53 protein-coding genes, 1 tRNA gene and 1 rRNA gene (1 of these 55 running past the window's edge) are annotated in these 57671 nt (G+C 48.0%); 31 read left to right on the top strand and 24 right to left on the bottom strand.

Annotation, left to right across the window (positions count from 1 at the left end):
* The 9 genes from atpA to ACI351_RS06535 form a co-directional block, all read left to right on the top strand.
* A protein-coding gene (gene atpA, locus ACI351_RS06575; RefSeq protein ID WP_439734454.1) for a F0F1 ATP synthase subunit alpha crosses the window boundary here: on the top strand, positions 1-1315 show its 3' portion. The gene continues 212 nt to the left of window position 1, outside the view; the window shows 1315 of its 1527 coding nt (coding positions 213-1527); its start codon lies off the left edge, out of view; the stop codon is at positions 1313-1315.
* Between the two features lie 10 nt (positions 1316-1325).
* Positions 1326-2282, top strand: a complete 957-nt coding sequence (gene rfaD / locus ACI351_RS06570; protein ID WP_439734453.1) for an ADP-glyceromanno-heptose 6-epimerase — start codon at positions 1326-1328, stop codon at positions 2280-2282.
* On the top strand, positions 2269-3174 hold the full coding sequence (gene atpG / locus ACI351_RS06565) for an ATP synthase F1 subunit gamma (protein WP_439734452.1): 906 nt from the start codon (positions 2269-2271) through the stop codon (positions 3172-3174). Before rfaD ends, atpG begins: the two co-directional genes overlap by 14 nt.
* Positions 3175-3189: 15 nt before the next feature.
* Positions 3190-4608, top strand: coding sequence for a F0F1 ATP synthase subunit beta (gene atpD / locus ACI351_RS06560; RefSeq protein ID WP_439734451.1), 1419 nt, complete (start codon positions 3190-3192; stop codon positions 4606-4608).
* Between the two features lie 3 nt (positions 4609-4611).
* Positions 4612-5022, top strand: coding sequence for an ATP synthase F1 subunit epsilon (atpC, locus tag ACI351_RS06555; protein ID WP_439734450.1), 411 nt, complete (start codon positions 4612-4614; stop codon positions 5020-5022).
* 257 nt (positions 5023-5279) lie between these two features.
* Positions 5280-6140, top strand: coding sequence for a carbohydrate kinase family protein (locus ACI351_RS06550; RefSeq protein WP_439734449.1), 861 nt, complete (start codon positions 5280-5282; stop codon positions 6138-6140).
* A 25-nt stretch (positions 6141-6165) separates the two neighbouring features.
* Positions 6166-7305, top strand: a complete 1140-nt coding sequence (locus tag ACI351_RS06545) for an MFS transporter (RefSeq protein WP_439734448.1) — start codon at positions 6166-6168, stop codon at positions 7303-7305.
* 63 nt (positions 7306-7368) lie between these two features.
* Positions 7369-8178 carry a prohibitin family protein gene (locus tag ACI351_RS06540; protein WP_439734447.1) on the top strand — a complete coding sequence of 270 codons (810 nt, stop codon included), beginning with the start codon at positions 7369-7371 and terminating at the stop codon, positions 8176-8178.
* Between the two features lie 71 nt (positions 8179-8249).
* On the top strand, positions 8250-9380 hold the full coding sequence (locus ACI351_RS06535) for a tetratricopeptide repeat protein (protein ID WP_439734446.1): 1131 nt from the start codon (positions 8250-8252) through the stop codon (positions 9378-9380).
* A gap of 105 nt (positions 9381-9485) precedes the next feature.
* On the opposite strand, the gene ACI351_RS06530 is transcribed toward ACI351_RS06535, so the two are convergent.
* The 3 genes from ACI351_RS06530 to sppA all read right to left on the bottom strand — a co-directional run bounded on the left by ACI351_RS06530 (position 9486) and on the right by sppA (position 12518).
* Positions 9486-10625 carry a hypothetical protein gene (locus tag ACI351_RS06530; protein WP_439734445.1) on the bottom strand — a complete coding sequence of 380 codons (1140 nt, stop codon included), beginning with the start codon at positions 10623-10625 and terminating at the stop codon, positions 9486-9488.
* Between the two features lie 126 nt (positions 10626-10751).
* The gene (locus tag ACI351_RS06525) at positions 10752-11315 is read right to left on the bottom strand and encodes a hypothetical protein (protein ID WP_439734444.1); all 564 of its coding nucleotides are present in this window, start codon (positions 11313-11315) and stop codon (positions 10752-10754) included.
* Positions 11316-11324: 9 nt separating this feature from the next.
* Positions 11325-12518 carry a signal peptide peptidase SppA gene (sppA, locus tag ACI351_RS06520; RefSeq protein WP_439734443.1) on the bottom strand — a complete coding sequence of 398 codons (1194 nt, stop codon included), beginning with the start codon at positions 12516-12518 and terminating at the stop codon, positions 11325-11327.
* 87 nt (positions 12519-12605) lie between these two features.
* Here sppA and dapA point away from each other — a divergent pair, with 87 nt between their 5' ends.
* From dapA to ACI351_RS06475, 9 genes are all read left to right on the top strand, one after another.
* Entirely contained in the window at positions 12606-13499 is an 894-nt protein-coding gene (gene dapA, locus ACI351_RS06515; protein WP_439734442.1) for a 4-hydroxy-tetrahydrodipicolinate synthase, read from the top strand.
* Positions 13499-14380: an aspartate-semialdehyde dehydrogenase gene (locus ACI351_RS06510; protein ID WP_439734441.1), complete on the top strand. Its 882-nt coding sequence runs from the start codon at positions 13499-13501 to the stop codon at positions 14378-14380. Before dapA ends, ACI351_RS06510 begins: the two co-directional genes overlap by 1 nt.
* Positions 14377-15048 carry a 4-hydroxy-tetrahydrodipicolinate reductase gene (locus ACI351_RS06505; protein ID WP_439734440.1) on the top strand — a complete coding sequence of 224 codons (672 nt, stop codon included), beginning with the start codon at positions 14377-14379 and terminating at the stop codon, positions 15046-15048. The genes ACI351_RS06510 and ACI351_RS06505 overlap by 4 nt, the downstream gene beginning before the upstream one ends.
* The gene (locus ACI351_RS06500; protein WP_439734439.1) at positions 15045-16460 is read left to right on the top strand and encodes a UDP-N-acetylmuramate--L-alanine ligase; all 1416 of its coding nucleotides are present in this window, start codon (positions 15045-15047) and stop codon (positions 16458-16460) included. Before ACI351_RS06505 ends, ACI351_RS06500 begins: the two co-directional genes overlap by 4 nt.
* Positions 16461-16747: 287 nt before the next feature.
* Positions 16748-17422, top strand: coding sequence for a TetR/AcrR family transcriptional regulator (locus ACI351_RS06495; RefSeq protein WP_439734438.1), 675 nt, complete (start codon positions 16748-16750; stop codon positions 17420-17422).
* A gap of 110 nt (positions 17423-17532) precedes the next feature.
* Positions 17533-18573: a phenylalanine--tRNA ligase subunit alpha gene (gene pheS, locus ACI351_RS06490; RefSeq protein WP_439734437.1), complete on the top strand. Its 1041-nt coding sequence runs from the start codon at positions 17533-17535 to the stop codon at positions 18571-18573.
* Positions 18574-18584: 11 nt separating this feature from the next.
* Positions 18585-20969 carry a phenylalanine--tRNA ligase subunit beta gene (gene pheT, locus ACI351_RS06485; protein ID WP_439734436.1) on the top strand — a complete coding sequence of 795 codons (2385 nt, stop codon included), beginning with the start codon at positions 18585-18587 and terminating at the stop codon, positions 20967-20969.
* 1 nt (position 20970) lies between these two features.
* Positions 20971-21231 carry a hypothetical protein gene (locus tag ACI351_RS06480; RefSeq protein ID WP_439734435.1) on the top strand — a complete coding sequence of 87 codons (261 nt, stop codon included), beginning with the start codon at positions 20971-20973 and terminating at the stop codon, positions 21229-21231.
* A gap of 288 nt (positions 21232-21519) precedes the next feature.
* Positions 21520-22071 carry a type IV pilin protein gene (locus tag ACI351_RS06475; protein WP_439734434.1) on the top strand — a complete coding sequence of 184 codons (552 nt, stop codon included), beginning with the start codon at positions 21520-21522 and terminating at the stop codon, positions 22069-22071.
* 35 nt (positions 22072-22106) lie between these two features.
* Here the strand turns inward: ACI351_RS06475 and ACI351_RS06470 are convergent, their stop codons facing one another.
* On the bottom strand, positions 22107-22493 hold the full coding sequence (locus ACI351_RS06470) for an acyl-CoA thioesterase (RefSeq protein WP_439734433.1): 387 nt from the start codon (positions 22491-22493) through the stop codon (positions 22107-22109).
* A gap of 1 nt (position 22494) precedes the next feature.
* A complete protein-coding gene (locus ACI351_RS06465) occupies positions 22495-22911 on the bottom strand; it encodes a secondary thiamine-phosphate synthase enzyme YjbQ (RefSeq protein WP_439734432.1) in 417 nt (138 codons plus the stop codon).
* 56 nt (positions 22912-22967) lie between these two features.
* Between ACI351_RS06465 and ACI351_RS06460 the strand changes: the two genes are divergently transcribed.
* Positions 22968-23915, top strand: a complete 948-nt coding sequence (locus ACI351_RS06460; RefSeq protein ID WP_439734431.1) for a hypothetical protein — start codon at positions 22968-22970, stop codon at positions 23913-23915.
* 59 nt (positions 23916-23974) lie between these two features.
* Positions 23975-24048 (top strand) — tRNA-Gly (locus ACI351_RS06455).
* Positions 24049-24164: 116 nt separating this feature from the next.
* On the opposite strand, the gene ACI351_RS06450 is transcribed toward ACI351_RS06455, so the two are convergent.
* From ACI351_RS06450 to ACI351_RS06440, 3 genes are all read right to left on the bottom strand, one after another.
* The gene (locus ACI351_RS06450; RefSeq protein ID WP_439734430.1) at positions 24165-25130 is read right to left on the bottom strand and encodes a trypsin-like serine protease; all 966 of its coding nucleotides are present in this window, start codon (positions 25128-25130) and stop codon (positions 24165-24167) included.
* Positions 25131-25359: 229 nt separating this feature from the next.
* Entirely contained in the window at positions 25360-25830 is a 471-nt protein-coding gene (locus tag ACI351_RS06445) for a hypothetical protein (RefSeq protein WP_439734429.1), read from the bottom strand.
* A 140-nt stretch (positions 25831-25970) separates the two neighbouring features.
* Complete coding sequence (locus ACI351_RS06440) at positions 25971-26468, bottom strand: SH3 domain-containing protein (RefSeq protein ID WP_439734428.1); 498 nt, start codon at positions 26466-26468, stop codon at positions 25971-25973.
* Positions 26469-26619: 151 nt separating this feature from the next.
* Here ACI351_RS06440 and ACI351_RS06435 point away from each other — a divergent pair, with 151 nt between their 5' ends.
* From ACI351_RS06435 to ACI351_RS06420, 4 genes are all read left to right on the top strand, one after another.
* On the top strand, positions 26620-26844 hold the full coding sequence (locus ACI351_RS06435) for a NifU family protein (protein ID WP_439734427.1): 225 nt from the start codon (positions 26620-26622) through the stop codon (positions 26842-26844).
* On the top strand, positions 26845-27660 hold the full coding sequence (locus ACI351_RS06430; protein ID WP_439734426.1) for a PHP domain-containing protein: 816 nt from the start codon (positions 26845-26847) through the stop codon (positions 27658-27660). It abuts the gene before it with no gap.
* 8 nt (positions 27661-27668) lie between these two features.
* Positions 27669-29345, top strand: a complete 1677-nt coding sequence (locus tag ACI351_RS06425) for a SulP family inorganic anion transporter (RefSeq protein WP_439734504.1) — start codon at positions 27669-27671, stop codon at positions 29343-29345.
* Between the two features lie 241 nt (positions 29346-29586).
* Positions 29587-30237, top strand: coding sequence for a hypothetical protein (locus ACI351_RS06420; RefSeq protein ID WP_439734425.1), 651 nt, complete (start codon positions 29587-29589; stop codon positions 30235-30237).
* A gap of 166 nt (positions 30238-30403) precedes the next feature.
* Here the strand turns inward: ACI351_RS06420 and ACI351_RS06415 are convergent, their stop codons facing one another.
* Complete coding sequence (locus tag ACI351_RS06415) at positions 30404-31528, bottom strand: HD domain-containing protein (RefSeq protein ID WP_439734424.1); 1125 nt, start codon at positions 31526-31528, stop codon at positions 30404-30406.
* A 51-nt stretch (positions 31529-31579) separates the two neighbouring features.
* Between ACI351_RS06415 and coaD the strand changes: the two genes are divergently transcribed.
* Together coaD and ACI351_RS06405 are read left to right on the top strand one after the other, a co-directional pair.
* Positions 31580-32068, top strand: a complete 489-nt coding sequence (coaD, locus tag ACI351_RS06410) for a pantetheine-phosphate adenylyltransferase (RefSeq protein ID WP_439734423.1) — start codon at positions 31580-31582, stop codon at positions 32066-32068.
* A 372-nt stretch (positions 32069-32440) separates the two neighbouring features.
* On the top strand, positions 32441-36124 hold the full coding sequence (locus ACI351_RS06405; protein WP_439734422.1) for a hypothetical protein: 3684 nt from the start codon (positions 32441-32443) through the stop codon (positions 36122-36124).
* Positions 36125-36206: 82 nt separating this feature from the next.
* Here ACI351_RS06405 and obgE read toward each other — a convergent pair whose 3' ends face one another.
* The 4 genes from obgE to rplU form a co-directional block, all read right to left on the bottom strand.
* Positions 36207-37583 carry a GTPase ObgE gene (gene obgE / locus ACI351_RS06400; RefSeq protein WP_439734421.1) on the bottom strand — a complete coding sequence of 459 codons (1377 nt, stop codon included), beginning with the start codon at positions 37581-37583 and terminating at the stop codon, positions 36207-36209.
* A 36-nt stretch (positions 37584-37619) separates the two neighbouring features.
* The gene (locus ACI351_RS06395) at positions 37620-37775 is read right to left on the bottom strand and encodes a hypothetical protein (RefSeq protein WP_439734420.1); all 156 of its coding nucleotides are present in this window, start codon (positions 37773-37775) and stop codon (positions 37620-37622) included.
* A 105-nt stretch (positions 37776-37880) separates the two neighbouring features.
* Positions 37881-38267 (bottom strand): 50S ribosomal protein L27, encoded by a 387-nt coding sequence (gene rpmA / locus ACI351_RS06390; protein WP_439734419.1) that lies wholly within the window; start codon positions 38265-38267, stop codon positions 37881-37883.
* Between the two features lie 15 nt (positions 38268-38282).
* Positions 38283-38591: a 50S ribosomal protein L21 gene (gene rplU / locus ACI351_RS06385; protein ID WP_439734418.1), complete on the bottom strand. Its 309-nt coding sequence runs from the start codon at positions 38589-38591 to the stop codon at positions 38283-38285.
* 182 nt (positions 38592-38773) lie between these two features.
* On the opposite strand from rplU, the gene dnaJ reads away from it, so the two are divergent.
* The gene (gene dnaJ, locus ACI351_RS06380; RefSeq protein WP_439734417.1) at positions 38774-39889 is read left to right on the top strand and encodes a molecular chaperone DnaJ; all 1116 of its coding nucleotides are present in this window, start codon (positions 38774-38776) and stop codon (positions 39887-39889) included.
* Between the two features lie 60 nt (positions 39890-39949).
* On the opposite strand, the gene mnmA is transcribed toward dnaJ, so the two are convergent.
* From mnmA to ACI351_RS06360, 4 genes are all read right to left on the bottom strand, one after another.
* Entirely contained in the window at positions 39950-41032 is a 1083-nt protein-coding gene (gene mnmA / locus ACI351_RS06375; RefSeq protein ID WP_439734416.1) for a tRNA 2-thiouridine(34) synthase MnmA, read from the bottom strand.
* A gap of 116 nt (positions 41033-41148) precedes the next feature.
* Positions 41149-42336 (bottom strand): HD domain-containing phosphohydrolase, encoded by a 1188-nt coding sequence (locus ACI351_RS06370; protein ID WP_439734415.1) that lies wholly within the window; start codon positions 42334-42336, stop codon positions 41149-41151.
* A 5-nt stretch (positions 42337-42341) separates the two neighbouring features.
* The gene (locus tag ACI351_RS06365) at positions 42342-43631 is read right to left on the bottom strand and encodes a 4Fe-4S dicluster domain-containing protein (RefSeq protein ID WP_439734414.1); all 1290 of its coding nucleotides are present in this window, start codon (positions 43629-43631) and stop codon (positions 42342-42344) included.
* A complete protein-coding gene (locus ACI351_RS06360) occupies positions 43624-45615 on the bottom strand; it encodes an FAD-binding oxidoreductase (RefSeq protein ID WP_439734413.1) in 1992 nt (663 codons plus the stop codon). The genes ACI351_RS06365 and ACI351_RS06360 overlap by 8 nt, the downstream gene beginning before the upstream one ends.
* Positions 45616-45680: 65 nt before the next feature.
* Here ACI351_RS06360 and ACI351_RS06355 point away from each other — a divergent pair, with 65 nt between their 5' ends.
* Positions 45681-46478 (top strand): metallophosphoesterase, encoded by a 798-nt coding sequence (locus ACI351_RS06355; protein WP_439734412.1) that lies wholly within the window; start codon positions 45681-45683, stop codon positions 46476-46478.
* A gap of 82 nt (positions 46479-46560) precedes the next feature.
* Here the strand turns inward: ACI351_RS06355 and ybeY are convergent, their stop codons facing one another.
* The 5 genes from ybeY to ACI351_RS06330 form a co-directional block, all read right to left on the bottom strand.
* Positions 46561-47004: an rRNA maturation RNase YbeY gene (ybeY, locus tag ACI351_RS06350; RefSeq protein ID WP_439734411.1), complete on the bottom strand. Its 444-nt coding sequence runs from the start codon at positions 47002-47004 to the stop codon at positions 46561-46563.
* On the bottom strand, positions 47001-47945 hold the full coding sequence (locus ACI351_RS06345; protein ID WP_439734410.1) for a PhoH family protein: 945 nt from the start codon (positions 47943-47945) through the stop codon (positions 47001-47003). Before ACI351_RS06345 ends, ybeY begins: the two co-directional genes overlap by 4 nt.
* 105 nt (positions 47946-48050) lie before the next feature.
* Entirely contained in the window at positions 48051-49259 is a 1209-nt protein-coding gene (locus ACI351_RS06340) for a glucose-1-phosphate adenylyltransferase (RefSeq protein ID WP_439734409.1), read from the bottom strand.
* A gap of 18 nt (positions 49260-49277) precedes the next feature.
* On the bottom strand, positions 49278-49907 hold the full coding sequence (gene thyX / locus ACI351_RS06335) for an FAD-dependent thymidylate synthase (RefSeq protein WP_439734503.1): 630 nt from the start codon (positions 49905-49907) through the stop codon (positions 49278-49280).
* Between the two features lie 73 nt (positions 49908-49980).
* Positions 49981-51297 (bottom strand): hypothetical protein, encoded by a 1317-nt coding sequence (locus ACI351_RS06330; RefSeq protein ID WP_439734408.1) that lies wholly within the window; start codon positions 51295-51297, stop codon positions 49981-49983.
* Between the two features lie 36 nt (positions 51298-51333).
* Between ACI351_RS06330 and ACI351_RS06325 the strand changes: the two genes are divergently transcribed.
* Positions 51334-51717: a MazG family protein gene (locus ACI351_RS06325; RefSeq protein WP_439734407.1), complete on the top strand. Its 384-nt coding sequence runs from the start codon at positions 51334-51336 to the stop codon at positions 51715-51717.
* A 349-nt stretch (positions 51718-52066) separates the two neighbouring features.
* Here ACI351_RS06325 and ACI351_RS06320 read toward each other — a convergent pair whose 3' ends face one another.
* A complete protein-coding gene (locus ACI351_RS06320; RefSeq protein WP_439734406.1) occupies positions 52067-53461 on the bottom strand; it encodes an alanine/glycine:cation symporter family protein in 1395 nt (464 codons plus the stop codon).
* A gap of 250 nt (positions 53462-53711) precedes the next feature.
* Between ACI351_RS06320 and ACI351_RS06315 the strand changes: the two genes are divergently transcribed.
* On the top strand, positions 53712-54236 hold the full coding sequence (locus ACI351_RS06315) for a pilin (RefSeq protein ID WP_439734405.1): 525 nt from the start codon (positions 53712-53714) through the stop codon (positions 54234-54236).
* On the opposite strand, the gene ACI351_RS06310 is transcribed toward ACI351_RS06315, so the two are convergent.
* The gene (locus tag ACI351_RS06310) at positions 54233-55240 is read right to left on the bottom strand and encodes a phytoene/squalene synthase family protein (protein WP_439734404.1); all 1008 of its coding nucleotides are present in this window, start codon (positions 55238-55240) and stop codon (positions 54233-54235) included. The genes ACI351_RS06315 and ACI351_RS06310 overlap by 4 nt on opposite strands.
* Positions 55241-56605: 1365 nt before the next feature.
* Here ACI351_RS06310 and ACI351_RS06305 point away from each other — a divergent pair.
* Positions 56606-57671, top strand: a 16S ribosomal RNA gene (locus tag ACI351_RS06305); the annotation flags it as partial.

Here is a 57671-nt window from a genome sequence, read left to right as displayed (position 1 = left end):
CGGCTGCGTACTGATGGGCGCGGATCATTTGGTGCACGAAGGCGGCACCGTAAAACGCACCGGAGAAGTAATCAGTATTCCCGTCGGGGCGGGGATGATCGGCCGCGTAGTGGATCCGCTCGGTAACGCGCTTGACGGCAAGGGGGAAATTAAGACCGACAAAAATATGCCTTTGGACATCGTTGCCCCCGGGATTATCGACCGTCAGCCCGTTAAACAGCCGCTTCAGACCGGTATCAAAGCCATTGACGCGATGGTGCCAATTGGCAAAGGACAGCGCGAATTGATCATCGGCGACCGCCAAACGGGTAAAACTGCCATTGCGGTAGACGCCATTATCAACCAAAAGAACATTCCCGAATCGGAACGCTGTATCTGCATTTACGTGGCTGTGGGCCAGAAACAGAGCACGGTGGCGCAAGTCGTTAAAACGCTGACGGATTTCGGCGCAATGGATTATACCGTAGTAGTATCAGCTACTGCGTCCGATCCGGCCTCTTTGTTATATATTGCTCCTTATGCGGGCTGCGCTATCGGCGAATACTTTATGTGGCAGGGCAAAGACGTGCTGATTGTATATGACGATTTATCCAAGCACGCGCAGGCGTACCGCCAGATGTCTTTGCTTTTGCGCCGCCCGCCGGGCCGTGAAGCTTACCCGGGGGACGTATTTTACTTGCATTCCAGACTCTTGGAACGCGCGTGCAAGCTTTCCAAAGAAAACGGCGGAGGATCGCTGACCGCGCTTCCGATCATTGAGACGCAGGCGAACGACGTATCCGCGTATATTCCTACGAATGTCATTTCCATTACGGACGGCCAAATTTATTTGGAAAGCAGTTTGTTTTTAAGCGGTATCAAACCGGCCATTAACGTTGGTTTATCCGTATCCCGCGTAGGCGGTTCGGCCCAACGCAAAGCAATGCGTGCGGTGGCTGGTACGCTTCGTATTGATTTGTCCCAGTATCAGGAACTGGCGGGATTTGCGCAGTTCGGCTCCGAACTTGATAAAGAATCCCAGCGCCAGATTGCCCGCGGCCAGCGTATGACGGAACTGCTAAAGCAGGACCAATACTCTCCACTTAAAGTGGGCGAAGAAGTGTTAGTATTGTATGCGGGCGTGCACGGTTATTTGGACGGCGTGAATGTGTCCGACGTGCTTTCTTATGAAAAGCAGCTGCTTGCTTATGCGCGCTCCGAACGTGCGGACGTGCTGGATGAACTCAACGCCTCCAACGAGCTGACGAAAGAACTGGAAGAGAAAGTGGTTGGATTATTGGACGCTTTCAAATCTGTGTTCAAAGCCGCCAAATAGGAGAGGTGTAATGGACTCTAAAACGAAGAAAAAATACTTGGTTACCGGCGGGGCCGGATTTATCGGCAGCAACCTTGCCAAAACGCTGGAAGCCCAAGGACACGAAGTAACCGTAGTAGATGATTTTTCCAAAAACGGAAATTTCAACAACTTAACCGGCTTTAAAGGCGACGTCATTACTGCGAATTTGTTTGAGTATATGATGCACGATATGTATTTTGATGCCATTTTCCACGAGGCCGCTATTACCGATACTACGGTTACGGATCAAAAAGCGATGATGGAGCAAAACGTAGAAGCGTTTAAGAATTTGCTTACTTTCGCGGCGGAAAATGAAATCAAAAAAGTCATTTACGCTTCCAGCGCGGCTGTTTACGGCAATGGGCCGGTGCCAAATGCGGAAACGCAGTCCACGCGGCCGGAAAACGTGTACGGCTTCTCTAAGGCCGTGATGGACAATGTCGCCCGTTTGTTTGCCGAAGATAACCACGATATGAAGATTATCGGCCTGCGCTATTTCAACGTTTACGGTCCGGGGGAATACTATAAGGGTAAGATGGCCAGTATGGTATACCAACTTTACAACCAAATGAAGGAAGGCAAGCGTCCGCGCGTGTTCAAATCCGGCGAACAACAGCGCGATTTTGTGTACATTAAAGACATTGTAAAAATTAATCTTTGCGCATTAAATAACGGTAAAGAAACGGGCGTCTATAACGCGGCTACGGGTATCCCGCGCGATTATAACGATATCATCCGTTGCTTAAATAAAGAACTCGGCACCCGGCTGGAGCCCGAATATATCGACAATCCGTATCCGTTCTTCCAGCTTAAAACGCAGGCGGATATGACGCTTGCTAAAGAGAAACTCGGCTTTGAGCCGGACTATTCTCTGGAAGCCGGCATTGCCGACTATGTAGCCGTGTTGGAAGCGCGCAATCAGCAGGTGAAAAATGGAATCGCTTAGGGATATACGGCAAAACATTAAAGCGGTCAAATCCACACAGCAGATTATGCAGACGATGAAGATGATCTCCAACGCCCGCATCCGCAAAGCACAGGACGCAATGACCGCCGCCCGTCCGTTTGCCAAAAAGATGCTGGAAATGGTGGACGATTTAAAGCAGGACATTCTTGCTATGCCCCAGCCTGATGATGGAAGTGAGAGCCCTGCCGGACGGTTTTTTGTCAACCGGACGGGGGATCCTTCCAAAATCGGGCTTTTGGTCATTACAGGGGATAAAGGCTTGGCGGGATCATTCAACGCGGTCCTTTTGCGCGCGGCGCTGCACTTTTTGAAAAAACACCAAGATAAACAAGTTACGCTGTTCGCCGTCGGCAAGAAAGGAAGAGATTTTTTCGCCCGTTTAAAAATGCCCAATCTGCGTATTGTGTACGAGAGTGTAGGGATTTTTCCCAAAGTATCATATGCGCACGCGGAGCTGTTGGGTGAAGCGGTAATGAAAGCGTTTTTTGAAGAAAAACTGGGTTCGGTTACGTTGATTTATAACGATTTTAAATCGCTGGCCAGCCAGAATTTGGTGGAGCAAAAGATTTTGCCGTTTAATTTTGAGCAAAGCCAAAATAAACGGGAAGAACGTGACTTTGAATTTGAACCCGGGGTCAAAGAGATTTTTAACATTTTGGTTCCGCGTCTTTTCAAGGCTAATATGTACCGTATTTTGCTGGAATCTCAGGCCGCTAATTTGGCCGCTACCATGAATGCAATGGACGCAGCCAGCAAAAACGCTGGAGAAATTGTCAGCGCGCTGGGCGTAAAATTAAATAAAGTGCGTCAGGCGGGCATTACGAACGAAATTTTGGATATCGTCAACGGGGCCAATGCCCTTAACGGTTAACATTACAGGAAAAATATGAAGACTGGAAAAGTAATTCAAGTTATCGGTGCGGCGGTAGACGTGCAGTTTGAGCAGGAACATCTCCCCGCCATTGAAAACGCCGTCGAAATTGAAATGGACGGCGGCGCGAAAATCGTGGCCGAAGTGGCCCAACAGATGGGCGATGGAATCGTCCGTTGCGTGTCGCTGGAAAGTACGGACGGCCTTCAGCGCGGCGCCAAAGCCGTAGATACGGGTGCGTCGTTGCAAGTACCCGTGGGGGAAGCGTGCCTCGGCCGCTTGATGAATGTACTGGGCAAACCGCAAGATCATAAAGGCGACATTCCCGCCGCAATGCATATGCCCATTCACCGCAATCCGCCCTCTTTGGAGGACCAAAATCCCACACCGGAAATTTTTGAAACGGGTATTAAAGTGATCGACTTAATTGCCCCGTATATGAAAGGCGGTAAAGTGGGGTTGTTTGGCGGCGCGGGCGTAGGCAAGACCGTGCTGATTATGGAGCTGATTAACAATGTAGCGCGCGAACACCACGGCAGTTCTGTCTTTGGCGGCGTAGGCGAAAGAAGCCGCGAAGGCAACGATTTGATGCTGGAAATGAGTGAATCCAAACTGTCTGACGGAAGCTCCGTGCTTGATAAAACGGTGCTTGTCTACGGGCAGATGAACGAACCGCCAGGGGCGCGCGCCAAAGTGGCATTGACCGCGCTTACACAGGCGGAATACTTCCGCGATGTAAAAGGACAGGACACCTTGTTGTTCTTGGATAACATTTTCCGCTATGTGTTGGCCAATTCCGAAGTGTCTGCCCTTTTGGGCCGTATGCCTTCGGCCGTAGGTTACCAGCCGACTTTAAATACCGAAATCGGTAACTTGCAGGAACGTATTACATCTACCAAAAAAGGCGCCATTACGTCCATTCAGGCCGTTTATGTGCCCGCCGACGATTTGACCGACCCGGGGGTTGCCGCTACGTTTACGCACTTGGATTCTACCTCCGTACTTTCGCGCCAGATTGCCAGCTTGGGTATTTATCCGGCTGTGGATCCTCTTGATTCCACCTCCCGTATTTTGGATCCGCGTATTATCGGGCAGGAGCATTACGATGTTTCCCAAAGCGTGCGCAAAGTGCTGCAGAAATATAAAGATTTGCAGGACATCATTGCCATCTTGGGTATGGACGAATTATCCGATGAGGATAAAAAGACTGTGGCACGCGCCAGAAGAATCCAAAAATTCCTGTCGCAGCCGTTCTCGGTGGCGGAACAGTTTACCGGTTATGCGGGCAAGTACGTCAAATTGGCCGACACAATCAAGGCCTTTAAAGGTATTGTGGCCGGTGAATATGACCATATTCCGGAATCCTGCTTCTATATGTGCGGCGGAATTGAAGATGTTCTCGCCAAATACGAACAGGTAAAAGATAAAGAGTAAGCTATGCCTAAACAACTGACCCTTAACTTAATTACGCCGGAAAAACAGCTTATTTCCGACCTGCAGGTGGATATGGTTATTCTGCCCGCGCTGCTGGGGGAAATGGGGATATTGCCCGGACACGTCAAAACGATTGTGCAGCTGGGTATGGGTTCCCTGCGTTATAAAAAGGACGGGAAAGAAGAAGCGTTTGCCGCGCTGGGGGGCTTTGTAGAAGTGCTTAACAATGTGGTAAACGTATTTGCCGAGAGTGCGTCTTTGGCGGACGAGATTGACGAAGAAGCCGAAAAGCAGAAAATTAAAGCAGCTAAAGAGTCGTTGTCCAATAAGGATGCCGATATTGACTTCGAACTTGCAGAAATGGAGATTAAGCAGGCAATAGCGAGAATGAAGGTCAAAAGACGGAAGATGTAATCATAACCACTGATATTAACTGATGTTTTACGTACAACGGATAAGAAAAAGATTTCTTGTCCGTTGTTATTTTGGGAAGGAATCTTCGTCTTTCCCGAAGTTTATCATTGGGAATTGGTCTTTTCGTAAAGGGCATATCCCGTACTATGTTTTATGGGCGTACATAGCTGTTAATTTGGCGGTCAAAATTTGGGATAAACCATTTTTTGCGGTTACTCTTTTTCTCGTTTAGGTTACAATATAAGCAAAGGTATTTTATGACAGACAAAAAACCATTTATCATAGGAATAGGGGAACTGTTATGGGATGTGTTTCCCGAAGGGAAACGTGCCGGAGGCGCCCCCATTAATTTTGTATATCACGCCGTGCAGGCGGGGGCGGAAGGCTGTGCTGTTAGTGCGGTGGGAGATGATGAGTGGGGGCGAGAAATTTTACTGGAGCTAAAAAAGAGCGGAATTCAAGGAATCATTTCCACCGTGCCTTATCCTACGGGACACGTGCTTGTGAAAATGAAAGACGGGATTCCCTCTTATAGCATTGTGGATGACGTGGCGTGGGATCATCTGCCGCTCACTCCCGAAGCGTTAAACGCTGTTTCCCGCGCCGATGCCGTTTGCTATGGTACACTTTCGGTTCGGCATATGCACACGCGGGAGACGGTGGAAAAGTTATTGGCGTCGGCACGGCCGTCCGCGCTACGGTTTTTTGACATTAATTTGCGACAATCTTATTATTCCAAAGCGCTCATAGAGGAACTTCTCGGTTTTGCTAACGCATTTAAATTAAATGATGACGAGCTTATCATCCTGCGCCATTTATTTGGTTTGACGGGGACAGATGAAGAAATTTGCCGCGTTTTGTTGCAGCGCTATCAGCTGCGGTATTTAATTTTTACGGCGGGGGATAAATATAGTGTTGTTTATACACCAAACGATATCTCCCGCATAGCTACGCCGCGTGTTACAGTAGTAGATACCGTAGGAGCGGGGGATTCTTTTTCGGGCGCGTTTGTGTATGGGGTTTTGACGGGGAAGACCCTGCAGGAAGCGCACGAAAACGCCGTTAAAACGGCGGCGTTTGTTTGCTCCCGCGCAGGGGCTTGGCCGTCTTACCGCTAGGAGAAAGATGTCAAGAGATAAACGTATGTATGGAACGTTGTTTCCCGTTATGCTGTCGTTTGTAGCGATGGGTTTTGTGGATGCTGTCGGTGTGGCAACGCATTACATAAAAGCGGATTTCCGCTTGTCCGATACAGTCGCCAATTTGCTTCCATCTATGGTGTTTTTATGGTTTTTGGTATTTTCCGTGCCTACCGGAATGATGATGAATAAAATTGGTCTGCGCAAAACGGTTTTGGTCGGTTTAATTCTTACTGTCTGCGCACTTGTATTACCGTTTGCCGGTTATTCTTTTGGCGTGATGTTGGCGTCTTTTGCGTTCTTGGGGTTAGGAAATACGCTGTTGCAGGTTGCTTTGAATCCGCTTCTTTTCAATCTAGTTTCGAAGGATAAACTGGCCGGAGTAATGACTTTTGGGCAGTTTGTTAAGGCTATTGTTTCTTTTTTGGCTCCGTTGCTTGCAGGGAGTGCGGCCGTCTGTTTTGGCAGTTGGAAATGGTTATACTTGATTTTTTTGGCGGAAGCAGCGGCTGCGTTTATGTTCTTATTCCGTGAAAAAATTCAGGAGAGAGGGGAGGCTTCCTCGTCTTCGTTTGCGGAGGTTTTCCGGCTGCTCGGCGACGGGTTTATCCTGTGTTGTTTTTTGGGTATTGTATGCCACGTGGGCATTGACGTGGGCATAAATGTAACGGCCCCGCGTCTTTTAATGGAACGCACAGGATTGGATTTAACCCGCGCCGGTTACGCCCCCAGCGTGTATTTCCTTTTTCGTACGGCGGGTTGTTTGTTGGGATCTTTTGTTTTGTCGCACTTTTCGGCTAAAAAATTCTTTTGGGTCAGTGCGGGTTGTGTGGCCGCCGCACTGGGCGGGCTTGTTTTTTTGTGGGGACAGTGGCCGTTGTATGTGTGTATTGCGCTTGCGGGTTTTGGCAATTCTAACATATTTTCTATTATTTTTTCGCAGGGTATGTTGCATAATCCGGAAAAGAAAAATGAAATCTCCGGTCTGATGATTACAGGGCTTTTTGGAGGAACAATTTTTCCGCTGGTGATGGGAATAGCTGCTGATGTGGTGCACGCTCAAACGGGGGCGGCCGGTATCTTTTTTGCAGGCGCGTTATTTTTGTTGTGGACGGGGAAAAAGCTTTTCGCTTCGATGGAATAATTTTTGTATGCTTCTTAGGGAAAAAAAGTATAATAAAAATATATCCGCATATAAGGAGATTGTATGAGAAATATTACTCCAGTTACTTGGAATTGGAAACAATTTGTTCTTCCTGTTGTGATTTTTTTGGCGGCCGTCTGCGCACTCGGTTCTTATTTTACCGTGTCCGCGGGCAATGTGGCCGTAAAACTGCGTTTCGGTAAAATTGTGGGCGCATACAGCGAAGGTTTGCATTTTAAATTGCCGCTGATAGACTCCATTGAAAAGTTTTCCGTCCGCATTCGTAAAGATTCTTTTAATACGGAAGCGTTTTCCAAAGACTTGCAGACCGTCGGTTTGACCTTGGCCATCAACCACCGTATTTTGCCTGATACGATAGAATCCATCTACCGCAACTTGGGGCCGGAGTACACGTCCACAGTTTTAAAACCAATGGTAGAGGAATGGACGAAAGCCGTTATCGCCAAATACTCGGCTGACAGCCTGATTTCCAACCGCGTGCAGGTGGCCAAAGAGCTGGATGAAATCTTAAAATCTAAGATGGCGGAAAAACAAGTAATCGTTTCTGATATTGCTATTACGAACTTTGAATTTTCTCCGCAGTTTTTAAAAGCGGTAGAAGAAAAACAAATTGCCGAGCAGGAAGCCAAACGCGCCACAAACTTGGTAGAAAAAGTAAAAAAAGAAGCCGAACAGAAAATTCTTCAGGCAGAAGCGGAAGCCAAATCCTTGCGGTTGCAGCGTGAAGTAGTGTCCGATAATTTAATTAAACTGCGTCAGGTAGAAGCGCAATTAAAAGCGATTGAAAAATGGGACGGACGTATGCCTACTTATATGGCGGGAGACCAAATGCCGTTGGTAATGGCAAAATAGTCCCCGTACCGGAAATTTTAAAGGTATAATGGAAGAGAGAGTCTCTCTTCCATTTTTTATTTGGAGAATGTATGAAAACGGTTTTTAAAATTCTTTTATTTTTAGCGGTTTTTTGCGGTATTTATTGGTTTGTATTTTATCAAACGCCTGAGCAAAAGACCTTTGCGCGGGAACTTTCCTTGGCGCAAAGCGGAAATGTACAGGCCGCGGTGCGGACTGCGGAATTTTTTAAACGAGGAGAAGGCGTCAAACAAGACGGCGCACAGGCTGCCGAATGGTACCGCAAGGCTGCTTTGGCAGGCGACGCCGGAGCCGCATATGAATTGGCAGAACTGTATATAACGGGCGATATCTTACCCAAAGACGAGGCCGAAGCTCTTGTGTATTTGCGTGTGGCGGCACAGGCGGATGAACCGCGCGCACAGCGTGAACTGGCCCGTTTTTATGAAGAAGGGCTTGGTGGAATGGAGCCCCATCAAGGGGAGGCTCTTTTATGGCGTTTTTTAGCGGCGCAGAACGGGGATGCGGAATCCGCCTTAGCCTTGGAAAAAGCCCAAAAAGACCAGCCCGAACTGTATGCGCAAATTAGAGCGTTGGAAGAAGATTTAGCCGCCGCGCGGGAAGGCAGTGCAAGCGCGCGGATTCGCGCCGGATTAGCTTATCGTAGGGGGAGCTACGTTTTGCAAAATAATGAAGAAGCCGCGCGCCTTTTTACGCTGGCGTGGGAAGAGAACAAACTGGGGCAGGCTGCGTATGAACTGTCGGAAATGTATCGTAGTGGCGCAGGGGTGGAGCAGAACGCAGTCAAAGCGGCGGAGTTAATGGGGCAGGCAGCACAACTTGCGTATCCCGCCGCCCAGTATGCGTTGGGAGAGGAAGCGTATAAGGATGACCCTCCTCGTTACCAAGATGCGTTTGCGTGGTTTTCTAACGCAGCAGCAGGCGGATACATAAACGCGCAGTATATGACGGGTTTTATGTTAATGCAAGGACAGGGAACAGAGCGGTCTGTGCCGTTGGCTGTTAAGTTCTTCCGCGATGCTGCGGAACACGGCCACACAGCGGCCCAATATGTATTGGGGCAGATTTACGTTAAAGGGTTGGGCGTGGCGGCGGATAAAAAAGCAGGAGAGGAGTGGCTTTCCCGCGCTGCGCAAAATGGCAGTACAGATGCGCAGGCGTTACTGGACGCGCTGCATTAAAGCTTGCCCGACAAGGGACGCCCCGAATCCGTCAGAACGGGCTGTGCCTTGGTTGGCCTCCTTGTACAAATACATAAAACAGCAAGCGGTATAAATAGAATTTATTCATTTCCGCAGGGTTTGGGTGATATTATTTTCGCCCGCAGTCCATTCGTACCAGTATATTTGGCGGCGGGGATATATCCGGCCTTCGGACTGGATCTCAAGACGGAATAAATCTCCCTGTTGTACATCAAAAAATGTTTCCAAATGGGCAAAATCCATAAACGGATAGCGCGGCAGTTTTTTTATTACGCGCCCGTCGCGAAGCTGCATAATAAATCCGATGGCGTCCGTTGGATGCAGGCGCATAATCTGCAGGCCGTTAAACACTAGCGCAATATCCTCCTGCGGAGTATACGCGCCGCTTGCCTGGCGCGCCAGCGTGCGCAGCCAGAAGGCGGGTACGGCTATGTTTAAATCGTGCGTTTGGGCGTTAAACTGGCCGAGCGTACCGGAGAACCAATCGGCAGACTTGGATTGTCCCGCCAATAAACTTCCAATATGCACTCCCGCCACTTTTCCGTTTTGTAACAACGGGGATCCGCAATAACCGTTCATAGGTACGTTTGTCTGAACATATTTGGTTAAAATACGATATTGGCTGGCAAATAACACTTCCCGTACCGGCTGGGATAAAAAGTTTCCGCGTGCAAAACCGCTTGAAGAAAGTACACTGTGGGCGGAGGGAAGTCCGTCCTCCAGCTCCAGCGGCTGGAGATACGGCAGCGCCTGCGGCGGAATTTCAAATAATGCCAGGTCCACTCCGGCCGCACTGCCTTCTTTGGAAGGTTTGGCTTCTAGGGTAACGGGGACGCCGTTTTCGTCTGTGAACGTCATATACGGCGTATGGTTGATATCGTCCATCACGTGCCGGGCGGTTACGCCCCACACGTGGCCGTCTATATTCACGGCAAACGCACTGCCTTTGTGTTTGGATTCGGGCGTGGCTTGTACGGTAAAAACGGAACTGCGGATAGTGGGAGGAATGGGGGCCGTCAAGGGGCGCATAGGGGCGTTGCCTGTTTTTAAAAGCGGCATAACGGCGCGCAGCGGCTGTTGATGCAGGGCGGCAGTTACGACGGCCCTGTCTATTTGGGCGCTAACGCGCGTCAGGTTTTTTACAACGGCCGGAACCTGTGCGTTTGCGGAAAGCCCCGCAAGCGTGAATACAATACAGAGTCCGCCGGAATAAAATTTTGTCATATAAGATGATAAATAACGGGACCGTTTTACACCAAGACTTTTGCCCGCAGGAACAGATAGGCCCGCGGGCTTAAATAAAAAGCGGCGAAGTAAAAAACTCCGTGGCACAAAGATCGGTTTTATCCGTTAGAACAACAGGCTGACTGTCCAAATAAAAAATATGCCGGATAGAAACAATACGGTGCAGATGGGAAGAAACCCAAACAGCCACGCACCGATTGCTTTGCCGGTACCGATAGTGCAGACGCGTTTTAATGCGCGCGTTAAATAACCGAGCTGAAGCGCAAACACAAATGCCAGCGCTATGGGCGCAAACCAACCGAGTTTTGCGTCCGGTACTGTTGCGGAAACGAGTGCGAACGCGATCAGCAATCCTTTAATAAATCCGGCGGAACCTACCAAACAAAAGAGTTCGGCGGGTGAAACTTTTATACGGGAAAAATCCAAAAACAGTCCGCATAAAGACGCAATGAAATATCCCGCCGTCAGTTCCGCCGCAAATACGGCCGCCAGTTTAAATATAAGGACAGGTACAGAAAGACCGTCGCCGATGTTGAAAAACAACACCCACCCCAGCGTAGCCGCAAAATATCCCGCACACGCCTGTTTAAGCGAGCGCTCTTGCAAGATGACCCGCAAGGCTTCGTTCGGGTTTTTTATATATAGAAAATATGTTTTCAGCAAATTCATATGAGCCCCTTAGTTGACCCATAAGTACGATACGCTGGGTGTCGCCAAACTTTGCAGCTGCTTAGTCAAGGACTGATTTTCCATACTGGAACCGAATGAGAAAATCAGCTCTCTGAGTCCGTCTGACGGGCGTTGATTGATGATTTTGGGGTCTTTGATTCCGGCCAGTTCTCCGGCCAACAGGCGGGCTTCTTCTTCTCCGCCGAGTTTATCGATAAATCCCAAGTTAAACGCGCGCTGGCCCGTAAACACGCGGCCGTCGGTGTATTCGGTCAGATTTTCGGGTGTGACGTTCGGTCGGCCTGCTTTTACCGCTGCAAAAAATTGCGTGTAGGTATCGTTCACCATATCCTGCAGAATGGCTTTTTCGGCATCAGTCATCGGGCGATAGGCGGAGCCCATATCTTTGTATTTTCCGGAAGTGATGGGCATTACCTTCACGCCGATTTTGTCAAATAAACCTTCCACGTTACTCGTTTGCATAATTACGCCGACGGAACCGGTAATCGTACCGGGTTCGGCTACGATTTTGTCTGCCGCCATAGCAATGTAAAATCCGCCGGAGGCCGCTACATCGCGAAATAAAGCTACGATTTTTTTACCGTTTTCTTTGGCTTTTAACAGTTCTCCGTAAATGTTTTGTACAGAAGCCACTGTTCCCCCCGGGGAGTTAATGTCAAGCACGATGGCTTTAACGTTTTTGTCATCTGCCGCGTCGCGGATTTTTTTTGCAATAGCACCTGCACCCGTGGGGCGGGAAAACGGACCGGAAGAGTTGTCCTGCGCGATGACGCCGCGCACTTTAATCCACGCGATACCGGTTTTGGGTAATTTAGATTTTTTTAGTGCATCCGCAATTTTGGCAGAAGCGGGTTCATCGTCTGCAGTTTCTTGTGCGGAGGGGACTTCTTTTTCACAAGAGGAGACAGGTTTTATGGTTAAATATAATCCGCAGCACGCGGATACTGTAAACGTCAACAGCAAAAGCAAAGCCCAAAGCCCGCGGCCGGAGGACAGTTTTGCTTTTCCGGAGGAGTTTTTTGTTTTATTTGTGGAATCTGTTTCGGTTTCGGTTGTTTGTTCTTGTGAGCTGGAAAACAAAGCGGTATTTTCGTGCTCCATTAATTTTTTTTCCCAGCTTTCGCGCGGCAGACTAGTGTCAGTATCTGCAGGAATCGGCGCGTCTTTTTCGTTTTCAGACATAGAAAGCTCCTTTCAAATAAAAATCTTACTTAATTATACCAATTTAAATTGCTAAAATAAGAACAACCACTTTTATTTGGAGGCCCTATGTTTACCGGAGTTTATACCGCTTTGGCCACTCCTATGGCTGCTTGCGGTGGCGTAGATTATAACGCGCTCGGCCGTTTGTTGGATGCACAGCTTGCGTCCGGCATACACGGGCTTGTGCTGCTGGGAACCACGGCTGAAACGCCTACCCTGTCCGCAGCGGAAAAAAACGAAATTTTACGTTTTTGTACGCAGCGCATAAATAAACGTGTAAAAATTATTATTGGTGCGGGAACAAATTGCACCGCCTCCACCTTGGAGGCTGTCCGCGCCGCGCAGGCGTTTGATCCGGACGGCGTGCTGGTGGTTACACCGTACTATAACAAGCCGAATCCGTCGGGCCTTATCGAGCATTTTAAACGGATTGCTGCTTTGGGTACGCCCGTTGTTTTGTATCACATTCCGGGACGCACGGGGCTGAAACTGTCCGGCAATGTACTGGCGGAGTTACTGTCGGCTGTGCCGCAGTTGGCGGGGATTAAGGAGTCTGACTACGATATGGCGCACGTAACCGATACCGCCGTCAAATACGCGGGACGTTTGAGTTACTTGTGCGGAAACGACGATTTATTTCCCGAATATCTGGCGTTAAATGCGTCCGGCATTATCAGCGCGGCGGCCAATGTATTCGCCCCCGCCTTTGTGAAAATTTATAATTTGTTTACGCAAGGCAAGCCGGCGGAAGCATTTTCCGTATTTGCCGAGATTTATCCGCTGGTTAAAGCGTGCTATTTGGAAACAAACCCCATATGCGTCAAATATATGCTGTCCAAAATCGGCTTTGGCGGGGACACTGTCCGGCTGCCGTTGGGGGCAATATCAGCGGAGAACAAGGCTAAAATAGATGCATTGCTGGCCCGCACAAACAAAGAATTTTTTATTTCGGGAGATTAATGATGAAAACGGTTGGAATTATCGGGGTGAACGGTATGGTGGGGCAGAATATGCTCGCCGAACTTAAAAAAGTGAAAACGCCCTTTGAACTTAAGACTTTTGGCCGCAACGATGAAATTACGTCTGTGGATGTGGCTGTTTTATGTACGGATAATCCCGTCAGCCGCGAATTGGCGCCAAAAATTAAGGACCGTGTGAAATTTACAGTAGATATGTCCTCAGAATTTCGTATGACCGAAGGCGTGCCCCTCGTTATTCCGGAAATCAATGCGCACGCCGTTACCAAGGATACGCCCTTAATCGCCAGCCCTAACTGTACGACGACGGGTCTTGTCATGAGTCTTGCTCCGTTAAAACCCTTTTATCATTTTACGGAAGCGTTTTTCTGTTCGTATCAAGCTATCAGCGGCGGCGGTAAAAAACTGTTGGACGATTTTCATACGCCAGGGTCTTTATATGAAAAAAATTGTGTGCCGCTGATTGGATCCGTATTGGATAATGGCCACACGAGCGAGGAGCTCAAAGGATTGTACGAAACGCGCAAAATTATGGAACTGCCGGACATTAAGGTCTACTGTCATACGGTGCGTGTAGGGGTGGAAAATTCCCATTCGCTGGGCGTAACGCTCAAAGCCGCGGAAGTGTTTGATGTGGAACAAGTCAAAAAATTGTGGAATGCATTTCCCAATTTATCCTACAGTGAACACGTTGTTACACCCAAAGAAGTTTCCGGCAAAGAAACCACATTTATCTGTCGTTTGCGCAAGGATGTGGAAGATCCAAGAATCATCCATTATTTCGTTACATTTGACAATTTGCTCAAAGGTGCGGCGATGAACGGCCGCCAGATTGTGGAGCTGCTGCTGGAGAAATACATATGAAAAAAGCGTTAATTAACGGCGCCGAAGGGAAAATGGGCCGTGCGCTTATCCGGTTAATCGGGGCGCGGCCGGAACTTAGTTTGCAGGCTCTCCCGCGCGAGAGCGGGCAGCCGTTTCCGGCGGATTTTGACGTAGTGATTGATTTTTCTTCTCCGCAGGGCGCGCAGGAAGCGTTTGCCGCCGCCAAGCATAAACATAAACCTTTTTTAACGGGAACCACCAATCTGCCGGAGACATTTTTATTTCAGCTTCAACAGGAAGAAAAAATTGCGTCGTTTTTTGCGCCTAACGTCAGTTTAAGCGTTTACTTTTTTACAGAACTGGTGCGTCAAGCCGCCAAAATGTATGGCGGCTATGATATCAAGCTGCACGAAATCCATCACGTCCATAAAAAAGACGCGCCCAGCGGCACTGCTAAAACACTGGCGGATGCCGTAAATATGCCGTACGAAAAAGTAACATACGAACGTTTGGGCGAAACGGTGGGGACTCATATTGCCGCGTTTGATTCTCCTTTTGATGAAATAACGCTTGCGCATAAAGCTGTCACCCGCGATTTGTTTGCCAATTCCGCGTTGGAGATTGCTGTCTGGCTGATGAAACGTTCGGGTGGCTTTTATACGATGTCGGACTATGCAAAATTTAAACTGAAGGATAAGAAAAAATGAAAATTCACTTTATCGGTATAGGCGGCGTGGGAATGAGCGCATTGGCGCAGCTGCACGCGATGGGAGGAGACGAAGTCACCGGTTCCGACCGTTTAATCAGCAAAGGCTATACGGATATGGCCCTGTGGGATTATTTAAAAAAATTGAATATTAAACTTTTCCCGCAGGACGGCAGCGGTATTGACCGCCATACGCAGCTTGTTATTTTATCGTCTGCAATTGAGGAAGATAATCCGGAGTTTGTAAAAGCCAAGGCGCTCGGTATTCCGATGATGCATCGTTCCGAACTGTTGGCCAAACACGTGGCCGAACACCGTACAATCGCTGTTTCCGGTACCAGCGGGAAAAGCACGACCACTGCTATGGTATATGATATTTTGGCGTTTGCGGGATTGAGCCCGTCGGTCATTACAGGCGCGGCGATTTTGTCTCTGCAAAAAGAGCAGGGCGTTTTTGGCAATGTGTATAAGGGCGAGTCGGATATTTTAGTCATTGAAGCCGACGAGAGTGACGGTTCTATCGTTAAATACCGCCCGCATTTGGGGCTGTGCCTCAACTTGCAAAAAGACCATAAAGAAATTAACATTTTGCAGGGATATTTCAAAGAATTTATTTCGCATTGTAAAACCGCTGTTATTAATGCGGAAGAAGAAAATCTGCGCGTGCTTGCGCCGCAGGCTAAGACGTTCGGTCTGTCGCTTGGAGATGTACATCCGCAGGAAATTAAAACAGACGGGTTCGGTTCTGATTTTTCCATTCAGGGCCAGCCTTTCCGCTTGCAAGTGCCCGGGCTTCATAATGTAGCGAACGCCACCGCCGCTGTGGCCGCTGCGCTGCAGATGGGCGTAGATTTGGAAACGTGTGCCAAAGCGCTCAATAAGTTTCAAGGAATTGCGCGCCGTTTTGCGAGCGTGGGCAGCTACAATAAAATTGAAGTAGTGGACGATTTTGCCCATAACCCGCACAAACTGGGTGCAACGATTGCCGCCGCCCACCTGCGCGGAAAGCGAGTACTGGCGTTTTATCAGCCGCACGCGTTTGCGTCTATTAAGCTGTTAACGCAGGAATTTGTGGACAGTTTTGCCAAACACATCGGCCCCGAGGACCATTTATGGCTGACGGAAGTGTATTACCCGGGCGGAACCATTCCGCAGGGCGTTTCCTGCCGTTCGGTGTATGACGGTTTAAAAGCGCGCGGTGTAAACGTGACGTATGACGGTTGCCGCGAAAAATTGCTCGCGCAGATGGCCGCCGCGGCCCAACCCGGAGATATTGTGCTGGTGCTTGGCGCGCGCGACCCGACGCTGACGGACTTCGCCCGCAAACTGCTTTCGCTGCTGAAGGAGCCGAAAGAGAAAGACGGGTGTGGGGCGTGTATGTTAGGCAACTGTTGTATGGCCTACAAGAAATAATAAACAACTGATGTTATCTTGCGTAATTCGCAGCACGGACGGAAAGTATTTTTTTCGTCCGTTCTTACTTATTAGGGCCAACAATTTGTTAAATTCTGTTATCTTGTGCGTCCCTCGGCCTTGACGTGGCTACAGCCACGCCTATGCGGCCGACTAGCCCGCACAATCTAAAGCGAATTTAACAAATCAGGCAATCTTCTATTGTGTTATTCTGTTTTTCTCAAAATAACCTTATTGCTTACAAAATAGTGTGTTTGGTATACTGTACTTACCGGTAGGTAAAACATATGGCTAAAAACATTGAACCCGAAAAGACCGATAAGACCGAACGTGAAACGCGTATGCGTACCGCTATTAAAAAAGCGGCGTTTGCGCTGATGGCTGAAAAAGGGCTGGATAAAGTGTCCATGCGCGAAATCGCGGAAAAAGTGAATGTTACCAAACCCGTTTTATATTATTACTTCAAAAATAAAGAAGACCTGTGCCACAGTATTATCGCCGAACATGAAGAAGCGTTCTGCACGTTGCTGGATATCGTGGGCAAAGAAGCGCTGGGGCCGGAGGACATTATCCGCAAGGGGCTCCTCTCTCACCTGGATTTTTTTACGCGCGATCCTATCCATTCCAAATTTGTGCTTCAAATGATTGCCTACACGCTAAACGCCAAAAGTTTAACGCCTCCCAAAAACCATAAAAACACGCATGAAAAATTGGCCGCCACCCTGCAGGCCGAAGAGAAAAAAGGGCTCCTTCCCAAAGGCTCGGCCAAAGATGTGATGGCGCTGGTGTCCGGGTTGTCTTCCAGCATTATGCTGGACGCGTATTTCGAACAGCATGTGCGTAAACTGATTAACAAAAATACCATGCCCTGCGTCAGCCGTCTGCACAGCAAAGAAGATGCGGAACGCTTGGCCAAAATTATTTTGCTGGGCGTAAAAGCATACTATAAAGACGCAAAATAACCACCGGCGGAAAATTTTACGGTAACACGGAACGCACAAATCTTTGTTTGCGTTCCGTTGTTTTTTGCAAACTCTCCTATACGTCCGCCGAAAATACTATAATAAAATATATGACTATCCAAGAATTTCAAACTTCCTGCGGTGCTATAGAGCAGGAATATAAAAATAAAATTGCGCAGGCGGATTCGCTTTCCGCTGTGGAAGAACTGCGCGTGGCTGCCCTTGGGCGTAAGGGGGCTTTGACCGAACTTTTAAAAGCTCTCAAGGATTTTTCTATTGACGACAAAAAAACCGCGGGCCCGCTGGGCAACACGCTTAAAGCGTCTTTGTCTGCTATGTTCGACGAAAGAACGGAATTTTTTGCCGCCAAACAAATTAACGACGAACTTAACAAAACCGAAATCGATTTAACGCTGCCCGGTTACCCCGTGGCCAAAGGCCACCGCCACCCGCTTTCCGTGGCGCAGGACCGTATGACGGAGATTTTATCCCGCCTGGGTTTTGAATGGGCCGAAGGTCCGTGGGTGGAGGACGAAAAGCACAATTTTGATTTGCTCAACATTCCGCTCCACCACCCCGCGCGCGACGCGCAGGATACGTTTTTTGTGGATGGGAAAATGCCGCTCGTGCTCCGCACGCACACTTCTAACGTGCAGAGCCGGTATATGGAAAAACACAAACCGCCGCTGCGTATTATGGCTCCCGGCCGCGTGTTTAGAAACGACAGTCTGGACGCTACCCATAGTCCTGTGTTTCACCAAATCGAAGGGTTGTATGTGGACAAAAATGTCAGCTTAGCCGACCTCAAAAGCGATTTGACCGCTTTTATGAAAGGACTCTTTGGCGACAAGGCCGAAATCCGTTTCCGGCCGTCCTTTTTCCCATTTACGGAACCCAGCGTGGAAGTGGACGTAAAATGCGTATTCTGCCAGGGCAAAGGCTGCAATGTTTGTAAAGGCAGCGGCTGGATTGAAATGCTTGGCGCGGGCGTGGTACATCCCAATGTGTTGAGAAACTGCGGCATTGATCCCGAAGAATACAGCGGCTATGCGTTCGGTATGGGGGTGGAACGCTTGGCGATGATGATGCTCAACATCAAAGATATCCGCACGTTCTACGAAAACGATTTGCGCATACTGAAACAGTTTTAAGGATTTTGCAAATGAAGATACTTTACTCTTGGCTGAAAGATTTTATCGATTTGGATTTAACCCCCGAAGAACTCGTCAAAAAACTGACGGACCTCGGCATTGAAGTGGCTTCTGTGGAAACCACGGGCGCGGATTTCGAAGGCGTAAATGTGGCGCAGATTATCAAAATTGAGGACCACCCCAATTCCGACCATTTGCACCTCGTCACGCTGGATTTGGGCGGCGGCAAAACGCAGCGCGTGGTGTGTGGCGCGCCGAATGTAGCTGTTGGTCAAAAAGTGCCTTTGGCCCGAGTGGGTGCACGGTTGGGTAAAAATGTATTGAAACCGGCCGTTATCCGCGGGGTGGAATCGGAAGGAATGATTTGTTCGTCGGACGAATTGGGTCTCACGCAGACTCGGGCCCGCGGCATTATGGTATTGGACGAAAGGTTGGAACTCGGCACGGATGTTTCTGCTCTCTACGGCAAGCCGGATTCGCTGTTTGATTTGGAAATCACGTCCAACCGTCCGGACTTGTTGTCCCATTTAGGTATGGCGCGGGAATTGGGCGCGCTCTTAAACAAACCCGTCAAACTGCCGGAAATCAAGGAGATTAAAGGCGAAGGTAAGGCGTTAGATGTAGAAATTAGAAACCCGCAAGGGTGTGCGCGCTATATGGGGCGGGTTATCCGCGGCGTGAAAAATGCGGAATCGCCCGAATGGATGAAAACCCGTTTGGCTGCGATGGGCCTCAACCCCAAAAACGCGCTTGTCGACGTAACCAACTACGTCATGTTTGAACTGGGCAACCCGCTGCACGCGTTTGACCTGCGCGAAGTGGAAGGCGGAAAAGTGGTTGTCCGCAACGCCGAAGAAGGCGAAAAATTTACGATTTTGGGCGGCCGCGAACTGGAACTGAATCCCAACTGCCTGATGATTGCCGATGAAGAGAAAGCTACCGCTTTGGCGGGAATTATGGGCGGGCTTGACAGTGGAATTAAAGATGATACGCAAGATATTTTTATAGAAGCCGCATATTTCAATCCGCCGACGGTAAACAAAACGGTCAAAAAATTTGCTGTTTCGTCCGATTCTTCCCAGCGGTTTGAACGTGGTACGGATATTGAAGGTGTTGCCCTCGCAATGCGCCGCGCAAGCGATTTGTTTACGCAGATTTGCGGCGGTACAGCTTCGGAAATTAACGACGTATATCCCGAAAAATTCGAAAATCCGGCTGTGGAATTTACGCCCGCGGAAATTAACAGCATTTTGGGGGCGCAAATTCCGGAAGAAAGGCTGAAAGAAATCTTCTCCCGTTTGGCGGCTGAATTTAATGCGGACGGAGATAAATGGACTTTTAAAGCTCCTTCTCACCGCCGTGATTTAAACCATAAATGGGATCTCGCGGAAGAAGCCGCGCGTTTTGCGGGATATGATATGATTCCCGTCAGCACCACCAAGGCCGGCTTATCGTTTGCCGAAAACCCGAAAGGAATTGACCTCGGTAAAAAATTTGCGCGCGCACTTATCGGTTTTGGCTTCTGTGAGTGTAAAAATATTGATTTCGTTGGCGAAAAAGAAATTAAAGCGTTTGGTTTTTCCCCAAAATTTTGCATCAAAGTCAAAAACGCACTTGCACAGGGATGGGATTATCTGCGTCCGACGCTGCTGCCTTCGCTTCTTAAAAACATAGAGAGCAATTTCCGCTTCGGCAACAATAATTTGGCGTTGTTCGAAACCACCAAAACATTCCAATCCATTAAGGGTTTCCCCGTGGAAGGCTATAGCGTCGCCGGTGTGTTGTCGGGCACGCTGGAACAGGAAAAATTCTTCGGCGCGAAAGAACGCCCCGTCGATTTTTATCTGCTTAAAGGGTTGGTCGGCGCGCTTTTGGCGGACGTGGACGGCGTGTCGCTCGTCCCGTCCAAAAACGTACCCGGTTACATGCACCCCAAAATTTGCATGGATATCGTGCTGGGCGGCAAAACGATTGGGCTTTTCGGCAAACTCCACCCGCTGACGCTGAAAGCGTTCGGCATTAAAACGCAAGAGGTATGGGTGTTTGAATTTGCCACCAAACTAATTGAAAAAGCGTACAGCGCGCAGGATTTCAAACCGGCCAAAGATTTGCCGGTATTTCCGCCGTCTCTGCGTGACTTGTCCGTGGTGCTGGACAAATCCGTAACATATGCGCAAATTGCGTCCGCTTTGGATAAAACGCCGCTGGACGTCAGCCTTTCGTACAAATTGATTGATTTGTATCAAGGCGAACATTTGCCCGAAGGCAAAAAGAGCGTTACGTTTTCGCTTGCGTTTTCGCACTCCGAGCATACGCTAAAAGACAAAGAAATTGACGAAGCGTTTAACCGAATCGTCGAACAGCTGCGCACGCAAACGGGCGCGGAACTGAGATAATATGCAAGAAAAACTCAAACAGTTGGAGCTGTTGATTTCCAAAATGGTTACCCGCCAGCAGGCACTCCAAGACGAGAATGATGCGCTGAAAGCGCGCATTCGCGTACTGGAAAACGGTGCGGAAAAATGGAAAGAAACAGACGGCGAAGTCCGTGCGCTGAAAGAATGGAAGAAGAATGCGCAGACGGTACTCAAACGCTTGGCGGTCAAGCTGGAAAAAGAAATTGCCAAAGCGCAGGAGGAAGAGCAAAAAATCGTCTGACGTTTGGGTTTTTGATGGAAGTTTTAAACCGCTCCGGAAGTTTTTTCCCCAGGGCGGTTTTTTATTGTTTTGTTGGCGGTGGTAGGGCCAAAACAATGTGGCTCCATTAGTCAAAAGAGCGCGGACAAACAGGGGCCCGCCGGTAGGGGTTGAATTGTTTTTTTTTGATACGATAGGGTTATTCCGTAGTGTTTCTGCGTGGGCACTTCCGATTGGGGTTTGTTTGCTTAAAAGCGGTAGTTCCTGAACAGAAACCTCTCAGGATGACTTTTTGATGGGGGATAATAAATGAAAGGTTTTACGTTTTGTCGTCACCCTGAATTTGTTTCAGGGTCCAGTAAAACAGGTTTTACTTTAATCGAATTATTGGTTGTTGTACTCATTATTGGTATTTTGTCAGCTGTGGCACTTCCGCAGTACCAAATGGCGGTGGGAAAAGCGAGAATTGCGCGTTTGCTGCCGCTTGTGCGCGCGGTTAAAGAGGCGCAGGAAGCGTATTATATGGCAAACGGGGACTATGCCGTCCATTTTGAAGATTTGGATATTTCCATTCCCACTCCCAACTCTATTACGGCAGGTTCTGGCTCTTGGCGCGGGGACCGTGCCAATTATGACAAATGGTCGATAGCTTTATTATCGTCTGCCCAGCGCGTCTATGGAAATACGTATTTTGCGAATAATTCTTTTGGCTATGGTATGCTTTTGCACCATGGTTTGAGAGAGTTTCCGTGCGAAAACTTGGCCATAGTATCTGGCGATTTGGCGGAGAAATTGGCCCGTTCGATGGGCGGGGTAAAAAAACAAACCTCTGGAAGTACCGTTTATTATTGTCTTCCCTGATAAGGAAAGGGCGGCTTTTGGCCGCCCAAGTATTTTTAAATTGCAGGCCCTAACGCGGCTTTTACGTCGGCCCCCATGGGTACGGGCATGCCGGAAGCGTTCACGCACACCAGCGTGGTTTTGCCTTTGGTGCACAAACGGCCGTTTTGGTTGGTGATAATGTTTTCAAACACGATTTTAATGTCCGAAATTTCCAATACTTTCGTGTCCACGTTAATTACGTCCCCGTAGCGTACGGAAAATTTATATTCCACTTCCTGCCGCGCGACGACAAAGTAAAGTCCCCGCTGCATGAGAGCCGGAACGGAGAAGCCTTTTTCTGCCATGTAAAGCGTGCGGGCTTCTTCAAAATATTTTAAATAATTGGCGTAGTAGACTACGTTGCCGCAGTCGGTATCGTGGTAAAAAATAGTTTTTTGCATATCATTCTCCGATAATTTTGATTAAAATGCGTTTATTGCGCTGCCCGTCAAATTCACCGTAAAAAATGGTTTCCCATGGGCCGAAATCTAAACGCCCGCCGGTAATGGCTACCACCACTTCGCGTCCTAACAGGGTGCGTTTGAGGTGCGCATCGCCGTTGTCCTCTCCGGTCAGGTTATGTTCGTATTTATCTGCTCCGTACGGGGCAAGTTTTTCGGTCCAGCGCAGGAAATCCGCGTGCAAGCCGCGTTCGTTGTCGTTAATAAATACGCTGGAAGTAATGTGCATTGAATTAACCAAACAGAGGCCCTCTTTTACGCCGCTTTTGGTAACGGCCTCTTCCACTTTCGGCGTAATATTGACGATTTGATAGCGTTTGTCTGTACAAACGGTTAGATATTGCGTATAAGATTTCATATAATAAATTATACTTGATTTTAACGGGCGGACCTCCGTTCTTATTGGAAAAGACAATGAAACAAGACGAACTGATGAAACTATTGCGTAATCCGGCTGAGTACCGTAAGAATAAACAGCAAGCCGCGGTCAACTCCGCTGCGCCGAGTGCAGCCAAAATACAGTCACGCGAAGAAAAAAAGAAACAAGACGTTGTGCTTTTGGCTGTAGGGATCGGCGTAGTGTGTTTGACACTAATTACGTTGGTATTTTATTTGAATGCTAAGAACCGTGCGGAAGATTTAGTGGCGGCGTTGGATCCGGACCAGTTGCAGGGCTTGGTTTTAAAAGATAAAGAGTTTAATCCCAATACGGAAGTGACGGTCATCAACGTGCAGGAAGGGCACGACCGCAGCGTTGCTGTTACCCAGCTGGGCTCCACGCTGCCCGTTATTAGCCGTTTTAATTATAAGACATTTACTCCGCAGAGCTTTGAAGTTGTCGGCGCAGCTCCGTGGGCACTGACAATGAATTTTTCATCCAATTTAAACGATCCAGATTTAATGCGTTACTTATTGGCCAATGATAAGCTGATTGAGGCGTTTTTGCATCGTCCGGACGTAGAACCTTTGCTTACTGACCCGCAGATGTTGGTCGCGTTTGCGTCTGATGAGAAAACGTTGAACGAGTTTTTTGAAAGCGATGTGGTAAAAAAGGTTCTTTCCAACGAAAAAATGGTACAGGCCATATCGGCAAGCCGCTGGATGAGTTATCTGCTGATTAGTACGTCCGGCAAATACTTTCGCAAACATCCGCAGGAGGCGGTAGCGGTAATCGCTAACAGTCCGTCTTTACAGAAATTTCGTACCAATCCATATGTTCGTGCGGCCATACAAAATAACCGTTATTTAAAAGATATTGCTAAAACAGTGTTAGAGACCCGGCCTCAGGCAGAAAACCGCCAGACCATAACGGCACAGTCCGCGGACAAAAAATCATCGAGTGTTTCATCGAAGAAAAAATAAAGTTGTGAAACCGTAAAAAATTTGTTATACTATTTATGTTAGAAGTAGATAGATTTTATGCGGGCGTGGTTCAATGGTAGAACGCGACCTTGCCAAGGTTGAGACGAGAGTTCGATTCTCTTCGCCCGCTCCATATAAAACTCCCCCTGCTGACGCAGGGGGATATCTTTTTATACCAATTCCCGTATCCTGATTGTAAGCAGGGGAAATTTCATTAGGTTGGTCTAGCTCTTGCAACTAAATAAAAAATTATAAATTTTCCGTTACTGAACGCACCGACTCTATAATCGCCCGATAATTTTTGCGGGATTTACGTACCAAGTACGGGTAAGCATCTTTCCATTCCAACTTATAAAAATCGCTTCCCATCACGCTTTCCATAAACGCGGCGATGTCGGCGTTAAAAACAGGAAACATAAAAAAATCTTCTGTTCGTGTATTAGCCGCGTTACGTGGCGCAGTGGTTAAATTCCCTGAAATCATTCCTAGCAGTTCCCCTGTATTCGTTACTACGCCCGACCCGCTCATCCCCTTAATAATGCCAAAATTAGTTGTATAGGCATATCCTAACGCATTTACATAATGCACGGGATGCGGGTTAATTTTAACCTCCCTTTTTCCGCCAAAAATGGAAATAACGGAAATTTTGCGGTCCAAAATATAATTGCCGTCATCAAACCGTACAAGTGGGGGAAACTCGGGGCTTTGGATATGTTTTAACTGGCTGGCGGCGCGGCGGTTTTTATTCAGAAATGACTTAAAAACTTGTGCGCTCACGATCGCATTTACTTTGCCTCGGCGGTAATAAACAAGCGGGGTACGGTCCAAATCCAACCGGAAAAGGGCAAAATCGTTCTGTGCCAAGTGGCCGGCATACTCCGGATGGATAAATACGGCAGGGTGTTTGGCAGAATGTTCCACCGCTGCGCGGGCAGAAACAGATTGTTCCAGCAAATCCAGTTCTATGCGGCAGCCGTTATCACAAAGCGGGGTAACGCAATGGGCCGCCGTAGCAAACCACCGCCGTCCGATACGCGTGGCTTGGCATTTACCGCCGTGCACGGAATTTGATGAGGGAATGATATAATACTCAAACGTATGGAAAAAATCTTCTTTTTTGGTATGTTTAGTTTCGTCGGTCACGCTGATAACGTTTACCTGCGAAAATGCGGGCGATACGACAGTAAAAAATAAACACAAAATAAATTTTTTCATAGAAACATTATACCAGTTTCCCCTCATTTTTATTCCTGTCTACTTCCCCGCCTTTACACCTGCTAAATTTATGAACAGCAATTATTGTTGGAAATCAAACACTATTTTGAATCCAACACCCGCTAATCTCCGTTTTTTGGTGGAGATTTTTTGCTGCGACATTCTTTTTGTATATAAAAACAACGGATAAGAGTTTTCTTATCCGTTGTGTAAATTGGAGAGTGTTTTCTTATCTGGCAGCGGTGCGGAAAAAATTCCCTTTTACGTTGCGCGCCAAACGCACGCGGCCCATCGTTTTATCCGCTTGTACCAACACATTTTTAGATGTCGGCTTAATCATTTCTTCTGCCACGCCGAAAATATCACCCTGTTTTACAAGCCCTAACTGGCCGTGATTGTTGATTTGCACTTCCAGTTTGAGTGCGCCGTCCAAACTTTCGGCGAGTAAATCCTCCTCGCCCATTGTAAACTGAAGCGGAAATTTGGGATTTACCACCCGTTTGATGGCTACGGGAACATCGGCCTCATTTTTCACGATAATGGCGCAAGAGTTATTATCGGACTCCGCCATACTGACCAAACGGTCCGGTACGGTAATGGTGCCCGAAATATTAAAGCGTCCTTCGCTGACGGAACGCGCCAAGCTGAAAGCGCACGCAATCACACTGGCAGCGGCCGCCGCAATTAAAATTTTCTTCATATCTATATTTTACCCTTTTTGCGAAACCTTTGGCAAGGCTGCTTATTATACACAGTATATTCCATTTCCGATTTTTTTCAAGATCGAAGACGACAAAAAAGGGGCCGGCGAAAGCCCCTTTTTTCAACTGTAAAAACAACTTATTGTTTAAAGAAGCCCCACAGATTGGAGTTATACACCCAGCCTGTGCATTTTTCGGCTTTGGGATCAGCAGGATCGTCTACTACCTGAATCCATTTACCTTTTTTGGAGAGGTATTTCATCGGATAACCCTTCTCCACCGTGCAAACGATGTCCGCGCTGGCCGAAGGATCTTTGCGAACATTCAAATCTACTTTGGCAGACATACCGCCGGCGGGACTTAACAAATCGGCGGAAATCCAGCCGTTGAACCCTTCGAAATCTTTTACCAATACCCAAGTTTTATCCTCATTGGTTTTTACCATAATAACGGGTGTATATCTCCACGCGTACCATTTGATAGAACATTTGGTGCCGGCGCAAGAGCGGATATTGGCTCTTTTGGCGTTAACGCTGGCGTATTTCTGCGCAAAAACGGTCGCGCCCGCAAAAGCTACAAGCGCAACTAAAGCGATAATTTTAGCTAAAAGCGCAACTAAAGCGATATTTTTTTTCATATACCTTTTCTCCTTGCCAAAGGCTTAAAAACATTACCCCAAAAGTATAGCAATATTTTCGCCAAAAGCGCAATTTTTTTACAAGATTATTTTCCCGCGGCTGTATCCAAAAAAGCTATAATAAAGAAAAATCGCGTTTTTTGGAGAAATTATGAAAGAAAAAGTAGAAGACGTAATCGGACAAATCCGTCCCATCCTGCAAGCCGACGGAGGTGACATTCAACTCATCGGGGTAGATGAAAAAACCGGTATCGTAACCGTTGGCCTGCGCGGCCGCTGCGGCAGCTGTCCTCACGCCCAGATGACATTACAAGCCGTTGTGGAAAAGAAAATTAAAGAACTTGTTCCCGAAGTGACAGCGGTGAAACGCGTCTAAATGCCTAAAATCGATTTGCATACCCATTCGGACTTTTCGGACGGGACCTGTTCTCCCGAAGAAGTGGTGCACGCTGCGTTGAAATCCGGCGTAGGCCTTTTTGCGCTGACGGATCACGACACCACTGACGGCGTACGCCGTGCCGAAGCCGTATGTAAAGAGTACCGCATCCTGTTTACCGCCGGAGTGGAAATCAGTACGCGGGAACACGACCACCTGCATTTTACTGGATACAATTTAAATCTGGACAATCCGCAATTCCAAGCCTTTCTGGCGCAAAACCGCGAAAACCGCAGAAACCGTATCCGCCAAATTATCCGCCAACTCATCAGCGCAGGAGTAAATATTACGGAGGAAGACGTGTTTAAACGCGCGCCCAATACTGTTTCCCGCGCTCACGTGGCGGATGCGCTGAAAGCCAACGGAGTGGTTCCTACCCGTCAGGAAGGATTCCGCCGTTACTTGGTAAAAGGCCAAGTGGGGTATGTGCCTTCGGCGGGTGTAACGGCGGTGGAAGCCATCCGGCACATTAAACGCGCGGGCGGCGTGGCCGTTATCGCCCACCCGGGAATTGTGGCCGAACATTGGAATTTTCCTGCGTGGACGGAAGCCGGTTTAGACGGGATAGAAGTGTTTTATCCCGCTCATACATTTACGATGAAGCAGGACCTCCTCGCTTTGGCGCGGAAATACGGGCTTTTGGCTACTGCCGGATCTGATTACCACGGCCTGCACGGCGGACGGATTACTTCCGCCGGAATGCAAATTCCGCAATCCCATTACAACAAACTATTGCATAAATTATTTAACCAATAAAAATTATGATGTTAAAACCCAAATTTCTGACGCTTTTGCAAAACCGTCCGGAAGATTTTACCTCTCAACGGATTTTGAAAGATTTAAGCGCGGGCCTTGTAGTGGCCTGCGTCGCTTTGCCGCTGTCGATTGCGTTAGCGATTGCCTCCGGTGTTACGCCCGAAAAAGGCTTGATTACTGCTGTGGTGGCAGGATTTTTGATTTCACTTTTGGGCGGGTCCCGCGTGCAAATCGGCGGACCGACGGGGGCATTCGTTGTTATTGTCTACGGGATTATCGAAAAATTCGGCGTAGCCGGTCTCTTGACCGCTACCATTATGGCCGGTATTTTTTTAATGCTGATGGGTCTTTTAAAATTCGGTGCGTTTATTAAATTTATTCCTTACCCCGTAACCACCGGATTTACCAGCGGTATTGCCGTGGTACTGTTTTCCACCCAAATCAACGACTTTTTAGGAATGGGACTAACCAATCTGCCCGGCGATTTTTTTGCCAAGTGGGACGTATACCTGCACAGCTTTGGGCAAACGAACCCGATGACGCTGGCTGTTGGAGTGTTAACCTTGGCTATTATTATTTTTTGGCCTAAAAAATGGCGGGCGTTTCCGGGGTCTTTGGCCGCGCTCATCATTGCGACACTCATCGTTAAATGCGCGGGGTTAAACGTGGCCACCATTACGTCTACGTTCGGGCAAGTGGACGGTACGCTAGTGATGCCGCATATGCCCGGGGAAGTCAATCTGGAAGTAGTACGTAAACTGCTGCCCGCCGCATTTACGATAGCATTTTTAGCCGGTATTGAAAGCTTGCTCTCCGCTGTAGTGGCAGATGGTATGATTGGCAAACGCCACCGTTCTAATATGGAGCTTGTAGCTACCGGCGTGGCGAATGTGGCCTCCGGTCTTTTTGGCGGCTTGCCCGCTACGGGAGCCATCGCCCGTACAGCAGCCAATATCGAAAACGGCGGACGTACCCCTATTGCCGGAATGGCTCACGCGGTATTTTTGCTGATTATGATGATGTGTCTGATGAAATACATCGGGCTAATTCCGATGACCTCGCTGGCCGCCATTCTATTTCTGGTAGCTTACCGGATGAGTGATTGGAGGTCCTTTGCGGCGCTCTTTAAAGCGCCCGCCAGCGATATTGCCATCTTGTTGACCACTTTCACGCTGACCGTAGTGGAAGATTTGGTGGTAGCGATTGAATTTGGCCTCGTACTGGCGGCTGTACTATTTATGAAGCGTATGAGCGATGTGTACCAAATTAAAAACACAGACGATGATTTGTTTGACGAAGTTCGCCGCAAAGATGACATTGACACTAAAATTATTGCCAAACACGTCAGTGTTTATGAAATTAACGGACCATTCTTTTTTGGTGCGGCCAATAAATTTTTGGATTCGCTTGAAAATCACAAGGACTGCAAAGTGTTAATTTTACGTATGCGCAGCGTGCCTGCCATTGACGCTACAGGCTTTCACGCCCTTGAACGCATTTATGACCGCTGCCAGAAAGATGGCGTACAGCTGATTTTATCCCACGCACAAAAGCACGTGTTAAAAACGCTCGACAAATACGGTTTTATCCAAAAGTTAGGAGAGGATCATATTTGCAAAAATATCGATGCTTCATTAATGCGCGCCGAATCGATTGTCAGCGGACGAAAGCACTTTTTGGAATAACTGCCACACTTCAAGAAACTCCCTCAGCGTGAGTTGGGGGAGTTTTCAAAAGTCGTATAAAAAACTTGGCAAAAGTTGGGCCTGTTGAAATATGATGGTTTAAAATGGTGTATTTAGCGGCCACGCTTTGCTGCAAAAACGGGACCTAGAATGATATAGGTCCAAATTCTCCCCAATCTAGGTCTAAAGGCCCTCGAAAATTGCTGCCTGAAAAGTCATACTGTTATAAAGAGAGAAAATTATGAAAAACATTTTTTTTATTTTAATTGCTTGTTTGTTGGGTACAATGGTTAATGCCGCGCCGGCTCAAACGGGATCGGTCAGCCGCCGCGATTTAATGATTCAATTTTATGCCCAGCAGCGCAGTCGTGCTGAGATGGGGGAAAAATTTTTAACGGCTGTCAAAAAAGGCGATCTGCAGACGATTAGCGAAATGGAATCCCGCGCACAAGACGGGGCTTATCTGCTGGCTGTGGACAAATTCGGTAATAATGCTTTTCACTTGGCGAAGGACGCCTCTACTTTACAGGTTGTAGCGCGTTCAATTCGTAAGTTGTATCAGAACGAATTCCCTGCTAAAATTATCGATTTAAAAAATCAGTCTAACCATTCCGGCGCTATTCCCGCTGTACAGACAATACTTGATTTGAATCCCGGGAAATTTTTTATTCTGTTGGAAAACAGCTCCTTGCAAGAGTCTATCCGTCGGGTAAAATCGATCAGTAAAGGTGGGGCATTGGATGTGGCGGCTTCTGCCTTGGCAGACGAAGTGGTCAAACAGCTTCAAATTGCAGACGGGTTTACGGTAGTGGATTTTGCCCGCGCGCACGAACAGGTGGAAGGAATGGATAAAGTGGTCAGCTTTTTTAACGAGAACGTGCCTTATCTGTAAACGCTTTTTGAACAATTTTTATCCTCACACCTCCGGCACCCCTCCGGAGGTGTCCCCATTTATATAGGAGCAAAGCGCTCCATATAAGAGATCTTAGCGGCTTGGCCTAGAGAATGTCTCGCTGCTAATAAGAGGGGGGCGTTCTGGAAAAGCACAGCCTGCAAGGCTAACTGAAGAATTTAATAGAATTCGGGAGAATTACGTCTTCCATTACATTCAAGGCGAAAGAATCGGTCATTCCGGCAATATAATCGGCGATTATATCTTCAAGTAGGGCAGGATCTTCGCGGTAGACTTTCTTCATTGAACGCATATATTTGGCAAAGCTGTATGCGGTTTGCTTTCCTTCGCGTTCGTATGCAGGATAATCAAATCCGTAACGTTCAAATAAACAGCGGAAATAATCGAACAAATCGCGGATACACTTGTCGATAGTTTCTTTGCGCTGGCGCATTTGTTCGTTATGATAAATGCGTTCATAATTAAACGTACGAAGTTGGGAAATGAGCGCGAATTTTTCATCGGAAAATCCAATACAGTCGCGGTCTTTGGAGTGATTAATCAAATCAAGTGCGAGCGTATTGATAATTTCTCCGTTCGATTCGCCTATTTCTTCGCGTACGGCTTGGGGAATGTCTTTTGTGGTAATGAGGTCGGCTTTGACAGCATCCTCAATATCTCTGCCCAAATATGCGATTTTGTCGGATAATCGCACAATGCATCCTTCATAAGTGGAGGGCATTTGGCTGCGGCCGGTAATTTTTTCTAAATCGTTGGGTGTTAAGGCGGGACGGAGCTGGTTATTGGTAAAATCTTCGCCGCAGTGGCAGATGATACCGTCTTTCACGGCGAAAGTTAAGTTAAGTCCTTCTCCGTAATTGGCCAGATGTTCCACCACGCGGTAGCTGTTGAGTTCGTGCAAAAAGCGTTTGGGGCGCGTTAAACAAGCGTCAATGGCGCGTTCTCCTTCGTGGCCGAAGGGAGCGTGCCCAATATCGTGGCCGAGTCCGATAGCGTAGGCTAAATCTTCGCTTAATTCCCAGCGTCCGCTTTTATTGAGCCCGCGGCAAATAGTCGCTGCAATGGTAGCGACGTGCAGCACGTGTTCGATACGGGTGCAGATGTGGTCGTTATTGGGGGCGAAGAATACTTGCGTTTTGTGTTTCAGCCGCCGGAACGGCAGGGAATGAATGATTTTTGTTTGGTCGCGAAAATACTCGTCGCGCAGATCCGGAGAGTGCGGATGTGTGCGGCGGAGATAAATTTCTTCGCTGAACGGATTTTTTATCATAAAATTATGATACCATAATATAACAGCCCCCGCACGGGGCCGGAGACCGCTATGAACATAAAAAGAGCTATCTATACAGGCAGTTTTGATCCCGTTACTAACGGACACGTGGACATAATCCGCCGCGCCCGTGATGTGTTCGGCTCGCTGACGGTGCTTGTTATTCCCAATGCGGCTAAGCATCCGCTCTTCACGCTGGAAGAACGCCGTGCGTTATTAGAAGAAGCACTGCGTGGAGAAAACGGTGTAGAAGTGGCCGTTGCAGACGGAGGCCTCTTGACAGATTATATGCAATCACACGGATACAGTGTGATTGTACGAGGCCTTCGCGGTACGCAAGATTTGGAGCACGAACTGACTAATGCCTATTATAATCAAGCCTTTTTGCCAGAGGTGGAAACTGTTTTTCTGCCCGCGCGGACGGAGTGGACGTATGTCAGTTCTTCAGCGGTGCGTGAGGCGTTTTTATACGGGGCTGATGTTTCCCGCTGGGTGCCAGCGGGGGTGATGCGCGCACTGGCTGGAAAAGGGCGGCGTTAAGCTCTCCCCCGACTGAGAAAAGTTTCCTTATAACCTAAAAGGCCTATACTAAAAATGGGTCTTTTATTCTGTTGTCCGGGACACAAAAGTTTACTAAAATATAACTGGAGACGGATAAAAGGAGCTTTTATGTACTGTGCCCAAAAGTTACAATTTGTGTGCCGGTGCTTACCCCAGCGGTTAAAGCCGCAGACGGCGGGGAGTCTTTCCTCGTTCCGTATTTCTCTTTTTAGTTTTCCCGTATTTTTACAATGTTTTGATTGTCCGTGTAGTAGAGTCCCTTTTTTTATAGGGCCAAAAACCAGTATGTTCTAGGTCTTTTGGCCCTATTTTTTTGTCGTTTCGTTTGGCATACTGTAATAGAGGAGATTTATGAGAGCGTTATTATCGTTATTATTAAGCGTCTGTCTTTTAGTCGGCAGTGTGACACCTTCGCTGGCGCAAGTGTGGCGAGGCGGCCGACAGGTGGTAAAAGGCGCCCGTAGGCTGCCTCAATCTCTTGAAAAGGCAGCCTCGTCCACTGTTGCTCCTAAAGGCTTTTCCCTTACTCTTAGCAGCCGGATTTCCCGATTAGCCCTACAACAAACTCCTACGTCAATCTCCATCCGTACCCAAATGAAAAGCGGACAACGCAATGGCTTGGCCAGACAGATTTTATCCGTTCGTTCTTTGGCAGAACAAGCGCCTTTGCTGCGCAATGAATTTGTTACGCTGGCGCTTGAAAAACACGTCTCCTCCAATGAACTTTCCCAAGCCGTTGCCTTTTATCGTGCTGATTTACAAAAATCTTCTGCCTCTTTGGCGCAGTTTTCTGGACAAAATTTCGACGAAGCGTTTGCTTCTGCTTACGAATCTTCCTCTCCGTTGGCGCAAGATTTTCTCTCTGCGCGTGATGCTTTAACCGACGCGGCGGCGTTAGGGCTGTTTGGTTCCAAGGCGGATGCGCCTGTTTTAGTGTCTTTTTACCAACAAGCGAAAGGAACTGCTTTTGAGGATCTAGCTGCGGCCGTTACTGCGCGCGGTTTGCTGTGCCAGGGAGCGTACGAAGAATTGGCCGTTTGGGCCCAAGCAAACGCAGCGGATAATTTCTTTTGGCAGGAACTGGCCGCTTATACGCAAGAACACGGTATTGCCGTGGAATGGGGCGTTGAATTTACCGGAAAAACAGTAGATGTTTCTCCGGTACAGAAACAATTTTTAAGCAGCGGTTGGGCATTCAATGCACTAAACGCCGATTTCAGCCGCGCTGCTACTGAAAAATGGCTCTCTTTGGGCAAAGAATTCCCTGCGCATGCTCCCGCCGTAAAAACGGCTGAAACGCTGTCCGCTGCTTCAACAGAGGTAACTGCTCCCAATCTTTCGCAAGCGTTATCCGGTGTGCAACTTACTCCCTCTAATTTAGGGGTGGCTCCAGTTGAAATGGCTTCCTCTGTGTCTGCCGCAGAAGTACCTCCTGTGCCTGCGCAAGTTAAGACTCCTGCCGTCGCACCGGCAACCGCTTCTTCCAACTCTGGTATGTTGTACAGTGGCATTCCCGTTTTTGCGATGGCGGACGCCGTGAAAAAGACTTATCAAGGGTTGCGTCGGTTGTTCAGTGGCAAAAAAGCCACGCAACCCGCTGTACCCGAAGAACCCGGGCTGCACGAAAATACCGTGCAACCGGTGTATGAAGCCCGCCGCGTAGCTGCCGATGAAGCAGTGGATGATTGGATCAATCCTATGCCGTTCGTGCCGGTGGAAGTGGCTGAGAACGGATTTAAATTAACGGTGGAAAATGAAGACGGTGTGGAAAGTATTTTAAAGAATGTAGAGATTACGATTGATGCTTCTATTAAAACAAAAGGATATAACCGGATTACGTTCCGTAAAGACCATATTTTTGAATTGCGTAATTTAACGTTAGAACCTGGACAAATGGATCACTTCTTTTTTGAAATGCCCAATACCAATGGAGAACTCGTTCGGTTGGGTATGGGGGCGCAGAATCTCCACCTGCCGCGCCCGCTGCGCATAAAATTGGAAAAAGTTCCCAATCAGCGCTATAAAGTCCGTTCCTTGGGTGTATATAAAGACGAATCTTCCCCCCTGCTGATGACAGCGGATGTGGATGCCTCTCTTGTTCCTGCGGAGAGCGGATATTTGCTTGCAGACGAGGGTGGAGCTATCTGGTTTGTAAGTGAGGAAACCGGCCGCCGTACGCTGTTGGACGGATATTATATCCGTTTGCCGAAAGAGGACAGCCGGTATTGGACGAGAGTGATGCAGCAGGATGGACAGCCGTTTACGTTGGGGGTTCATTCTACCAGCCGTAAAACCACGCTTTTAACAATGTCTGTACCCTCCCTACAAATCGGGTTAGGTAAAACGACGGCACCGGAACTCAATGCCCGTACGAACTTGAGCGAATCGACTTCCAGTATGATTATGCTGGGCATTAACAACGTCCTGCCCATCTTGATGGGTTTTGTACATCCCCTGCTTAAACGCTACGGCGAAGCGGCGGTGGCCCGTTGGGGAATGGGTTTCTTCTTGGCGGGCGGTTTAACTGCGCTGGGCAGCGGGTTGTACGGTGCGCTGGGTGATGGCAGTATGACATCTTTGCAAACGGTTGGTTTTATTACCTCCAGCATCCTTATCGCGATGGGCACGAATATCACCCGTTTTGTACAGAATATTTTAATCAGCGCTAACCGCGGGGTTCCCACGCTGGGGGATTCGTTTAAAAAGAAACCTGTAGTAAAAGGCGCTGCCACAGAAGTTCCGGATTTCGCGCATTTCACTAAACGCATTAAAGAAGTCGCCCGCTTTAAAAAAGGCGTCGTCCGTGACGGCGCCCTCTTCCAAACGGCCAGTATGTTTAAAAATATCGGCACGATGGCGTTTTTGGCGTTCCCTTGGTTGGCAAACAGAGTTAGTGAGCTGGCGTTCGGAGTCAACCTCGGATTGGATTTTTCTGCCAGTTATGTTCCCTATACGTTGTGGGCCGGTTGGACGGCGTGGAAATTAAGCAGGACCGCTTATAAAGATGCGTTTCCGATGAATTTGAATGTAGTGGAAAATCGATTTAGAGAGTTGTTGGCGAGTTCTTTCAACGGAATGGAAAAATTGTCGGCGGAGGCTTTAATGGCCGAATCCGGCGAAATGACGGCGTTGGCTAAAAAACTCAGCGGGATGATAGATTCGCTGACTGCGGTAGAAGTGCGTCATAAAAAAGGCGACGGAAAAAAATTGATTCAGCAGCATGAAGCCGAAGCGGTACAAGCGTTCCAAGAAGATTTAATTTCTAAAGGGGTTCCTGCCGCACAGGCGGAGCAGGCTGGGCTTGAGTTGCAAAAAGCATTTGATACCTTGGGACACCGCAATGTTCGCTTGTGGGACGTGTTTCGCTTGAAAGCCTTGTCCCCCAGCTTGTTGGCAATGACGTTGGCTACGGTGCACGAATTGAGCGTTTCCAACGGGTTTGCCTTTGCAATGCATGACGTGTTGGGAGATGGCACCTACGCCAATGCACTGACGGCGTTAACCTTATACGGTTCAATGTCCGTCGGACGTATTTTGGGTAACTTAATCAGCCGCTACTTAAGCGGGGGCAGTATGTATGCATTGTCCTCTTTGTTTTCTATTGGCGGAACTGCCTTAATGGCTTTTGCGGGCGACAGTATTTCCCAACTGATGACAGGGGCGGTAATTGCAAGCTTTGGGGTAGGAAATTTTTTCTCCCAGATGTATGAATATATGACGGGGCTGTACCCTAAATATAAACGCGAAATCTCTCTGCTGATTAACTATACGATGCCGCTAGCGGCTGTAATGTCTTTTCCGATGCGCTGGTTGGTCAATTATACAGGGGTATCCGGTTTAGATTTGATGCTGTCCGGTGCGGCTGTGACAGGCAGTGTAATGCTGACTCCCGGGATGTTAGCAAACTCCACGGTGGTGCAAGTTGCTAAATACGAAGGCGGCCGTATGTGGACGAAAATGAAGAATTTATTTAAAGGCGGCGGAAAGCATAACACCCCTTCAGACAATTTGGATGATGCAGTAGCGGCGCAGTGAGTTTTAAGTAAACATAAAAACCCCCTGTAAAAACAGGGGGTTTTATCTCAAGACAATTCCTCAGATACCCGAGAGCTCGCAGTTATTTTTTGCCTTCGCGGCGTGCTTTGCGTTTGGCCAGACGTTCGGCTTTCGTTTCACGCCGTTTGTAGCCGGCGTGTTCGGGCGAGGTGGGAGCCTCTTCATCAAAATCGCCGTTCCATTCAAATTCGCGTCCGCCTACAATCAGCGTATCGCCGTCCTCGACGCCGTATTTCAAAAGGGCTTTTTCCAAACCAATTTTTTTGAAGATTCCGCGCAGACGCGTTACGGCTTCGGGTTGGTTGAAATTCGTCATCGCGATAAACTCTACCACTTTTTTCCCCGTGATGTGGATGATATCGTTCTCATCGCGAACAATGGAGAAAATCGGTTCCACTTTGTGCGTGGCGGACGTTTTTTCTTCTATAACAGGCTGTTCCACCGGCGTAGCGGCCAGGATTTTTACCACTTCGTCGAGCACTTTATTGACTCCTTCGCCCGTAGCGGCGGACATCAGCATTACTTTGTGCTTTTTAAATTTCTTTTTGATGGTTTCGTACGCCTTTTGGGCTTCCGGCAAGTCCATTTTGTTTACCGCAATAATACGCGGTTTTTCAAAAAGTTTTTTATCGAAGGCTTTTAATTCTTCTTCAATCACTTTGACGGATTTTTCTGCACTCATCCCGTCAAACCCGCTTGGGTCCACCAAATGTAAAAGCACGCGCGTGCGTTCAATGTGTTTTAAAAATTGGTGTCCGAGTCCTTTGCCTTCGCTGGCGCCCTCAATAATTCCGGGAATGTCCGCCGTGGCGAAGCTGATTCCTTTGTGAAGTGTAATCCCTAAGTTGGGATTCAGTGTGGTAAACGGATAATCCGCAATACGCGGCCGTGCCGCCGAAATACGGCTTAAAAATGTGCTTTTACCCGCGTTAGGGAAACCGACCAATCCCAAGTCCGCCAGTACTTTGAGTTCTAAAATAAGCGTGACTTCTTCCCCTGGCTGGCCGTTTTCGGCAATATGCGGTGCGGTATTATTGCGCGTTTTAAATGATTGGTTTCCGCGTCCGCCCATACCGCCGCGCGCGACGGTAAACTGCTGGCCGGCTTGGGTTAAATCGGCGATAACGCGTCCGTCCTGCTTGACAATGGTTCCGCACGGCACGCGGATGATTTTGTCTTCGCCCGCTCGGCCTGTTTTGTTGTATGTGCCGCCTTTTTCGCCGTTTTGGGCTTCGATATGCGGATTATACGCCAGTTCCAAAAGCGTGGTTAAATTGGGTTCAGCTTGCAGAATAACGTCGCCGCCGCGGCCGCCGCAGCCGCCGTTGGGGCCTCCGAATTCGATAAATTTTTCTCGGCGGAAGGATAAACAGCCGTCTCCGCCTTTTCCGGCAGTTACATAAATTTTAACGCGGTCTAAAAAACTTCCCGATTGCATAATGTCCTCTACTTGTTTACGGCTGGAACGCGCCGTTTAAATTTCGTCGGCCTGCATTTCTTGCACCAGCAGTATTTTGGACAAACTGCGTTTTGCCTTCGTCCGCGCGCGTTTTACTTTGGCGCGGGCGGAAGTTTTGGTGCAGGTATACGTCCATTCATCCTGCGAAACGTGCAATTTGTCTTTCTTCATCGCTTAATTATAAGCGGCGCCTGTATGTTTGGCCCACCGCAAAAAAGGGTTATTACAAAAAAAGCGGCAGGAATAAACCCTGCCGCTTTTTAAACTGTGAAGCTTTTATTTGGCCGCGTCAGCTTTTTTGGCTTTGGCGGGAGCTTTTTTCGCTGCTGTTTCTTTGGCGGCGGGCTTTTTAGCGGCGGTTTTTACCGCGGCTTTTTTGGCCGGCTCTTTGGCTTCTTTGGTTTCCGCAACTTTGGGGTACACGGAAATCTGTTGTTTGCCTCTTCTCACCCATTCAAAGGTGACGATACCCGCCACGCGGGCAAAAAGGCTGTCATCGCTGCTTCTCGTTACGTTGGTACCGGGCAAGAATTTGGTACCGCGTTGGCGGACGATGATTTCCCCAGCGTTTACAAACTGGGAGCCATAGCGTTTAATACCTAAACGCTGGCCGTGGCTGTCTCTTCCGTTAGAGGAAGAACCTTGAGCTTTTGTATGTGCCATAGTTTAGTCTCCCAATTATGCGAACTGGATATCCGTGATTTTAATTTGCGTTAAATCCTGTCTGTGGCCGATGGTTCTTTCGTAACCTTTTTTCGGTCTTTTCTTAAAGACGCGGATTTTGGGACCTCTCAAATGTTTTACCACTTGAGCGGTGACCTTGGCCGTATTGGCCTTGGTATCTGCCGAGGTACCTTCTTCGTCAGCCGCCCAGAGAACTTTCAGTTCTACGGTGTCACCGGCTTGCGCTTCCAGTTTTTCAACCTGCAGATCTTGACCGGGTTTTACCCAGTACTGTTTTCCACCAGTTTCAATGATTGCGTACATAATCTTATTATACCAAATAAAGAGAAAACACTCCTGTCCAGCCGTTACCGGCCCGACGCGGAGAGTTACTCTCCCTTATATTTGTACATATATTATAGCATAATTGTATGTGAGGTGCGACGTTTGTGCAAGAGCGGGTCAAAATTTAATAAAATATAAAAAATAATTACGGATTTAGGATTATGCCTACTACTATGAAAGAAGATTATTATCAAATTCTCGGTGTGGAACGCACCTCCACCGAAGCGGAAATCAAATCCGCGTTCCGCCGAAAAGCAATGAAGTACCACCCTGACCGCTGCCCGGGGGATAAAAATGCCGAAGAACAATTTAAAAAAATCAACGAAGCGTTTTCCGTGCTGTCGGACCCGCAGAAAAAACAGATGTACGACCAGTACGGCCACGAAGGCGTAAACGGCGCGGGCGGTTTCGGCGGATTTAACGCCGGAGGCTTTGGCGACATTAACGATATTTTTGGTTCTGTATTCGGCGATATTTTCGGCGGCGGTTTCGGCCGCGCCGGACGGGGCGGCGCACCCCGCGCCACCCGCGGCGAAGATTTGAAACTGGACGTCACCCTTACGCTTGAAGAAGCGTTTTCCGGTAAAGAAGTTCCCGTGGAATATACTCGTTTGGATAACTGTTCCGAATGTGACGGTTCCGGAGCGGCGGCCGGCAGTAAGCGTAAAACGTGTAACTCCTGCCGCGGAACGGGAACGGTCACCTATTCGCAGGGCTTTTTCAGTATGCGCCAAGTTTGCCCCGACTGTGGCGGCAAAGGCACTGTAGTGGAAACCCCGTGTTCGGCCTGCCGCGGGAGTGGTACCAAACGCGTAAAAGAAAAAATTACTGTCAAAATTCCCTCCGGCGTACGCACGGGGATTACGCTGCGCGTTTCCAACGGAGGCGACATCGGCCAAAACGGCGGCGGATTCGGCGATCTGTATGTAGAAGTGCGCGTAAAAGAACATCAAATTTTTCGCCGAGAAGGAGACGATTTGGCTTTGGATGCACAAATTACATATCCGCAGGCGGTACTCGGCGGCAGCATTAAAGTGCCTACCATTGAGGGCAAAGAGGTGGAACTTAATATCCCGAAAGGCACGCAGTTCGGTTCGGTGCTTAAAATGCAGGGCAACGGGATGCCGCGGTTGGGCAAAAAAGGCTTTGGGGATTTGCTTGTCAATGTAAAAATTGAGGTTCCCAAAAAAACAACAGCCCGCCAAAAGGAACTTTTGGAAGAACTGGCCAAGGAGACGGGCGGCAAAAAGAGTTTCTTTAAAGAATTGTTTTCGTAAGCAAGTGCAGAACAAAGGACGGGACGGGAAATTTTTCCCGTCCCGTTTTTTTCATAAAACTTACCGTATCATTCCGCCGCCGAGCACCACATCGCCTTGATACAATACAGCGGATTGTCCTGCGGTAATAGACATTTGCGGTTCCTCAAATTTGGCTTCCAAGGAACCGTCGTCCCGCACCGTCACGCGTGCTTTGGCGGGGTGGTGCAAGTTGCGGATCTTGATTTCGCAGTCAAACGTCTGCGCCGGCGGTTCGCCCGCCACCCAACTGATATTGTCTGCTTCCAAACGGTCCGAATACAAATCGGCTTTTGGTCCGATGATGACTTGATTCTTTTGCGCGTCGATCCCCACTACGTACATAGGAGTGGCAAACCCACTGATGCCAAGGCCTTTGCGTTTGCCGATGGTATATCCCCATATTCCGTGGTGGCGTGCTACTTTTTTGCCGTCTTTGGTAACGATGTCGCCTTCTTTATTGGGGAAGTTAAGCAGGTCATTGTAATCGCCGCAGTAAAAATCTTGGCTGTCCTCTTTATCGGCGACGGCCAGCCCCGCTTTGCGGGCGATTTCGCGGATTTCCGGCTTTGTTTTTTCGCCCAACGGGAAAAGTACGCTCGCCAGTTGGGGTTGTTTTAAGCGGTGTAAAAAATAGCTTTGATCGCGTGACAAGTCCGCCGCTTTCTTTAGCAGGTATTTGCCGGAAATTTTATCAAACGCCACGCGCGCATAGTGTCCGGTAGCGAATTTGTCAAACGCAACGCCCTGCGCTTTGGCGGCAGACGGCAGTACGCCGAATTTAATCAAACTGTTGCACAGTACGCACGGATTAGGAGTTCGGCCGCAGGCGTATTCCAGGCGGAAGTTATCCAGCACCGTTTGGCGGTATTCCTGCCGGCAGTCCACGACAATGTATTCAATGCCGATTTTTTCCGCAATGCGGCGAACCTCCTCCAAATCCTCTTTTTCCGGCGATAAACACGCGTTTTTTTGGTATTCCCCTTTGGGAACGGGTAAGGAAGGATCCCATATTTGCATCGTCGCGCCGATGACGCGGTATCCTTGTTCTTTTAACATCACGGCTGATGCCGCGGAGTCCACTCCGCCGCTCAGGCCCACTAATACAGTCTCTTTTTCCATCATAACCTCGTGAGATAAAATTGTACTTAAGGTTGAAAGCCAAAAGGACTTTATTATTGTAGTATTTTCCGGAGCAGGGACGCTATCTGTTAAATCCCCTGCGTCAGTTTAGGGAATTTTTAAGAGCGCTTGTTTTCTGTTGACGGGACTGTTTGGCTTTTCTGTTGGTTGACCGAAATATGGGCGTACAATTTGCGTACGGATGGATAGATTTTTTTGAACGCGGCAACGACGCGCGGATCAAACGATTGGCCCGATTCACGCAGAATATATTCGTACGCTTCATCTGTCGGCCACGCTTTTTTGTATACGCGGAACACGCACAGGGCATCGAATACATCGGCTACTGTTACGATGCGGGCTTCTATCGGGATTTCTTCTTCTTTAAGTCCTTTGGGATAGCCTGAACCGTTCCATTTTTCGTGGTGATACAAACTCATTTTATGCGCGATTTTAAGTACCTTGGAGTGAGCGCCTTCCAAAATCCGTCCGCCATATACGGTGTGCGATTTCATAATTTCAAATTCTTCGGGTGTAAGTTTCCCGGGTTTTAACAAAATGTTGTCGGCCAGCGCTACTTTACCGATGTCATGCAAGGGGCTTGCGTTTTTGATAAGTTCCGCATCTTTTTTGCTCATTCCGAGCGCAAGCGCAAGCAGGTAGGAAATGATGCTGATATTTTTTAAGTGTGCGCGGGTATCTTGCTGGTCGCGGTATTCGGCGGTAACAGCTAGACGGTAAATGGTTTCCAGCTGAGCGACGTGAACATCCTGATATAATTTGGCGATTTCTATTGCGCTGCCTGCCAAGGTGGCAAGCAACATTAAAATTCCTTCATCGTTTTTGTCAAACGGAGTGCCGTCGGATTTATTGGCCACTTGAAACACGCCGAGGACTTTGCCGGAATTATTTTTTAAAGGGCACGCCAACATCGAATGGGTGCGGAAATCAGTTACCATATCCACGTCCATTGAGAAGCGGGGATCTTCATAGGCATTGGGCAAGTTGACTGTTTCGCCCGTGCGCGCAACAATAGAGATAATGCCAGAACCGTTAAGCGGTACGCGGATTTCGGTATGTTCCAAGCCGTGGCCTTGCGCAATTTTGGACCATAACTCATTTTTTTCCACGTCTTTTAAATAAATAGTGCACCGCCCTACGTTAAGCAGTTTGGTAATTTGCTGGGCGATAATATCAAGCAGTTTGTTCAAGCGGAGTTCGCCTGACATACGAGCGCCGAATTCCACCAGTAAATTCAACTTTTCTTCCGCGGAAAGATTTCCATTGTCCGGTCTAAAAGTCTGCATAATGTTTATCCGTGTGAGCGTATGACGTGGTCCGCCTTGGCGTATGGATAAAAACGTTTAAGCCAGTAATTTAACTCCAATGCGGACAGCCCTGACAACGTAAACACAGTTGCGGCCTGTGTTTGGGCGATGGACCGAACGGTTTGCAAAGCCATTTCCTGCGCCAGATTTCTCCGTACGAATCCGTAACCGAACGCGGGCGTATCCGCGTCCGTATACAAACACTCTACAAAATTTTTCTTAAAAAGTGTTTTTAAAATTTTATGTGCACTTTCAAACGGTTCGCCTTCGCGGCAGAATAAAGCGGAATAGTCCAGCCGCACGGGTGTTTTTGCGGCGGAGGAGAACGGCTTTTTGGGCATTATGTCCGTAACAAATAAAATGCGCTGAGAAAAGCGGCGGGCTTTTTCTTCCCAGCGTTTGTTGCCGGAAAATAATTGTGCGGAACGGTGTAAAAAGATAAATACGTCCGCACTGTCGGTCAGTAGCGGCAAGCGGCCTGTTTGTTCGTGGCGGCGGATTAAGCGCCGCACGGCCAGACGGCTCTTACGTAAATCTCCGTATATGTATTCAAACAGCCCCGAAGATTGGTTGGGCCAAATTTGCATACGGTATTTTTTGGCGGATAGTTTTAGAACGTCTGCCGCAATATGGGGCATCAAAAACTCCGCTTCCATAGAAGGCAAATAAACTAGCGTGGGGTTGTGGGACTCTAAACTGAGTTTTTGGTTGAGCAGATATTTTTTAAGTTCCGGCGTTTGGGCGGGAAGCAGGTCATCTGCGCGGTTAATCCACGATAATCCTTTCATCCGTGTAATGCCCGTTAAGCGTAAAAGTTTGACAATCCCTGCCCTCCGTGCTAAAAGCCCTGCCCGTACAAGGCGGGAAAACCAAACGGGGGCGACGGTGCGTAGCGTAAGCAAGCGGTAAAGTAGCGCCGGCAGGGCGCGCAGGTTTAAGCGGCGCCTGAGTTCCAATACGTGCTCAGCAGTAGGGATTTTTCCGGCGCACGCTTGGATGCATCTTCCGCATAACGTACAGGAATTGATGACTTCTTCCAACAACAATCGGTGCGCGCGCGTATTTAATTTGCCTTCCATTAAAAGACGTATCATTTGGTTTCTTCCGCGCGGGGAGAATGTTTCCTGTTTTTTAATCAAAAGGGACGGGCACGCCTGTTGGCAGCAGCCGCAGCGGGTACAATGGGCAACGGAATCGTACACGGCGCGTTCGCCCAGTTCCGTGTGCAGCGCGCGGAGCAGTTTATGCGGGTTGGAAAAATAAAATTCAGTCATTTTTATTCTCCGGTATAGCGGGGAAAAGACCGTCGGGGTCCAGTTCGTTTTTAAGCGCGCGCCACAGTGCGTTTGGTTCGGCCTCTGCGGATTTTTTGGCGGCGGGCGCAACGGGCTTGGCAAAAATTTTGAACGTTAGTTGCGTGATGATTCCCAACGTGCCCCGCGCGCCCGCAAACAGACGCGTGACATGATATCCGGCGGAATTTTTCATAAATTTTCCGCCGTAACGCACGAAGTTTCCGTCGGGGGTTACCGCTTCTATCCCCAAGACGTGCGCGTAAAAATCGGGATATGCCCCGCAGGAAAATGCGCCTCCGGCAGTACCCGTTTCTTCCGGCAGGGCGCAGTAAACATGATGTTTTTTCAGTTCGCTCCACAGTTTTTTTAGCGTTACGCCTGCCTGCACCGTAACGGTGTAATTGGTTAAATCGATATCTAAGATTTTATCCAAAGCGCGGGTAGAGAGCTGTTCCCGTACGTGTGTTTTTAAGCGCGTATTATTTCCGGTAACTATGACGGGTGTGTGGGTTTGGCGGCGTGTGCGTACGGCTTCGGCCAGTTCCGCTGCGGTTTTGTCCGGCGCGATTTGCGGGCGGGCTTTTTCGGCGTAGCCTACGGGAAGAATTTTCAGCGGGTTCGCTAGATTGAGCGGGTCTGCCGCGCGTTTAATGCGGGCGAATAAATCAAGCGTCGGGCGGTCGTATTGATAAGCCATTTCGGCGCGCTTTTCCACGCCTATGCCGTGCTCGCCCGAAATGGTACCGCCGCAGTCCACGCAGGCGCGAAGTACTTCCTGAAGCGCTTTTTTCACGCGCAAAACGTCGGGTTTGTTGCGTTCGTCAAAAATAAAATGCGGGTGAAAATTCCCGTCTCCCGCGTGAAAGAGCAGGCTGGCGTGCACGCCGCGCTCTTGCAGAATACGGTATACTTTTTCAAGCGCAAGCGGCAGGTTGGAGCGTGGAACGGTACCGTCACCCACCATTACGTTAGGGGCCAAGCGTGCAATCGCCGCGTAAGCGGCGCGCCGGCCGAGCCATAATTTTTGGCGCTGCGCCTGTGTTTGGGCGGGCTGAAAGCGTTGTACGTGATTACGGCGGCAGACTTCTTCCAGTTCTTTGGCTTCCCGCGCGATTTGTAAAGGAGTACCGTCTAATTCCAAAATCAGCAGGGCCTGTGCATCGGCGGGATATCCCGCGTGCGAAAAATCTTCTACTGTTTGCAGCGTGGTTTGGTCCATCGCTTCCACACAGCGCGGAATAATGCCGCGGGCTGTTAAATCCGTAACCGTTTGAACGCTGTCGGCAAGAGAAGGAAACGTCGCTAAAAAAGTTTTAATATGCTTAGCAAGAGGCAGAATTTTTACTTTCATCCGCGTAATAATACCAAGAGTACCTTCGCTTCCAGCCAAAAGACCAATGAAATCTGGTCCGCTGCCGTTTCGTGCCAGATGAATTTTTGTTCCGTTGGGAAGTACCGCTTCTGCTTCCAGTACGTGGTCGGGTGTGCCGCCGTATTTCATACAGCGCGCACCGCTGGCATTCTGGGCCAGATTTCCGCCTAGCGTACAGACGCGTTCGCTAGCGGGGTCCGGCGCGTAGAAAAAACCGAGTTTGTTTAGCTCGTTTTGCAAGTCCGCCGTGATGACGCCCGCTTGTACCCACGCCATTTGTTCGCGGGTATTGATTTGTAAAATGCGGTTAAGTCCCGCTAAATTAATAACCGCCCCGCCGTTTAGCGCGGCGCAGGAACCCGCGTGGTTGGTGGCTGCTGCCCGTGGTACAAACGGGATTTTATGGGTGTACAAAATTTGTAAAACAGGCGCGACGTGTGCTTCGCACTGAAGATTAAGCAAGAGATCCGGACGGGTGCGGGAGAGGGAACAATCGTAGGCGTGAAGCAGTAAAGATACTTCGTCCGTAAGGACGTTTTCTTTCCCTAAAAGAGAGCGCAGTTGGTGTAAAGCGTTTTGCGGTATCTTCATAAATCGTGCGCGGGGCGCAAGTTTTTGTATACTATATTATATTATTTTGTATAGAGTAAAACTCTATGAGCGAGAAAATCCGCGGTAAAAGAGTGATAGTGGTGGGGGATGTACACGGCCAGTTCGAACCGTTTGTCAAAATCCTGCGTGATGCGGGACTGTTGGACGAACGGTTAGATTGGTGTGGTAAGCACGACCGCTTGATTCAGATGGGCGATATTTTTGACCGTGGGCCTTTTTCGCGTAAAGTGGACGATTTGCTGGACAAAATCCAAAAACAAGCCTCTCTTTCTAGCGGGGACGTGATTCGTCTGGTGGGTAACCACGAATTGGAGCTGTTACTCAGCAATTTTGTAATTTCCGGTTTTAACACGGAAGAGGCCAAGTTAGTGCGCGATAAACTGGTCCGGCAGGTTTTGAACGGCGAACTGCGCGCCGCGTGTGCCTATAAAGGATATTTGTTTACGCACGCGGGCGTAACGCGTAAGTTGTATAAAATTTTCCAAATGCAGTTAGGGGATCCGTCTGCCGGAAATATAGCGGTGCTGATTAATTTGATTTTTAAGGAATCCATCAAACACCAATTTTTTAAACATCCTATTTTTAACATCAGCGTCAGCCGTAAAGGACCGGACCGTTTCGGCGGAATTTTTTGGGAGGATTTGGAAGATTTGGTGGCTTCGTATCCCAAGAGTCCTGTACTGCAAGTGGTGGGGCATACGCAAGTGGAACGGATTATTCTGGATCGGACGGCCAACATTATTCCGGTGGATGTGGGACTGCACAGAAAATTGCAGTACTTGGTCATTCACGAAGACGGGCGGCCGGAGATTGTGGATGTGAAAGAACAGATAAACGGCTGATGTTAAGTTAGGGTATACACTAACGGAATAAAACGGAAAGTTTTACTCCGTGCGTCTTATCAAGCTAAAATTATTTTCCAAATTATTTTTTCAGCACGTGTGAAATAATATTTTCCGCCTGTCGGTCCATTTCTGCGCGGTCTTCCGGCTTGTAGTCGTCCATTCCCGACAGATGCAGTGCACCGTGTGTAACGTACATCATCATTTCCTGCAAAAACGTGTGGCCGAACGATTGCGCATTTTTGCGCGCCACTTGGTAGCAAACAAAAATATCTCCAAACGCCCACGGTTCACCCGTGTCAAACGGCGGACGTTCGTGATTAAATGAAATTACGTCTGTTACGTAATGGTGGTTTAGAAACTCTTTATTCACTCGCAGGATTTCGTTTTCGTCCACGAAAATCACATTGACCTCAATATTTTTTTTGGCAAAACTTTTTAGGCCTTTTTCCAGCGCCGCTTTGAACAGTCCCGTACGCCGCAGGTGTTTGGGAACATCCGTATGGTAAAAAATGTGCGAAATCATTTTATCTCCTTATCGTGTTTTTTATCGTACTTGTCGTAGGCAGAAACAATTTCCCGCACCAGCGGATGACGCACTACGTCCGCGCCGGAAAATTCTACAAACGCAACGTTTTTTAATTTTCCTAACACTTCGGCCGCTTGCAAAAGTCCGCTTTCTTTTTTATTTGGTAAATCAATTTGGGATAAATCCCCGTTTACAATCATTTTGGAACCGATGCCCATACGTGTTAAAAACATACGCATTTGCGCAGGCAGTGTGTTTTGCGCTTCGTCTAAAATAATAAATGCTTTTTCCAGTGTGCGTCCGCGCATATACGCCAACGGAACAATCTCCAAAATGTTGTTGTATTTCAGGGAATTAAATTTTTCTATACCCAGCATTGCATAAAATGCATCATAAATCGGGCGCAGGTACGGGTCCACTTTTTCTTCGATGTTCCCCGGCAGAAAGCCGAGTTTTTCCCCCGCTTCCACAATTGGCCGCGTAACGATAATGCGTTCTGTCATTTCTAATTCCAGCGCGCGCAGTGCACACGCGCAGGCTAAGAATGTTTTACCCGTTCCTGCGGGACCGGACGAGATGACAAGATCGTGCGAAAATATGGCTTCAATGTATTTTTTTTGATTTTCGCTGCGGGCTTCCACGGGGCGGGTGTGTGCGGGGCGGAATACGATATTGTCTGCAAACGGACGCGAATCTTTTACAAGATTAAGCTGTTTTGTTGTGTCGTTCATTGCTAAATCCTGCTGTAATTTAGCGAGTGCTTTATCTACGCGGGAGTTGGTGCCTTTAACAGACATTTCCGCACCGCTTCCGTCCGAATCGTATTTGACGAAAACAGTCACTTTAAAATTTTTTTCAAGTGCCCGGAGTTTGCGGTCCTGTATGCCGAGCGCGATTAAAATTTCATCCTGATTTTTTAGCCGAAGGGTTTTAATCATAGTTTGTTCCTGCTTTTATCTTTATATTCTACTTTATCCCTTTTCTTTTTTGAAGAATAAAAAACTCCCCGTTTTACTGCGGGGAGTTTTTAAAAAGAGCTTAGCTTAGAATTTATTTTTTCCGCGCGGAATAACAACAATCCCTGATGGATCTATATAATACTTTTGCGAATCGGCTTCCATATTGTGGCCGATCGTTTGTTTGGCGGCGATGGTGTTAAAGCGGTCCATAATTACTTTTTTTAGTTTCGCGCCCGCTTTAATTTCGCAGTTGTCCATAATTACGCAGCCTTCCAGTTCCGCGCCTTCTCCGATAATCACGCTGTCGCTGATGACGCAGTTTTTGATTTTGGCTTTCGAGTGGATAATACACCCATCTCCCACTATCGAGTTGGTCACCGATCCGCCCAAAAACTTGCTGGCGGGTACACGGTTAAGCGTGGTGTTGATCGGCCAAGCGGGATTGTTCAAGTCGAGCTTGGGCTTGGGACCTAAAAGGTCCATATTGGTTTGCCAGAACGACTCAATCGTTCCCACGTCGCGCCAGTAGCCTTGCTCTTCGTACGCTTTTGCACCGGGGAGCGTTTGGCTTTGGAAATCGTATGCAAATGTACGGTGGTCCGCTAGAATTTTGGGCAGAATATGTTTGCCAAAATCGAGGGCGGGCACATCGCAGAAGCGTTTTTGCAATACTTGCAGCAGCACGTCTGTATTAAAAATATAATTGCCCATAGACGCATACGCCGCTTTAGGATTGTTCGGAATAGGGCGCGGGTTGGCGGGTTTTTCGTCAAACTGAATGATACGTCCCGTTTCATCCGTTCCCAGTACGCCGAAAGCGGTGGCTTGTTCAATGGACACAGTATTGGCGGCTACGGTAACATCGGCTTTGTTTTTTAAATGAAAGGCCACCATTTGCCGCACGTCCATACGGTAAATGTGGTCCGCCCCGAAAATAGCCACCAAATCGGGAGCGAAATCTTTTACTAAGTTGATGTTCTGGCGGACGGAATCGGCCGTGCCGCGGTACCAAATTTCACCTAAACGCATTTGCGGCGGTACGCAGGTTAAAAAATGATCCGATACAATACCCTCCGATCGCCACGTCGTACGCAGGTATTCAATTAAACTCTGAGATAAGTACTGCACTAGCACATACGAAGAAAAAATACCTGAATTGACAAAGTTGGAAAGCACAAAATCCACGATTCTGTACTTGCCGCCAAACGGCACGGAAGGTTTGGAGCGGTCCTTTGTCAATGGATAAAGCCGTTCCCCTTTTCCTCCGGCCATAATCATACCGAGTATTTTCATAAGAGCCCCCTTATTATTTTATTCGGAACCCAACGGCAGCTGTTTGTTCAGCGCTTCAAACGCTTCCCACGACCACGGCATTTTTTCCGCCACAATCTTGGCGATTTCGTCCGCATAGACGCGGATTTCTTTTTGCGCGTGTTGATCCATACGCAGGCACAGAAAATTAAACAAACTGCGGGCGTTTACGCTCCAGTAAAATTGGGTATATTGGCAGACGGGCAGTACGCCGCGGGCCATTTCGCGTGCCACGCCGGCTTCAATCAGTTTATGGTAAGCGGCGTACGAGGCTTCTACGCTGTCCTCATAAATTTTGCGCAGAGCCGCATTGTCAAGTGCACTGTCCGGCACGGAGCCTTGCTTGTTTTTAGTGTCTTGTCCGCGGAAAGCGTCCGGAATGTAAAATTCGTCTTTTACTTCGGTATAGCGGGCGCTTACTTCGTTGTAAGAACCCCAGCGGTGGCGCATCCATTGGCGGGCTACAAAAATCGGGCAGCAAATGTGAAACTGAAAATAACAATGTTCAAACGGCGTATGGTGCGCGTGCTGCATTAAGTATTTAATCAAGCGTTTATCCAGTTCTTCGCCTTTGGATACTGCACCGAAAGAAACGCGGGCCGATTGTACGGCGCGCTGGTCTCCTCCCATAAAATCTACCAGACGGACGAAGCCTTTGTCCAGCACGTTGATTTTTTCATTAGTTTCTTGCACGTTGGTTCTCCTATTCTTTAAAAATTTCTACGACGGAGCTTGTTCCGTCCGGCAACACGGCAGCGGCCAATACGGCACGTGCGGAACAAGCCGTATCATAAACGAATCCGTCTAATTCCACCGAGTCCTGAATGTTCAGACGGCCTTTTTCAACCGTCATAAAATGTATTTTCCCGCTTTGGTATTGGCCGAACGTATCCGACAGCAGCCCGTGTTTGGCGGTGTTTTCCGCGGCCACATAGATATGCCGGCCGGACGGTCCGAATACTTGTACAGAAGGATAGAACTTTAAAATCTCTTGCTTATATTTTACACGATTTGGAGCCGAAGCGAACAAAGACTTACTCTCCGCTTTTTTTCCGTTCGCAAGTTCTGCGCGAATTACGCCGTTTTGTGCCGTGGAAACAAGACCGCTCTCCGTTACGTTTATGCCCGTCAGCCAGTTTCGGCCGGTGTTGAGTGTATTTTTGGAAAGGGAAAATTCTCCGTTTTCATACGTTAGACGGCGTGCCCCCGCAGAGCGGGTGCCCGCAGTAAACGGCTTTTGTGCCCACAGTGTTTTATCTGCTGCGCAGCCCAGCTCTTTTACAAAATACGGCAGCGTTTTAATTGGTTTGAGCGCGCCGTTTTGGGAGCTCAGCACGATGGTAGAAATCTTTTCGCGGGAAGGATCGTACACGGTAACAAAAATTTCGGCCGTGTTTTGCCCGCGTGCCGGATAGGCCGATATGCTCAGCGGCGTTTTTCCGGCAGGCAGCTGAAAAGAAAGACTTGGCGTTAACTGTTTTTCCGAAGGGAGCCAAACGGTAATCTGTCCCTTACGGGAAAGCGTGACGATATTGTCCGTGTCCGGTGTACTGACGGACGCCGTGCTGAGGCTGACGATTTCTTGGTCGACCGGTTCATAAACAACGGTTTTACGCGCGGATGTACTTTTAGCGGATGTACTTTTAAAGGTTGTTTCATCCGCGTTTTTTGCGGAAAAAATGCTTGGTGACTCAAGCGGCTGCAGCACCGCTTCCTGCCCGACGGCGACTTTTGCGCCGGTGGGTAGTTCACCGACTGCGTACATCGGCTGGACTTCTGTAATTTTCCCTTCGGGAGAATAGGTATAAACGGGGCCTAAGTCTTTGCCTGTTTTAGGATTAATCAGTCTTTCGGACGAAAGGATAATTTTAAAGGTTTCGCCTTTGTCTACGTTGCGGTTTAAGGCGGACGTGTCAATGTACACTTTGGGGCCGTCCACGCGGACGACGGTCAGCTGTGCGGCGCAGCAAGCCGGCGTTAAAAGTGAAGCGAAAAGGAGAAAAGCCGTATTTATTTTCATATAATAAATGTATACCATTTTTTCCTAGGGGGAACAATGAAAAATACATTCGCCGATTTAGTGGAAACTTTTGCCATATTGCGTGGTCCAAACGGTTGCCCGTGGGATAAAAAACAAACGCACGAAAGTTTAATCAAATGCTTGCAGAATGAGGCACAGGAACTGATTGATGCCATTAATCATAAAGATGACGAAAATATGAAAGAAGAACTGGGTGATGTTCTTTTGCAGGTGTTGATTCACAGCCAGATTGCCGCCGAAGAAGGAAAATTTACCATTGATGATGTTATTCAAGGATTGTACGATAAACTCCACCGCCGCCACCCGCACGTATTCGGTGAACACGCTAAAGCCGAGTCGCCTGAGGAAGCTCTTGCTGTGTGGCGCGAAATGAAGAAAAAAGAGCGCGAAAAGAAATAGAACGGCCGGACTAAACGCGGGGATAATCGGCACGGATCGTTTTTGCTTTTAGGACCTATCCCTAAAAATAGGTCTTGAAAATAAACCGAAAATGCTTATAGTACTTGTACAGAGTACTTAGGGCCAGCCCGACAGTCCTTGATTGCAGTTGTTGAAAGTACAGTGTACTTTCCGATTGCGCTAAGATCCGGACGCGGAGCCCCCTTAGGAAAGAGGAACATAGTAATGACACTAATGAGCTAAACCCCCGAAATCATACGCGGGGGTTTATTTTGTATGATCCGCATAGCGGACGATATAATCTTTTAACAAGTACAAAAACTCCGGAATTTTTCCGGAGTTTTTATGATTATTGGTAGATGTGCCACGCTTCTGTATGTTGTACGGACGGAACGTTGGCTGGATTAAATACGGGGTCTTTGCCTTGCGCTTTTTGGCGGCGGTAGTCGGCCAGTACGTCTAACGCCTGACGGCGCAGACGGAAGATGGCGTACAGGTTCATTAAGGCCATTACTGTCATAAAAAGATCGGCCGCGTTCCATACCAGTTTCAGCTGCAGCACCGCACCTAAAAAGACCATTACGCTTACGCCCGCACGGAATAAAACCATTGTCGTCCGGCTGCGGGTTAAAAATTCTACATTGGCCTGTCCATAATAATAGTTGCCGATAATAGAGGTAAATGCAAACAAGAGCACGCTGGCAGAGAGAAAATAGTTCCCCACACCGCCCAGTTCTTGCGTTAAGGCGTGTTGGGTTAATGCGATGCCTTCTCCTGCTAAGTGCTGGTAATCCGTCAGTAATACAATAAATGCTGTGCAACTGCAGATGAGAAGCGTGTCAACGAATACGCTGAAGGCTTGTACATATCCTTGTTTGACGGGGTGGGAAATATTGGCCGTGGCCGCGGCATTCGGCGCGCTGCCCATACCGGCTTCATTGGAAAATAAGCCTCTGCGTGCCCCCGTCATAATTGTAGCCCCCAATGCTCCTCCCGCGGCGTTGCGCAGACTGAATGCATCGGAAAAAATCAGACGGAACACATCCGGCAGTTTTTCCAAATTGAGTAAAATGACGGCTATGGTAATGACAATATATGCCAAAGCAAAGGCCGGAACGATGACGGAGGAAAACTTGGCTACACGGCGCAGTCCGCCAAAAATAATAACCGCGGTTAAAACAGATACAGCGATGCCCGTCCACAGCGGAGCACAGCCGAATGTGCTTTGCAGCGAAGCGGCAATCGTGTTGGCTTGTACGGAGTTAAACACAAAGGCAAACGTCAGCGTAATAATGACGGAAAAAGATAACGCCAGTTTGCGCGCGTTGAGCGCAGTCTGCATATAATACGCTGGTCCGCCGCGAAAGTGTGCGCCAGCTTTTACCTTATATACTTGTGCGAGCGTACTTTCAACGAAAGCGGAGGCGGAGCCAATAACGGCAATCAGCCACATCCAAAACACCGCTCCCGGCCCACCGGTGGTAATGGCAATGGCCACGCCGGCGATGTTTCCTGTGCCGACGCGGGAGGCCGTACTAATGGAAAACGCTTGGAACGAAGAAATATGCCCTTTCTTTTTATTTCCGCCGGTCATTAAGCGGAACATTTCTTTCGGGCGTACAAATTGTACAAAGCGCGTGGCGATGGTAAAATATATCCCCGCCGATACGAGTGCGGCCATTAATATATAGCCCAATAAACGGTCATTTATCAGACTAATCGCTTGGGTAAGCGTTTCTGTCATAAGAACTCCTTGAATCGGGTACAACAAAAACGGGCGTGTTTTAAAAACACATTCTATAGTATAGCTTTTTTTTGCTTAAGGGAAATGTTTTTTGTTTGGGTGTTCTAGTTGACTCGTTTTTTTTTTTTGATAACATAGGGTCATCCCGTAGTGTTTCTGTACGGGATCTCCCGTTTATGATTTCCTTTATCAAAATCGGTAGATTCTGAGCAGAAACCTCTCAGGATGACTTTTTGATGGGGGATAATAAATGAAAGGTTTTACGTTAATTGAATTATTAGTTGTGGTTTTTATTATCGGGCTTTTGTCGGCAGTGGCGCTGCCGCAGTATACAAAGGCTGTGGATAAAAACCGTTTTTCTGTGATGTTGGATATCGTGCGCGCCATCCGTCAGGCGGAGGACGTTTATTATATGGCTAACGGAACGTATACGTGCGACGCCTCCGCATTGGATATTGGTATTCCGGCAGGGAATTCCCTTCTTGTTTCCCAAGGAGAGGCCGAGGAAAACTGTCATTTTATGTACCAATTTGGAAAATACGGGCGGTTGTCAATTTCCGTAGGTATTGGCGGCGCAGGACGGGTATATGTGCAAGATTCCCGCTTGTCTGCATTTGCGATGTCTTTTTTTGAACGAAGCAATTCTTTGGCTGGGAAGTTATTGTGCGGGGTAGATAAGTCAATGAAACTGGAAAAAGGTAAAAGATTATGCCTCTCGCTAGGTGGTGTAAGTGCGGACGAAAACTCCAGTTATATTTATTACCGGCTGAATTAACGTGAGAATCGGTGCATTTTGCGGTTTAACCATACGCAAAAAGCTGTATTGCTAAGCAGAATAATCGGCGTGAGCAGTATTGTGGAGTAGATGATATTGCGGGAAATTTTCACGCGCTTTTGCAGATTTAGCAAATTCTTTTCCTGATATACCTCATATAAGGTATCAGCCGTCCACAATACGGGCCACGCTACTGCTGCGCGCTGTCCGCCGTGCAGACGCGAGAGCTCGCGAAAATACGGTTTTGCACTTTGCAGACGGGAGAGTCCCCAAAAAATCCACTTGTTTTTAATCGGCTCAAATCGTGTGGAATTGACCGGATTGAGCAGATCCTCCGGGGACAGTCCGGCCGCTTGTAAATCTGTCTGCGGGAAATAGCATCTCCCTAGTTGTAAATCCTTAGGCAAATCCCGCAGAATGTTGACAATTTGTAACGCATCTCCAATATGCTTGCCCAAATTGTAAAATTCTTCCTCCGGCATTGATACGCGCTGTGTGTGATAAATTAATTTGCTCCAAAACAGTCCCGGTCTCCCTCCCATTAAACGGCAGTAATGTCGCAGCTCTTGATCCGTCTTCAGCGAAACAGGAGAAATATTCTGTCCTGTGGGAAAGGTGTTTAAGTCTATACGCATTCCTTCGCATACAGCTTGAAGCACCTCCATAATAATGGTCTGTTGAGGAGAGGAAATTTGATTGAACAGGGTCAGACACGGAGTAAGGTTCTTAATCAGTATTTCTTCGTACGGGTTTTCGCTCCCGCCGGAAATCTCCTTTGCCAGTTGGGTGATCTGCTGTGCGTCCTGTGTTTGGATTAATTGGGGAAACTGTTCTATCCAATATAAACGGCGTTTTGCAGGTAAGAGGTGTGTGTCGGCTATAGTGTCCGCATAGCGGCATAGCAAATAGGCAACCGAAAACGCTGGCCGCATTTTACGCGGCAAGGCTTGCGCGCTGAGGTACAGACTACGGGAATTATGTTTAAGTAGTGTTTCCGTATCCATATATATAAGAATAGCAAATTTTCCGTTTACGTGCGGATGTTGACATTTTCTAAATAAAAAAGCATAATAAAAATATGATGATTGTTAAATCTTATAATTATTCTGCACATAACTCCTTTGCCTTTAATTGGCTAAAGGAAGGATTTGTTTTGCGCGGGAGGTTGTAAGGTTGTTGTTTTAGATTTTATTTTTAACCCCCGCTTATTTTAGAAGCGGGGGTTTCTTTTTTAATCATAGATTTCAAGCCCTGTCCTTTATGCGGGGCTGAAAAAACAAAACGGGTACAACAAAATAAAGAAGGTTTGCGCTTTTTAGCGTGGGCCTTCTTTTTTAACAGCGGCAGCGAGTTAGCATTGGCAATGAAGCTGGAGGGGTTTCGAAGGAAGTTGATTTAAATATATTTTTTTAGTATCCTTTATATATACTTAAAAACAGGAAAGATTTCTCTTGCGGGAATTAAGAAAAATAAAAACGCTTGACATTTCCTTTCCAATTAGTTATAGTAAGTATATAAGGAAACAAAAAAGGCTTTGTTTCCACGGAAGTTTTCAAGAACCCTTTTTCAGTTTTTGAAAAAATAGAAAAAAGGGGCTTGACATTTCTGTGTTTTTTTGTTAGACTATAAAAGTAGTCGGAAATTGATCTTTGTAAAAAAATAACAAAACTTCTTTAAAACGATTTTTTATAAACCGTTTGTAAACAGAAAACTTTTCGGCAGCGAAACATCACCTTATATTAGAAAAGGCAGACGATGGACTGAGCCCAGCTGATCAAGTTAGTTTTACAACAACTTATAAAATCATAATAAGCGTCAGTCTTATCCCTTCAGTCCATAGCGGCTATGACTTCCTTGAATAATCAAGAAGTACAAAAAAGACTTGACATTTTAGCAGTAAAAGTGTTTTAATATAAACGTGGCCGGTAAGCAGGCACAGCAGTTTGGATGATTTTTAAAAATCGCTTGACAAACTGAAAAAAATATGCTTAAATATAAGAGTAGTAAGAATTGACAAGCCGAGTAGTTGAAGTTTAAGTCTTTAATAAAAGGCTTGACAAAAGCGAAGTAAATTTGTTATAATATCTTTACAGCAATGAGGCTGTGAAGAAGTTAAAAAGTTTCCGATCGCTTTTTTGAAAGGAAAAGAGCGAAGAGGAAATTTGTTCTCTGAAAATTTGACAGCAATGTGCGAATGGGCGATTTGAACCGGAAAAACCGTAAGGTTTAACAGTTCAAGGCTCATTACAGTAAGTCATATACTATATTATGACACCAAGTTAATTCAAAACAAGTAGAGTCAAAAGTCAACAGCTCGATGTTAGCGATTAGTTGCCTTTGAACCGCTTGCGGTTTAAAGGTAAATAATTCTAATGGAGAGTTTGATCCTGGCTCAGAGTTAACGCTGGCATCGTGCATAACACATGCAAGTCGAACGGGACTTTGATCTGTAGCAATACAGATTAAAGTTTAGTGGCAGACGGGTGAGTAATGTATAAGAAACCTACCTCTGAGTGGGGAATAACAGTCCGAAAGGATTGCTAATACCCCATAACATATTTAGGTGGCATCACTTAGATATCAAAGATTTATCGCTTGGAGACGGTCTTATATTCTATCAGCTAGTTGGCAGTGTAACGGACTACCAAGGCGACGACGGATAGCCGGCCTGAAAGGGCGACCGGCCACAAGGGCACTGAGACACGGGCCCTACTCCTACGGGAGGCAGCAGTGGGGAATTTTGGACAATGGGCGAAAGCCTGATCCAGCAACGATGCGTGGAGGATGAAGGTTCTCGGATTGTAAACTCCTTTTGCAGGGGAAGAAAAAAATGACGGTACCCTGCGAATAAGCCACGGCTAACTACGTGCCAGCAGCCGCGGTAAGACGTAGGTGGCAAGCGTTACTCGGAATTACTAGGCGTAAAGCGCGCGTAGGCGGAATGTTAAGTCTGTTGTGTAATCTCTGGGCTCAACCCAGAAACTGCAACGGAAACTGGCGTTCTTGAGTGAGGCAGAGGAGATCGGAATTCCTAGTGTAGCAGTGAAATGCGTAGATATTAGGAGGAACACCGGTGGCGAAGGCGGATCTCTGGGCCTTTACTGACGCTCAAGTGCGAAAGCTAGGGGAGCAAACGGGATTAGATACCCCGGTAGTCCTAGCCGTAAACGATGATAACTAGGTGTGGGAGGTATCGACCCCTTCCGTGCCGACGCTAACGCATTAAGTTATCCGCCTGGGGAGTACGGCCGCAAGGTTAAAACTCAAAGGAATTGACGGGGACCCGCACAAGAGGTGGAGTATGTGGTTTAATTCGACGCTACGCGAAAAACCTTACCTGGGCTCGAACGACTGGTGGTAGCACTTATGAAAGTAGGTGCGACCCGCAAGGGAGCCAGCCGAGGTGCTGCATGGTTGTCGTCAGCTCGTGTCGTG

It is taken from the genome of Candidatus Avelusimicrobium sp., assembly GCF_051874775.1.
Classification (GTDB): Bacteria; Elusimicrobiota; Elusimicrobia; order Elusimicrobiales; family Elusimicrobiaceae; genus Avelusimicrobium.
Note: the sequence above shows the minus strand (reverse complement) of the source record. Positions and strands in the feature narration are given on the sequence as shown.

Bases quoted from the DNA above. Each gene is read 5' to 3' on its own strand.
- ACI351_RS06445 (WP_439734429.1), bottom strand. From the start codon at position 25,830: ATGAAGAAAATTTTAATTGCGGCGGCCGCTGCCAGTGTGATTGCGTGC.
- dnaJ (WP_439734417.1), top strand. From the start codon at position 38,774: ATGCCTACTACTATGAAAGAAGATTATTATCAAATTCTCGGTGTGGAA.
- ACI351_RS06355 (WP_439734412.1), top strand. From the start codon at position 45,681: ATGAGCGAGAAAATCCGCGGTAAAAGAGTGATAGTGGTGGGGGATGTA.
- ACI351_RS06370 (WP_439734415.1), bottom strand. From the start codon at position 42,336: ATGCAGACTTTTAGACCGGACAATGGAAATCTTTCCGCGGAAGAAAAG.
- ACI351_RS06395 (WP_439734420.1), bottom strand. From the start codon at position 37,775: ATGAAGAAAGACAAATTGCACGTTTCGCAGGATGAATGGACGTATACC.
- rplU (WP_439734418.1), bottom strand. From the start codon at position 38,591: ATGTACGCAATCATTGAAACTGGTGGAAAACAGTACTGGGTAAAACCC.
- ACI351_RS06540 (WP_439734447.1), top strand. From the start codon at position 7,369: ATGAGAAATATTACTCCAGTTACTTGGAATTGGAAACAATTTGTTCTT.
- ACI351_RS06415 (WP_439734424.1), bottom strand. From the start codon at position 31,528: ATGATAAAAAATCCGTTCAGCGAAGAAATTTATCTCCGCCGCACACAT.
- ACI351_RS06325 (WP_439734407.1), top strand. From the start codon at position 51,334: ATGAAAAATACATTCGCCGATTTAGTGGAAACTTTTGCCATATTGCGT.
- pheT (WP_439734436.1), top strand. From the start codon at position 18,585: ATGAAGATACTTTACTCTTGGCTGAAAGATTTTATCGATTTGGATTTA.
- ACI351_RS06310 (WP_439734404.1), bottom strand. From the start codon at position 55,240: ATGGATACGGAAACACTACTTAAACATAATTCCCGTAGTCTGTACCTC.
- ACI351_RS06345 (WP_439734410.1), bottom strand. From the start codon at position 47,945: ATGATTAAAACCCTTCGGCTAAAAAATCAGGATGAAATTTTAATCGCG.
- ACI351_RS06430 (WP_439734426.1), top strand. From the start codon at position 26,845: ATGCCTAAAATCGATTTGCATACCCATTCGGACTTTTCGGACGGGACC.
- thyX (WP_439734503.1), bottom strand. From the start codon at position 49,907: ATGGGAGGAGACCAGCGCGCCGTACAATCGGCCCGCGTTTCTTTCGGT.
- ACI351_RS06495 (WP_439734438.1), top strand. From the start codon at position 16,748: ATGGCTAAAAACATTGAACCCGAAAAGACCGATAAGACCGAACGTGAA.
- atpD (WP_439734451.1), top strand. From the start codon at position 3,190: ATGAAGACTGGAAAAGTAATTCAAGTTATCGGTGCGGCGGTAGACGTG.
- ACI351_RS06510 (WP_439734441.1), top strand. From the start codon at position 13,499: ATGATGAAAACGGTTGGAATTATCGGGGTGAACGGTATGGTGGGGCAG.
- ACI351_RS06470 (WP_439734433.1), bottom strand. From the start codon at position 22,493: ATGCAAAAAACTATTTTTTACCACGATACCGACTGCGGCAACGTAGTC.
- sppA (WP_439734443.1), bottom strand. From the start codon at position 12,518: ATGTCTGAAAACGAAAAAGACGCGCCGATTCCTGCAGATACTGACACT.
- rfaD (WP_439734453.1), top strand. From the start codon at position 1,326: ATGGACTCTAAAACGAAGAAAAAATACTTGGTTACCGGCGGGGCCGGA.
- ACI351_RS06315 (WP_439734405.1), top strand. From the start codon at position 53,712: ATGAAAGGTTTTACGTTAATTGAATTATTAGTTGTGGTTTTTATTATC.
- ybeY (WP_439734411.1), bottom strand. From the start codon at position 47,004: ATGATTTCGCACATTTTTTACCATACGGATGTTCCCAAACACCTGCGG.
- ACI351_RS06340 (WP_439734409.1), bottom strand. From the start codon at position 49,259: ATGAAAATACTCGGTATGATTATGGCCGGAGGAAAAGGGGAACGGCTT.
- ACI351_RS06480 (WP_439734435.1), top strand. From the start codon at position 20,971: ATGCAAGAAAAACTCAAACAGTTGGAGCTGTTGATTTCCAAAATGGTT.
- ACI351_RS06360 (WP_439734413.1), bottom strand. From the start codon at position 45,615: ATGAAGATACCGCAAAACGCTTTACACCAACTGCGCTCTCTTTTAGGG.
- ACI351_RS06420 (WP_439734425.1), top strand. From the start codon at position 29,587: ATGAAAAACATTTTTTTTATTTTAATTGCTTGTTTGTTGGGTACAATG.
- ACI351_RS06320 (WP_439734406.1), bottom strand. From the start codon at position 53,461: ATGACAGAAACGCTTACCCAAGCGATTAGTCTGATAAATGACCGTTTA.
- ACI351_RS06530 (WP_439734445.1), bottom strand. From the start codon at position 10,625: ATGACAAAATTTTATTCCGGCGGACTCTGTATTGTATTCACGCTTGCG.
- ACI351_RS06460 (WP_439734431.1), top strand. From the start codon at position 22,968: ATGAAACAAGACGAACTGATGAAACTATTGCGTAATCCGGCTGAGTAC.
- coaD (WP_439734423.1), top strand. From the start codon at position 31,580: ATGAACATAAAAAGAGCTATCTATACAGGCAGTTTTGATCCCGTTACT.
- ACI351_RS06450 (WP_439734430.1), bottom strand. From the start codon at position 25,130: ATGAAAAAATTTATTTTGTGTTTATTTTTTACTGTCGTATCGCCCGCA.
- ACI351_RS06535 (WP_439734446.1), top strand. From the start codon at position 8,250: ATGAAAACGGTTTTTAAAATTCTTTTATTTTTAGCGGTTTTTTGCGGT.
- ACI351_RS06500 (WP_439734439.1), top strand. From the start codon at position 15,045: ATGAAAATTCACTTTATCGGTATAGGCGGCGTGGGAATGAGCGCATTG.
- pheS (WP_439734437.1), top strand. From the start codon at position 17,533: ATGACTATCCAAGAATTTCAAACTTCCTGCGGTGCTATAGAGCAGGAA.
- ACI351_RS06475 (WP_439734434.1), top strand. From the start codon at position 21,520: ATGAAAGGTTTTACGTTTTGTCGTCACCCTGAATTTGTTTCAGGGTCC.
- ACI351_RS06435 (WP_439734427.1), top strand. From the start codon at position 26,620: ATGAAAGAAAAAGTAGAAGACGTAATCGGACAAATCCGTCCCATCCTG.
- ACI351_RS06405 (WP_439734422.1), top strand. From the start codon at position 32,441: ATGAGAGCGTTATTATCGTTATTATTAAGCGTCTGTCTTTTAGTCGGC.
- mnmA (WP_439734416.1), bottom strand. From the start codon at position 41,032: ATGATGGAAAAAGAGACTGTATTAGTGGGCCTGAGCGGCGGAGTGGAC.
- ACI351_RS06365 (WP_439734414.1), bottom strand. From the start codon at position 43,631: ATGACTGAATTTTATTTTTCCAACCCGCATAAACTGCTCCGCGCGCTG.
- rpmA (WP_439734419.1), bottom strand. From the start codon at position 38,267: ATGGCACATACAAAAGCTCAAGGTTCTTCCTCTAACGGAAGAGACAGC.
- obgE (WP_439734421.1), bottom strand. From the start codon at position 37,583: ATGCAATCGGGAAGTTTTTTAGACCGCGTTAAAATTTATGTAACTGCC.
- ACI351_RS06545 (WP_439734448.1), top strand. From the start codon at position 6,166: ATGTATGGAACGTTGTTTCCCGTTATGCTGTCGTTTGTAGCGATGGGT.
- ACI351_RS06425 (WP_439734504.1), top strand. From the start codon at position 27,669: ATGTTAAAACCCAAATTTCTGACGCTTTTGCAAAACCGTCCGGAAGAT.
- atpC (WP_439734450.1), top strand. From the start codon at position 4,612: ATGCCTAAACAACTGACCCTTAACTTAATTACGCCGGAAAAACAGCTT.
- ACI351_RS06330 (WP_439734408.1), bottom strand. From the start codon at position 51,297: ATGAAAATAAATACGGCTTTTCTCCTTTTCGCTTCACTTTTAACGCCG.
- ACI351_RS06550 (WP_439734449.1), top strand. From the start codon at position 5,280: ATGACAGACAAAAAACCATTTATCATAGGAATAGGGGAACTGTTATGG.
- dapA (WP_439734442.1), top strand. From the start codon at position 12,606: ATGTTTACCGGAGTTTATACCGCTTTGGCCACTCCTATGGCTGCTTGC.
- ACI351_RS06505 (WP_439734440.1), top strand. From the start codon at position 14,377: ATGAAAAAAGCGTTAATTAACGGCGCCGAAGGGAAAATGGGCCGTGCG.
- ACI351_RS06465 (WP_439734432.1), bottom strand. From the start codon at position 22,911: ATGAAATCTTATACGCAATATCTAACCGTTTGTACAGACAAACGCTAT.
- ACI351_RS06440 (WP_439734428.1), bottom strand. From the start codon at position 26,468: ATGAAAAAAAATATCGCTTTAGTTGCGCTTTTAGCTAAAATTATCGCT.
- ACI351_RS06525 (WP_439734444.1), bottom strand. From the start codon at position 11,315: ATGAATTTGCTGAAAACATATTTTCTATATATAAAAAACCCGAACGAA.
- atpG (WP_439734452.1), top strand. From the start codon at position 2,269: ATGGAATCGCTTAGGGATATACGGCAAAACATTAAAGCGGTCAAATCC.